Origin of the sequence: Nocardia kruczakiae NBRC 101016, assembly GCF_001612965.1 — a bacterium.
Taxonomy (GTDB): Bacteria; Actinomycetota; Actinomycetes; order Mycobacteriales; family Mycobacteriaceae; genus Nocardia; species Nocardia kruczakiae.
Genome location: NZ_BDBL01000028.1, coordinates 57295 through 114965 on the forward strand (window position 1 = coordinate 57295; position 57671 = coordinate 114965).

General features: G+C 68.3%; 50 protein-coding genes and 1 pseudogene (2 of these 51 only partly in view). 28 read left to right on the plus strand and 23 right to left on the minus strand.

Annotated features, from left to right (window positions below; translation table 11 throughout):
• Positions 1-1576: the 5' portion of an MMPL family transporter gene (locus tag NK1_RS20580; protein WP_063010944.1), read on the minus strand. 701 nt of this gene lie to the left of the window's left edge; 1576 of the gene's 2277 nt are visible here — the first part of the coding sequence; the start codon lies at positions 1574-1576; its stop codon lies beyond the left edge, outside the window.
• A gap of 114 nt (positions 1577-1690) precedes the next feature.
• On the opposite strand from NK1_RS20580, the gene NK1_RS20585 reads away from it, so the two are divergent.
• Genes NK1_RS20585 through NK1_RS20620 form a run of 8 tightly spaced genes read left to right on the plus strand, consistent with a single transcriptional unit; the run spans position 1691 to position 9725 of the window.
• Positions 1691-2578: an alpha/beta fold hydrolase gene (locus NK1_RS20585; protein WP_063010946.1), complete on the plus strand. Its 888-nt coding sequence runs from the start codon at positions 1691-1693 to the stop codon at positions 2576-2578.
• A 22-nt stretch (positions 2579-2600) separates the two neighbouring features.
• Complete coding sequence (locus NK1_RS20590; protein ID WP_063010951.1) at positions 2601-4031, plus strand: class I adenylate-forming enzyme family protein; 1431 nt, start codon at positions 2601-2603, stop codon at positions 4029-4031.
• On the plus strand, positions 4028-4288 hold the full coding sequence (locus NK1_RS20595) for an acyl carrier protein (protein ID WP_063010953.1): 261 nt from the start codon (positions 4028-4030) through the stop codon (positions 4286-4288). The genes NK1_RS20590 and NK1_RS20595 overlap by 4 nt, the downstream gene beginning before the upstream one ends.
• A 29-nt stretch (positions 4289-4317) precedes the next feature.
• Positions 4318-5058, plus strand: coding sequence for a class II aldolase/adducin family protein (locus NK1_RS20600; protein ID WP_063010955.1), 741 nt, complete (start codon positions 4318-4320; stop codon positions 5056-5058).
• Complete coding sequence (locus NK1_RS20605; protein ID WP_063010956.1) at positions 5055-6404, plus strand: nitroreductase family protein; 1350 nt, start codon at positions 5055-5057, stop codon at positions 6402-6404. Before NK1_RS20600 ends, NK1_RS20605 begins: the two co-directional genes overlap by 4 nt.
• On the plus strand, positions 6401-7471 hold the full coding sequence (locus NK1_RS20610; protein ID WP_063010957.1) for an SDR family oxidoreductase: 1071 nt from the start codon (positions 6401-6403) through the stop codon (positions 7469-7471). The genes NK1_RS20605 and NK1_RS20610 overlap by 4 nt, the downstream gene beginning before the upstream one ends.
• A 1-nt stretch (position 7472) precedes the next feature.
• Positions 7473-8579 (plus strand): acyl-CoA dehydrogenase family protein, encoded by a 1107-nt coding sequence (locus NK1_RS20615; RefSeq protein WP_063010958.1) that lies wholly within the window; start codon positions 7473-7475, stop codon positions 8577-8579.
• Positions 8580-8588: 9 nt separating this feature from the next.
• Positions 8589-9725, plus strand: coding sequence for an LLM class flavin-dependent oxidoreductase (locus NK1_RS20620; RefSeq protein WP_063010960.1), 1137 nt, complete (start codon positions 8589-8591; stop codon positions 9723-9725).
• A 37-nt stretch (positions 9726-9762) separates the two neighbouring features.
• Here NK1_RS20620 and NK1_RS20625 read toward each other — a convergent pair whose 3' ends face one another.
• Complete coding sequence (locus NK1_RS20625) at positions 9763-10308, minus strand: acyl-CoA dehydrogenase family protein (protein WP_157104370.1); 546 nt, start codon at positions 10306-10308, stop codon at positions 9763-9765.
• 190 nt (positions 10309-10498) lie between these two features.
• Here NK1_RS20625 and NK1_RS20630 point away from each other — a divergent pair, with 190 nt between their 5' ends.
• Positions 10499-11248, plus strand: coding sequence for a GntR family transcriptional regulator (locus NK1_RS20630; protein WP_063010964.1), 750 nt, complete (start codon positions 10499-10501; stop codon positions 11246-11248).
• Here the strand turns inward: NK1_RS20630 and NK1_RS20635 are convergent.
• Together NK1_RS20635 and NK1_RS20640 are read right to left on the minus strand one after the other, a co-directional pair.
• Positions 11161-11919, minus strand: a complete 759-nt coding sequence (locus NK1_RS20635) for a dihydrodipicolinate reductase C-terminal domain-containing protein (protein ID WP_167354279.1) — start codon at positions 11917-11919, stop codon at positions 11161-11163. The genes NK1_RS20630 and NK1_RS20635 overlap by 88 nt on opposite strands.
• Before the next feature lie 113 nt (positions 11920-12032).
• Complete coding sequence (locus tag NK1_RS20640) at positions 12033-13280, minus strand: PucR family transcriptional regulator (protein WP_063010967.1); 1248 nt, start codon at positions 13278-13280, stop codon at positions 12033-12035.
• A 275-nt stretch (positions 13281-13555) separates the two neighbouring features.
• On the opposite strand from NK1_RS20640, the gene NK1_RS20645 reads away from it, so the two are divergent.
• Positions 13556-15112 (plus strand): aldehyde dehydrogenase family protein, encoded by a 1557-nt coding sequence (locus NK1_RS20645; RefSeq protein WP_245660711.1) that lies wholly within the window; start codon positions 13556-13558, stop codon positions 15110-15112.
• A gap of 85 nt (positions 15113-15197) precedes the next feature.
• On the plus strand, positions 15198-16076 hold the full coding sequence (locus NK1_RS20650; RefSeq protein WP_063011052.1) for a TIGR03854 family LLM class F420-dependent oxidoreductase: 879 nt from the start codon (positions 15198-15200) through the stop codon (positions 16074-16076).
• A 45-nt stretch (positions 16077-16121) separates the two neighbouring features.
• Here the strand turns inward: NK1_RS20650 and NK1_RS20655 are convergent, their stop codons facing one another.
• The 3 genes from NK1_RS20655 to NK1_RS20665 all read right to left on the minus strand — a co-directional run bounded on the left by NK1_RS20655 (position 16122) and on the right by NK1_RS20665 (position 19680).
• Positions 16122-17066, minus strand: a complete 945-nt coding sequence (locus NK1_RS20655; protein ID WP_063011054.1) for a zinc-binding dehydrogenase — start codon at positions 17064-17066, stop codon at positions 16122-16124.
• A gap of 22 nt (positions 17067-17088) precedes the next feature.
• Positions 17089-18549 (minus strand): NAD-dependent succinate-semialdehyde dehydrogenase, encoded by a 1461-nt coding sequence (locus NK1_RS20660; protein ID WP_157104371.1) that lies wholly within the window; start codon positions 18547-18549, stop codon positions 17089-17091.
• Between the two features lie 144 nt (positions 18550-18693).
• A complete protein-coding gene (locus NK1_RS20665) occupies positions 18694-19680 on the minus strand; it encodes a TauD/TfdA dioxygenase family protein (protein ID WP_063010968.1) in 987 nt (328 codons plus the stop codon).
• Positions 19681-20019: 339 nt separating this feature from the next.
• On the opposite strand from NK1_RS20665, the gene NK1_RS20670 reads away from it, so the two are divergent.
• From NK1_RS20670 to NK1_RS20695, 6 genes are read left to right on the plus strand one after another with little or no spacing between them, the layout of a single operon-like run.
• Complete coding sequence (locus tag NK1_RS20670) at positions 20020-21231, plus strand: ROK family transcriptional regulator (RefSeq protein ID WP_084461283.1); 1212 nt, start codon at positions 20020-20022, stop codon at positions 21229-21231.
• A 53-nt stretch (positions 21232-21284) separates the two neighbouring features.
• Complete coding sequence (locus tag NK1_RS20675) at positions 21285-22370, plus strand: ABC transporter substrate-binding protein (protein ID WP_245660703.1); 1086 nt, start codon at positions 21285-21287, stop codon at positions 22368-22370.
• A gap of 4 nt (positions 22371-22374) precedes the next feature.
• The gene (locus tag NK1_RS20680; protein WP_063010977.1) at positions 22375-23229 is read left to right on the plus strand and encodes an ABC transporter permease; all 855 of its coding nucleotides are present in this window, start codon (positions 22375-22377) and stop codon (positions 23227-23229) included.
• Positions 23205-23945 (plus strand): ABC transporter ATP-binding protein, encoded by a 741-nt coding sequence (locus NK1_RS20685; protein ID WP_063010979.1) that lies wholly within the window; start codon positions 23205-23207, stop codon positions 23943-23945. Before NK1_RS20680 ends, NK1_RS20685 begins: the two co-directional genes overlap by 25 nt.
• A gap of 39 nt (positions 23946-23984) precedes the next feature.
• Complete coding sequence (locus NK1_RS20690) at positions 23985-25328, plus strand: LLM class flavin-dependent oxidoreductase (RefSeq protein WP_063010984.1); 1344 nt, start codon at positions 23985-23987, stop codon at positions 25326-25328.
• Positions 25325-29080, plus strand: coding sequence for an ABC transporter ATP-binding protein (locus tag NK1_RS20695; RefSeq protein WP_063010986.1), 3756 nt, complete (start codon positions 25325-25327; stop codon positions 29078-29080). The genes NK1_RS20690 and NK1_RS20695 overlap by 4 nt, the downstream gene beginning before the upstream one ends.
• A gap of 26 nt (positions 29081-29106) precedes the next feature.
• On the opposite strand, the gene NK1_RS20700 is transcribed toward NK1_RS20695, so the two are convergent.
• From NK1_RS20700 to NK1_RS20715, 4 genes are all read right to left on the minus strand, one after another.
• Positions 29107-30771: a molybdopterin-dependent oxidoreductase gene (locus tag NK1_RS20700; RefSeq protein WP_084461295.1), complete on the minus strand. Its 1665-nt coding sequence runs from the start codon at positions 30769-30771 to the stop codon at positions 29107-29109.
• Positions 30772-30837: 66 nt separating this feature from the next.
• The gene (locus tag NK1_RS20705) at positions 30838-31575 is read right to left on the minus strand and encodes an anti-sigma factor (RefSeq protein ID WP_063010988.1); all 738 of its coding nucleotides are present in this window, start codon (positions 31573-31575) and stop codon (positions 30838-30840) included.
• Positions 31568-32215 (minus strand): ECF RNA polymerase sigma factor SigK, encoded by a 648-nt coding sequence (gene sigK / locus NK1_RS20710; protein WP_063010990.1) that lies wholly within the window; start codon positions 32213-32215, stop codon positions 31568-31570. Before sigK ends, NK1_RS20705 begins: the two co-directional genes overlap by 8 nt.
• 113 nt (positions 32216-32328) lie before the next feature.
• Positions 32329-32976: a fasciclin domain-containing protein gene (locus NK1_RS20715; protein WP_063010992.1), complete on the minus strand. Its 648-nt coding sequence runs from the start codon at positions 32974-32976 to the stop codon at positions 32329-32331.
• A 155-nt stretch (positions 32977-33131) separates the two neighbouring features.
• Here NK1_RS20715 and dcd point away from each other — a divergent pair, with 155 nt between their 5' ends.
• Positions 33132-33731 (plus strand): dCTP deaminase, encoded by a 600-nt coding sequence (gene dcd / locus NK1_RS20720; RefSeq protein WP_039783301.1) that lies wholly within the window; start codon positions 33132-33134, stop codon positions 33729-33731.
• A 250-nt stretch (positions 33732-33981) separates the two neighbouring features.
• Here dcd and NK1_RS20725 read toward each other — a convergent pair whose 3' ends face one another.
• Entirely contained in the window at positions 33982-35625 is a 1644-nt protein-coding gene (locus NK1_RS20725; protein ID WP_245660705.1) for a purine-cytosine permease family protein, read from the minus strand.
• 138 nt (positions 35626-35763) lie between these two features.
• Between NK1_RS20725 and NK1_RS20730 the strand changes: the two genes are divergently transcribed.
• Positions 35764-36816: a M48 family metalloprotease gene (locus NK1_RS20730; RefSeq protein WP_063010996.1), complete on the plus strand. Its 1053-nt coding sequence runs from the start codon at positions 35764-35766 to the stop codon at positions 36814-36816.
• Positions 36817-36834: 18 nt separating this feature from the next.
• Here the strand turns inward: NK1_RS20730 and NK1_RS20735 are convergent, their stop codons facing one another.
• Entirely contained in the window at positions 36835-37371 is a 537-nt protein-coding gene (locus NK1_RS20735) for a YdcF family protein (protein ID WP_063010998.1), read from the minus strand.
• A gap of 124 nt (positions 37372-37495) precedes the next feature.
• Here NK1_RS20735 and NK1_RS20740 point away from each other — a divergent pair, with 124 nt between their 5' ends.
• The 3 genes from NK1_RS20740 (at position 37496) to NK1_RS20750 (ending at position 40934) form a co-directional block, all read left to right on the plus strand.
• Complete coding sequence (locus tag NK1_RS20740; protein WP_063011000.1) at positions 37496-38818, plus strand: UDP-glucose dehydrogenase family protein; 1323 nt, start codon at positions 37496-37498, stop codon at positions 38816-38818.
• A gap of 154 nt (positions 38819-38972) precedes the next feature.
• Positions 38973-40361: a DUF7159 family protein gene (locus NK1_RS36065; RefSeq protein ID WP_063906061.1), complete on the plus strand. Its 1389-nt coding sequence runs from the start codon at positions 38973-38975 to the stop codon at positions 40359-40361.
• Positions 40362-40445: 84 nt separating this feature from the next.
• On the plus strand, positions 40446-40934 hold the full coding sequence (locus tag NK1_RS20750; RefSeq protein ID WP_063011002.1) for an SLOG cluster 4 domain-containing protein: 489 nt from the start codon (positions 40446-40448) through the stop codon (positions 40932-40934).
• 8 nt (positions 40935-40942) lie between these two features.
• Here NK1_RS20750 and folE read toward each other — a convergent pair whose 3' ends face one another.
• The 3 genes from folE to NK1_RS20765 are packed head-to-tail and all read right to left on the minus strand — an operon-like array spanning position 40943 to position 42552.
• The gene (gene folE / locus NK1_RS20755; protein ID WP_063011004.1) at positions 40943-41536 is read right to left on the minus strand and encodes a GTP cyclohydrolase I FolE; all 594 of its coding nucleotides are present in this window, start codon (positions 41534-41536) and stop codon (positions 40943-40945) included.
• Between the two features lies 1 nt (position 41537).
• Positions 41538-41999: a hypothetical protein gene (locus tag NK1_RS20760; RefSeq protein ID WP_063011006.1), complete on the minus strand. Its 462-nt coding sequence runs from the start codon at positions 41997-41999 to the stop codon at positions 41538-41540.
• A 28-nt stretch (positions 42000-42027) separates the two neighbouring features.
• Positions 42028-42552, minus strand: coding sequence for a DUF2231 domain-containing protein (locus NK1_RS20765; protein ID WP_063011008.1), 525 nt, complete (start codon positions 42550-42552; stop codon positions 42028-42030).
• Positions 42553-42686: 134 nt separating this feature from the next.
• On the opposite strand from NK1_RS20765, the gene NK1_RS20770 reads away from it, so the two are divergent.
• Positions 42687-43379 (plus strand): helix-turn-helix transcriptional regulator, encoded by a 693-nt coding sequence (locus NK1_RS20770; RefSeq protein ID WP_063011010.1) that lies wholly within the window; start codon positions 42687-42689, stop codon positions 43377-43379.
• Between the two features lie 19 nt (positions 43380-43398).
• Here NK1_RS20770 and NK1_RS20775 read toward each other — a convergent pair whose 3' ends face one another.
• From NK1_RS20775 to NK1_RS20785, 3 genes are all read right to left on the minus strand, one after another.
• A complete protein-coding gene (locus NK1_RS20775) occupies positions 43399-44412 on the minus strand; it encodes an Rpn family recombination-promoting nuclease/putative transposase (RefSeq protein WP_063011012.1) in 1014 nt (337 codons plus the stop codon).
• 511 nt (positions 44413-44923) lie between these two features.
• On the minus strand, positions 44924-45352 hold the full coding sequence (locus tag NK1_RS20780; RefSeq protein ID WP_063011014.1) for a hypothetical protein: 429 nt from the start codon (positions 45350-45352) through the stop codon (positions 44924-44926).
• Between the two features lie 122 nt (positions 45353-45474).
• Positions 45475-46314, minus strand: coding sequence for an SDR family NAD(P)-dependent oxidoreductase (locus NK1_RS20785; protein ID WP_063011016.1), 840 nt, complete (start codon positions 46312-46314; stop codon positions 45475-45477).
• Positions 46315-46382: 68 nt separating this feature from the next.
• Between NK1_RS20785 and NK1_RS20790 the strand changes: the two genes are divergently transcribed.
• Complete coding sequence (locus NK1_RS20790; protein ID WP_063906062.1) at positions 46383-46973, plus strand: TetR/AcrR family transcriptional regulator; 591 nt, start codon at positions 46383-46385, stop codon at positions 46971-46973.
• Positions 46974-47046: 73 nt separating this feature from the next.
• Positions 47047-48243 (plus strand): MFS transporter, encoded by a 1197-nt coding sequence (locus NK1_RS20795; RefSeq protein WP_063011020.1) that lies wholly within the window; start codon positions 47047-47049, stop codon positions 48241-48243.
• Between the two features lie 590 nt (positions 48244-48833).
• Here NK1_RS20795 and NK1_RS20800 read toward each other — a convergent pair.
• From NK1_RS20800 to NK1_RS20810, 3 genes and pseudogenes are all read right to left on the minus strand, one after another.
• Positions 48834-50063 (minus strand): annotated as a pseudogene (locus NK1_RS20800) (YibE/F family protein); the annotation flags it as partial.
• Between the two features lie 538 nt (positions 50064-50601).
• A complete protein-coding gene (locus NK1_RS20805; protein ID WP_063011061.1) occupies positions 50602-51861 on the minus strand; it encodes a pyridoxal phosphate-dependent aminotransferase in 1260 nt (419 codons plus the stop codon).
• A gap of 92 nt (positions 51862-51953) precedes the next feature.
• Positions 51954-53291, minus strand: coding sequence for an NsdA family TPR-like regulatory protein (locus NK1_RS20810; RefSeq protein WP_084461289.1), 1338 nt, complete (start codon positions 53289-53291; stop codon positions 51954-51956).
• Positions 53292-53557: 266 nt separating this feature from the next.
• Here NK1_RS20810 and NK1_RS20815 point away from each other — a divergent pair, with 266 nt between their 5' ends.
• The 3 genes from NK1_RS20815 to NK1_RS20825 all read left to right on the plus strand — a co-directional run bounded on the left by NK1_RS20815 (position 53558) and on the right by NK1_RS20825 (position 55742).
• Positions 53558-54007, plus strand: a complete 450-nt coding sequence (locus tag NK1_RS20815; RefSeq protein ID WP_063011025.1) for a hypothetical protein — start codon at positions 53558-53560, stop codon at positions 54005-54007.
• Between the two features lie 156 nt (positions 54008-54163).
• Positions 54164-54832 (plus strand): DUF8020 domain-containing protein, encoded by a 669-nt coding sequence (locus NK1_RS20820; protein ID WP_063011027.1) that lies wholly within the window; start codon positions 54164-54166, stop codon positions 54830-54832.
• A 232-nt stretch (positions 54833-55064) separates the two neighbouring features.
• Positions 55065-55742 (plus strand): DUF8020 domain-containing protein, encoded by a 678-nt coding sequence (locus NK1_RS20825; RefSeq protein WP_063011063.1) that lies wholly within the window; start codon positions 55065-55067, stop codon positions 55740-55742.
• Between the two features lie 190 nt (positions 55743-55932).
• Here NK1_RS20825 and NK1_RS20830 read toward each other — a convergent pair whose 3' ends face one another.
• A protein-coding gene (locus NK1_RS20830) for a (Fe-S)-binding protein (RefSeq protein WP_063011065.1) crosses the window boundary here: on the minus strand, positions 55933-57671 show its 3' portion. Its footprint extends 1519 nt past the window's final position; only the last 1739 of its 3258 coding nucleotides appear in the window; its start codon lies beyond the right edge, outside the window; the stop codon is at positions 55933-55935.

Genomic DNA, 57671 nt, shown 5'->3' on the forward strand with positions numbered 1-57671 from the left:
TCAGGCCGCCGAACAGGGTTTCGCCCGGCGCCGTAACGGCTTTGAGTTCGGCCAGCTGGTCGCGCCCGGCCTGCGAGAACGGGTCCTTCGTCGTCTGTACCGTCAGATACGCAGCATCCGCATGTGCGGCCGCATCCGTCGCCCGGTCGGACACCACTTGTCCCTTCGCGACGGTGGCGCCGGGGGATTGCACGGCGACGACCCCGTCGACCAGGGACAACCGCTGGGCGTAGGCGGTCAGTTCGGCGGCGGGCGGGGCGGCGTCCGGGAAGACGATCGGAGTTCGTCCCTGGCTGTCCACCGGGAACTGCGCGCGCAACACGTCACCGGTCTGGCGGGACTGCGTACTGCCGGGCAGCGCCCGGTCGTCGGGATAGCCGAACCGCGCTCCCAGCAGCGGGAGGCTCAGGATCACCAGGAGGCCGGAGACCAGCACGATCACCGGCACGGCGCGGCGCATGGCGAACATCGCGCCCCGGTACCAGGCGGTGCGCTGGACCTCGGGAGCCGCCGCGCCGGAGCGGCCGAACAGCCGCCGGATCGGCGGCCGGACGTCGAGGGCGTCCAGCCGGTCGCCGAGTACGACGATCAGCGCCGGCGCCACCACCAGCGCGCCGATCAGGCAGAACGCGATGGCGCCCAGACCGCCGAAGGCCAGCGAACGCATGAAGTACATCGGGAACACCAGCATCACCGACATGGCGATGCCGACGGTCAGCGCCGAGTACGCCACCGTCCGCCCCGCGGTGTTGAGAGTGCGGATCAGCGCCTGCTCCGGTGTCAGGCCGGCGCCCTTCTCCTCGCGGAACCGGCTGATGATGAACAGCGTGTAGTCGATGGCCAGCGCCAGGCCCAGTGCTTGCGCGACGTTGACCGCGAAGACCGCGACATCGGTGAACGACACCAGGATTCGCAGCCACGCCACCGATCCGGCGAGTGCGAACATCGAGATCGCGAGAGGCACCGAGGCCGCCAGTACGCTGCCGAAAACCCACACCAGCACGAGGAACGTCAGCGGGATGGCGATCATGTCCATCTTCACCGCGTCCACCTGCGACTGATGGTTGAGCTCGTACAGCGAGACCGCCTGACCACCGGCGGTGACCGTGACGCCGTCCCGATCGCCGATTAGGGGCGTGGCGATGTCGTGGGCACGCTGCATGGCGTCCTTGTCGGTGCCCGCGACCAGCCCGGCGATCAGCCCGGTTCGCCCGTCCCGGCCGGCCAGCGCCGACCGCTGCTGCGCCGGTTCGTCCCAATAGGAGACGACCTGTTTGACCTGCGACGACTGATGCAATGCGGCGAGGATCGCCCCGGCCCGGTCGCGGGCCGGGGCGCTGTCCACGCCGTCCGGCGCGGTGACGGCGAACACGAGGGAGAAACCACCGGCGCCGAAGCGGTCGGTCAGGATCCGCTCGGCTCGGGAGGATTCGGCATCGGGTGGGTCGTAACCGCCGGCCGGTAGCTGCGTGAGCACCGAGGTGCCGAAGCCGCCTGCCAGCAGCAGAAACAGGAAGGCGGCGATCAGGGTGATGCGCGGCGCTCGCAGTACGACCGCCGCCAGGCGCGTGAACATAAGGCTCCCAAAGGTTTCGGGGCGGGCCCCGGCGGGTTGCACGCCCGTCGAGGCGTCAGTAGCATTCCGGAAGTCGCTCCTATTTATAAGTTATTTGTAGCATCGAGTTCCAGAATGGAGAAGCTGATGGTCGAAGCGGTCACCGCGGAGAAGATCGACGCCTACGACCTCGGATATATCGCCGGCAGCAGGCTGGAGACCGAGGACGGCGTGCACATCTACTACGAGCGCTACGGCATCGAATCGCCGACGACGATCGTGCTCATCCCGAACCTCTTCCTGATCGCACCGCTGTGGCGCAACTTCAGCGCCGAGCTCGCGACCAAGTACTCGATCGTCTCCTACGACATGCGCAACAAGGGGGCGTCGACGCAGGTCGACGGGGTGGTGGACTTCGAGCGGCACATCCACGACCTGCGCGCCGTGCTCACCCACCTCGGGGTCGAGCGCCCCTATCTGGTCGCCTCGTCGGACTCGACGCTGCTGGCGCGGGAGTACGCGCTGGCCTACCCGGACGAGGTGGGCGGGCTGGCGCTGTACGGCCCGGTCTTCAACGCCATCGGCGGCCGGCGGCGGCGCCGGCTGATTCAGGCGTGGCTGTCGACGGTGACGAACGTCGGCCCGACGGCGCTGTTCAACGAGATGTATCCGCTCATCTACTCGCACCACACCGTCGAATTCGGCGGCTCGCCGGCCTATCTCGCGCTGAAGGAACGATTCATCGCGCTGAGTTCGCAGCAGCAGTTGATAACCAACCTGAAGACGTCGCTGACGGTCAGTGACGAACCGGACCGCCTGCGTCAAATCGCTTGTCCGGTCCTGCTTTCCGCCGGCGAGAACGACTTCCAGACCTCCGGGGCGATGATGCGCGAGGTGGCGGCCATCATGCCCGATGCCGAGGTGGAGGTGATCCCGAATTCGGGCCATGCGCCGTACTTCGAGGCCACCGCCGAATTCGAAGCCTCGATCGACCGGTTCGTCCGGGCGACACTCGCCCGCTGACCGTCGCGGCCGAGGTCGAACCATGACTACTTTCGACACGCTCCTGACCGGGTGGGCCGCCGACTTCGGTGACCGCACGGCGGTCGGCGACGGGGTCTCGGGCGGGTACAGCTACCGCGATCTGGATGCGGCGGCCCGCGACGTGGCTGCCTGGTTGCATCGCGTCGTTCCGCGGCCGCCGTTCCTGCTCTTACCCGGTAATACGCCCGACGACGTGGCATTCCTGCTGGGCGCACTGCGGTCCGGCCTGGTCCCGCTGATCGGCGATCCGGCGTGGAGCGAGCGCGAGATCGAGGACACGGCCTGCCGCACCGGCGCTTCCGTGGTGATCTCGGGACGGCGAGGCGACGACGACCTGCCCGGTTACCGCGGTCGTGGTGGTGCGATGCGCACGGTGCGCACCGGTGCGAACGAAAACGGCTGTGCCACACACGATCTGACCGGTATCGACTTCGGCCGCTTCACTTCCGGCAGTTCCGGCGCACCCCGCTGCCTGGGCTTCGGCAGCGCCGCCATGGTGAATGCCGCGGCGGCGTGGCGCACCGCGACCGGGCTCGACGCCGACGACTCGGTGATGTGTTTCGCCTCGATCAACAACGGGCTCGCCTTCAACACGTCGCTGCTACCGGTCTTCGCCTCCGGCGCCACCCTGATCCTGCCCGGTGTGAGCCCGATTCCCTCGCAGTTGCTGAACGCGCTGCGTGACGTCGCGCCGTCGGTGCTGGTGGCGTTTCCGTTCATCTACGAGGTGCTCGCGAAACGCGATCTCAGCGCGCTCACCTCGCTACGCCTGCTGGTCAGCTCGGCCGCGCCGCTCACAGCCGATGTCGAGCGCCGGTGGTTCGAGGCGGTGGGACGGCCGGTGTGCAACTACTACGGGCTTGCCGAAGTAGGCCCGGTGACCTTCAACGACGGCCGGACCGCGGGAGCGCTGGGCCGGGCGCTGCCCGGGGTGGACATCGCCACCCATCGGACCGGCGGCGCGGACGACCCGGCCGCGCGCATCGCGGTCCGGACGCGATCGATGGCCACCCGGTACCTCGATCCGCGGCCGCCGGAATTCGGCAGCCATCTCGACGCCGACGGCTACTTCCGCACCCAGGATCTCGGATACCTCGACGACGGCGACCTTTTCGTCACCGGCCGCGCCGACCGGATCGTCAACATGGCCGGACGCAAGATCGATCCCGCCGAGATTTCGGAGGTGCTGCAGCGCCATCCCGCCGTCACCGGCGCCCTGGTGCGCGGGGAGGGCGCCGGATCGGAGACCGTGCTGTGCGCGTATGTGGAATCCACCGTCGCGACGCGCGACGAACTGGTCCAGCACTGCCGAAAATCCCTGGCCCCCTTCAAGATTCCGCAGCGCTGGACGATCGTGCCGGCGCTGCCCCGATCCTCCGCGGGCAAGATCATGTCCGCCGGACTGGCAGCGATAGGAACAGCTTCGCGATGAACCACGCAGAGATCATGAGCACTCTCAAATCCCTGATAGTCAAGGAGTCGGGTGGGCAGATCGACGAGTCGGATATTCAGGGCGGCCCCGAATCGCTGCGCCGATTGGGGCTCAATTCGCTGGCCACCCTGCGCATTCTGGTGGCCGTCGAGGACGAGTTCGGCATCGAGTGGGACGACGATGTCGACGAGGCGGTCATGAGTGACGTGCAGGTGATGTGCGATCACATCGCGGACAAGCTGGGCATCGCGGCCTGACCCGCGCCGAGCCGGAATCAGGAATCGCCATGACATCGAGCCCGACGCCCGCCCGGCAGCGGCTGGCCGTCAATCTCGCCCTCGGCAGTCTGCAGCTGTCGGATACCGGACACGACGACTTCAATCAGGGGCAGATATCGGCCCGTCTGCCCCGTACCGACCATTTCTTGATCAAGAGCGCGCTGTGCGGCTTCAGCGAGGCGACGCCCGCGGACATGATCGTCGCCGAGGTCGATCCGGAACTGCCGGTGCACCGGATGGCGCCGCCGGAACTTCCCTTGCATCAGGCGATCTACCGCGCCCGACCGGACGTGAACGCGATCGTGCACAGCCACGCGCCCAACACCCTGGTCTTCGGCGCGCTGGATGTGGAGCTGGCCGCACTCTCGCACGACGCGGCGCCTTTCGTCGACCACTGCCCACGATTCACGGTGACCAGCAACACCATTCTCGATATCGAAACCGGCCGGGCCGTCGCGCGGGCGCTGGGCACCGCCCCGGCGGCCTTCCTGCGCAACCACGGTGGCGTGATCGTGGGGCGCACGCTGCGCCATGCCGTGGTCGCCGCACAACTGCTGGAACGCGCCTGCGAACTGCAACTGAAGGCGCTGGCCACCGGAGTGAAGTTCTTCAGCTCGACCGGCAGCGACATCGACGCGAAGAACGACTACATCTACAGCGATATCGCGGTGAAGAGCTACTGGGATTACGGCGTGCGGGCGATCGAACACCGTCACCCCCACGTGCGGGACTGGGCGGTGGCGCCGTGATCCGCATGGAACGGGTGCTGCGCCGGCAACAGCTCGACAGCTCCGCTTCCAAGGTCCGGCCGGTCTTCGGGCGGGTGCGGTCGGAGTCGTTGCGCGGACCTGCCGTGCGCACGCCCGGCGACGACCGGCTGCGGACCCTGCAGCGACTGCTGGAATCCGGATACGGCTGCACGACCTCCGACGGCGGCCGGATCCGCCGCCGCGCGCCCTCCGCGGGCGGGTTGTATCCGACCGAGGTGGTCTGCGTCGTCGCTCTCGAGGGACACTGGACGGCACTCGCCTACGACTTCCACCGCCGGCTCTTCCGGGAACTGGCCCGCATCGACCGCGATATCGTGACCGCCGTCTGCGCCGCCCGCGACGATCAGGCGATCGTCGTGGTGACCAGCACGCTGTGGCGGACCTTGCAGCGCTACGGCTTTCGCGGTTACCGCTACTGCCTGCTCGACGCGGGGATCGTGATGGGCACCCTCGCCCAGGTGTGCGGCGCCGAGCGGCGCACGGTGACCTATCCGGACAACTGGTCGCTGGCGCAAATCCACGAATCGCTCGGCCTGCCCGACAGCGAGATCGTCGCCTGCGCGGCGGTCGTGGACTGCGCCACGGCCGCGGCCGGTGATGTCGAGCAGCACCCCGATATCGTCACCGGGCCGGCCGTCTGGCAGCAATCGCCCATGCTGGCAGCGGAATTGGAGCGGACCATCCGGCTCGATCGAGCCATGCGGGTGGCCGAGTCACCGCACGAATCCCTGGTGCCCGTGGCGGCCGCCGCCGAGGTTCCGGCCGACCTTCAGGATCTGCTGGCCCGGCGCCGTTCGGCCCGGGGCCTGCGGCGAGGGCAGTTGGACTATGAACGCTGCGCGCCGCTGTTCCGCGCGATCGGCGCGGCGCTGACGGACTGGCCGGATCGATTGCGCGACAGCATCGTCGTCGGTGTCGCCGTACGCGATGAGCAGACCCGGGTGGCCGCCGTCCGGCAGGCGGTGCCGGAGTCGGTGGGGGTGGCCGACATCGGCCACCTCTCCGATTCGGCCGTGGCGGACCTGTTCGGCGGCCAGGCGCTGATGGCCGACGCCGATCTGTTCCTGATCGCCGGAATGCGTTCGGACCGTGCGGAAGACGCCGTCGCGATGTTTCGCACCTGTCTGCTGCAGATCGGCCTGCTCACCGCCACGCTGCAACTGCTCGCCGTGCGCGCGGAGGTGGGGCACACGGTGGTCGGCGGATTCGACGACGAACGGCTGTCGACGGTGTTCGGCCACACCGTCACGCCGCTGATGGCGATCGCGTTCGGCACCGCGACGGAATGTACGACGAAGAACGACACGCTGAGGAGAACATCGTGACCGGATATCTGGTCGACGGCGCCACCGAATTGCTCGGAGCCGCACTGATTCTGGAACTGCTGGACCGCACCGATCGGCCCGTCCACGCCACCGCCGCACCGCATACCGGTGACGTCGCGACCGTGTTGCGGGCCGCCGCGAGCGCGTACGGATACGACGGCGAGGACGGCGACGGTTTCCTCGACCGCCACGCGGAACGGCTGCATATCGCCGAGAGCGCACAGGCCGCGGTGGCCACCGGGACGATCGGCGACGTCTGGCACTGCCCGCAGCGCGTGGTCGTCGAGGACGAACTTCCCGGCGGGGATGTCGCCGTCGACGTCGAGGCGGCCCGCGCTCTGCTCGCTGCCGCCGAGGCGGCCGGAGTGACCCGGTTCGAACTGCTCGGCACGGCCTATGTGTCCGGGTCGGCCACCGGCCGCATCGAAGAGGGCGACCCCGTCGACGGCGCCGGGGCGGGTAACGAATTCGAACGCAGCCAGCTCGCGATCGAACAGCTCGCCGGTGCGTCGGCGCTGACGACCCGCATCTGGCGGACCGGCATCGTGACCGGTCACAGCCGCACCTTCGAGGTCGTGGGCACCTCGCCGTTCTACGGTCTGTTCGACGCGATCGCCCGCACCAAGCACGGGGTGGAAGCCCTGGTCGGCTCGCTGATGAGCATGCGGGCCATGGCGATCGCGCTCGATCCCGCACTCGAACTGAATCTGGTTCCGGTCGATGCGGCGGTCGCCTCGATCGTCACCGCCTCCCTCGATTCCGAGGTCGGCGCCCCGATCGTCCACGTGACCAATGCGCGGACCGCCACCCTGGGCGGGGTGCTCGCCGCGGCATTCGACGCCCTGCGGATGGCGGCGCCCGACTACGTCGAGTCCACCGCGTCGTGCCTCGGCTTGGAAGAACAGTGCGATGCCGAAATTCGTTCCTACGGTTCATGTTTCACGGTACCGAAGGAGTTCGCCGGCGGTGCGGCGCACACCGGTGGCGCGCTCGATATCGAGATCTCGCCCGAGGTACTCGCGGGGCTCTTCCGGGCTCGCGCGGGGCTCGTCGAAGCGGGGCGCTGAGGTGGGCTTCGACCGCGAGGCCTTCACCGCCATCGCCGGCACGCTGAACGCGGAGGAGGTCGCCGCCCAGGAAGCCGCCGGTGCCCACCCGGGCGAACTGTTCCGCGCGCTGCTCGACACCGGGCCGGCCGAACTCGTCATCGCCGGTGTGCCGGGGTCCGGCGACCGCTGGGCCTTCTGCTCGGCGATCTCCGACCTCGCGCAGCGCTGGGTCGGCTTGGCGGAATCCATTCACTACCAGGTGCTGTCGATCTGTGCCTTCGCCGAATCGGGCTCACCCGAGCAGCGTTCGCGCTATCTCGAGGCCATGTGCCGCGGCCGGCTGATCGCCTCCAACTGCTTCAACGAGGCGGGCGCGGGCTCGGATCTGGCGGCGATGCGGACCTCGGCCCGGCGCACCGACGACGGCGACTACGTCCTGGACGGCACCAAACAGTGGATCGGCCACGCCCAGATCGCCGACCTGCTGTTCGTCTACGCCAAGACCGCCGATCGCGGTCTGCGCGGGATCACCTGCTTTCTCGTGGACGCGCATGCGCCGGGCATCACGGTCACGCACCGCCCGAAAACGACCGGAGCCGGCAGTCTCCCGTCCGGCGATATCCGGTTCGACTCGGTCACGCTGCCGGCCGACAGCGTAGTGGGCCGGGTGAACCGCGGCATGCTCGCCGGCGAGAGCCTGTTCACCCAGGGCCGGCTGGGGGTGGCCTCCTGTGCACTCGGCCTGGCCCGCGCCGCGGTGGGCCGGGCCGGGGCCTATGCGGCCGAACACCACCAATTCGGCAGCCCGATCATCGATTTCCAGGGTGTCGCGTTCCCGCTCGCCGAGATCAGCACCGATATCGCGGCGAGCGCGGCGCTGCTGCGGACGGCGTGCGCCGCGGTCGAAGATCAGCGTCCAGACGCGCAAGTGCTTGCCGCCCAGGCGAAACTGCACGCGACCCGCACGGCCCGGCGGGCCACCGATACCGCCATCGGCACCCTGGGTTCGCGGGCCTTCGACGCGGCCGAACCCGTCCTGCGGTGGGCTTCCGAAGCGCATCTGCTGGAAGTGGTTCAGGGCACGCCGCAAATCCAGAAGATCGCCATCGCGGCGCAATTACGTTAGGAGCCAACGGTGCTGCCCACCTCTTTCGGATGTTTCACCCTGCCCTTCCATCCGCCCCGGCAGGATCCCTTCCACTCGCTCGGCGACGATATCGACCTGGTGCTGCTGGCGGAGGAGCTCGGTTTCGACGAGATCTGGATCGGCGAACACCACGCCGGCGGGTGGGGCACCCTGACGGCGCCCGACCTGCTGATCGCGGCGCTCGCCCGGGAAACCCGCACCATCCGGCTGGGGACCGGGGTGGTGCCGCTGCCGTATCACCACCCCGTGCACGTGGCCGAACGAATCCTGTTGCTGGACAATCTCACTCGCGGTCGGACGCTGCTCGGCTGTGGTCCGGGAGCCTTCGTGCAGGACATGGAGATGATCGGCGTGGACCCGGCGCAGGTGCGCCCGCACTTCGCGGCGGCCCTGGAGACGGTGACGGCGCTGGTGCGCGGCGAGACGGTCGACGTGCGCACACCGTGGTTCACCGCCCGGGAGGCCCAGTTGCAGCTGCGCCCGTATCGTGATCCCGTCGAGGTCGTCGTGGCGAGTTCGCTCGGCGACCCCGCAATCGAGCAACTGGCCGGCACCGGCACACACCCGCTGCTGAATCTGACGCCACCGTGGGGTGCGCTGCGGGCCGGCATGGTCGGCGATCCGATCGGTCAGCTGGCACAGCGGCTGGCGGTGCTGCGCGAGCACGCGGCGGGGCCGATCCGCCTGAATGTCTTCGTGCACGTGAGTGACTCGAGGGAAAGCGGTATCGATGAGATCTTCGAGGGCTGGATGCGGCAGCGCCTCGAGCTGTACCGGGGCACGCTGGGTATGCCGGTGCCCGGCTCGGAGAGCGCGGGCCGGTCCGCACTCGAGGCGTTGATCGACGCCGGGGCCTTCATCGTCGGGCCGCCGCAGAGCTGCGTCGAGCGGATCACCGAATTGTCCACGCGGCTGGGCGGTCTCGACACCCTGATCCTGTTCGTGCCGGGGTGGGTGCCGAACCCGCTGCTGGAACGCAGTCTGCGCGCCTTCGCTCGCGAGGTGGCACCGGCGCTGCGCGGCTGGCACGCGGGAGTCGAAAAGTCTCTGGCGGCCGCCACCGCCGGGTCCGCTCGGCGCGCCGAAGTGCGGGCCGCCATGGCGAACGCGCCCGTCAGCGTCTGATCCGGCGGCATCCGATCGGGCAGCACCGCGGCGGCGGTCAGGCTCCTCCGGGCAGGCGGGAGGAGCCACCGCCGTCGCGGCCGATCGCCTGCAGTACGCGCCAGCCGTCGCCGACCTCGCCGAGGCAATAGTCGCGCGGGAGTTCCACGCGGTCGAGAAGGACGGTGTCCACGCCGGCCCGAGGGGTGGCCCGGGCCTTGGCGACGGCCACGCCGGGTGCGGTCATATCGCAGATGAAACAGGTGAGGCCGTCGTATCCGGTCGCTGCCGGATCGGTGCGTGCCAGCAGCAGGCCCCAGCGGGGTGCGTGCGTGCGGACGCCGAGCAGTTTGGTGCCGATGACCGACCAGTATCCGCCCATCCAGCAGGCTCTGGTCTGGACATCGGCCAACTCGGGGCCGGAGGTGAATTCGTCCAGTAGCTCACACCATTCGGCCCCCTGCGCCAGTGGCCGGGGCCAACCGGCCGCGCGCTCGTGCGCGAGATAGCGTCTGATCCGGTCTCCGGCATCACCGGTTCCGGCGGTACGGCGACGAATGCGGAACGCGGTGAGTTCATGGTGGTCTGCCGACGCGGTGGGCATCGTTCCCTCCTTCGAATCACAGCCATTCTCGAAGCCCCCGGCCGTGCCCCGCTCGTCGCTTGTGAACGAACCGGCGTCCGGTCCGCTGGACGAACTATCCAGCACCGCCGGTAACGAAGACCGCATGCCCCGGTCTCTAGGCTGAAGGCAGTTGTCGGACGAACGGTGGAACCGGACAGGAGAACGGTGGGTGGCGGCAGTACGCGGTGAGGGCTCGCCGGGCAGGTCCCGCAGGCAGCGATCCCAGCTCTCGGACCAGGTCGCTCACGAACTCCGGGCCCGGATCATGGCGGGCACGCTGCGCCCCGGGGACACGATCCACCTGGAGGACACCGCTGCCGAACTCGATGTCAGCATCACACCGTTGCGCGACGCGCTGCTGACCCTGCGCGGCGAGGGTTTCGTCGAACCAGGCGCGCGCCGCGGCTTCGTCGTCAGCGAGCTCAGCCGCGACGACGTCATGGATGTGTTCTGGCTACAGCGGCAGATCGCGAACGAACTGGCCCGCCGCGCGGCGCGCCGGCTCACTCCGGAGGCGTCGCAACGGCTCGACGACCGGATCGGCTCGCTGCGCGCGGCGGTCGCCGGAGGTGATGCCGAGGCGATCTCCGATGCCGAGTTCGCCTTCCACCGCGAACTCAACCGCCTTGCGCGCGCGCCGAAACTGGCGTCGTTCCAATTGAAGATGGGATGGTACGCACCGCATCGCCTGTACTCGGTCGATCGTTCCTGGGGTGAGTTCGCCGTCGCCAGTCACGAGCGGCTGGTCGGCGCGATACGGCGCGCCGATATGGACGAAATCGACGCCGAGACGCGGGTGCTGTTCGCCGACGCGGCGCAGCGCCTCCTCGCTCATCTGGATCGGGTCGGGATGTGGGAGGAATCCACAGACGGGTCCGGAGACGATTCGCCCGCCGACCGCTCGGCGATGCGATCGTAGAGTTGTGCGGCGGTGAACCAGCCCGCGGGCAACCCCACCAACTCCCCGGCCAGCCGCAACGCACCCAGTGCCGCCGCGCGGATGTCACGCACGGAATGGTTGAGTTCCAATGTTTCCGGGCCCGCGGTGAAGACGATGTGATGATCGCTGACCATCGGTCCGTACCGCACGGAGGTGATGTCGGCGTGCCCGCCCATCGTCTCCCGGAGCAGGCGTGCGGTTGCGGACGGGGCATCGCGCTTGGTGGCGGGGTGACGATCGACGATCATCGTCTCCGCGTCGTCGGTGATCGCCCCCGCCAGTTGCGCCGCCAACGCCGCGGTCCGCACCTGAATCCAGTGCAGCGGACTGAGATTCGTGGCCAGCGCGACGGGAATCTCGGCGCTCAGATCGCGCAGCAGGCGCAGCCGCTCACCGCCGGGATTCGAGACGCAGTACAGCAGGGGCGAACCGGTGCGCCGGCACAGTTCCGCCGTATCGTCCAGTGCCGCAGGGTGACTCGCGTCCACGACGACATCCGGACGCTCGGCGCCGATCCGCCGGCCGCCGGACCACACCTCGGCCACGATCGGCAGCCCGCGCCGCGCGCACTCGCGGGCGACGGCACTGCCGAGCCGGCCGGTCGACCCTACGACGGCGACCGTGTTCACAACGACCGTGTTCACAACCATGGGCAGCGACGCTACGGCCGCGGCGTGGGCGGCGCCATGGCGGAGTCGGCCGATCCGCGCACCGCGTTCTTGGACCGAACATCCAGTGCCACAGACCTTTTCGTGATGCATCGTTAACCTGAGCCGGTGTCGCGGGCGGATTCGTCGATGCCCAGCGATGCCGCGCACCGCAACGCGACCTCGAGTTCCAGACGCCGCGCCTCGATGGGATGGCCGAGCAGGTGTTCGATGCGTTCGAGGCGGTATCGGACGGTATTGCGATGTATCCCCAGCTCGCGGGCGGTGGATTCCACGCTGCACATGCGCTCCAGATAGCACCCCAGGGTCTCGCGAAGGCGAGCCAGCGCCGCCCCCGGCCCCGACAGCGCGCTGAGTTCGCGCTCGACGAAGGCATGCATCGCCTCGTCGTCCTGACTGACCAGGTAGTCGAGCTCGACCGAGTCGTAGAGCACCACCCGGCCGGTGCGCCGCCGCATACGCTGAATACGTTGCGCCGCCAGCGATTCCAGGTGACTGCGGCGGAACCCGGCCAGTCCGGGCGCGGGAAGGCCGAAGGCGAGGCGCATCGAACCGGCCGCGGCCAGACCGGACAGCTCCGGGGTGGCGCACCGGTTGGTGCGGGCCCAGGCCCACACGGTGCGGCTTCCGCCCGCCAAGGCGAAACTGCCGCGCGCGTCGAGCTGTGCCGCGATGCGCTGGGCGGCCCGTTCGAGGTCGGCAAGGCTGCCGGGCGCGTCGTCGTCGAGCCACAACAGATAGGCCAGGTGGACGTCGTCGAGGCAATATCCGAGCCGCAGTTCGGCCACCGCGGGATCGATGACGGACCCGGACACGATCGCGCGCACCGTCTCGCGGCGGCGGGCGAATCGGCCGGGCTGGTCGGGGGCGTGCTGGGTGGCGAAGGTCGGGCTGAGCTGTTCGACGCAGGTGCCGGCCCAGTCGGTGACGCATCCGGCCGCGTGCCGGACCAGCTCACGGGTGGCGTCGGCGTCGAGGGAGGCCAGGCTGATCTGATCGGTCAGTACCCGGATCATCGCCTGCTGTCCGGAACGGTAGATGCGCAGCAGGACCCGCAGGTCCATGCCGTTGTGCGCGATCGATTCCGCGAGCACGTAGGCCTCGTCCGGAAGTTCGGTGGGGGTGGCGCCCGTCGCGAGATTGGGCAGCATGATCCGGCCCAGGGCCAGTGTGCTCGCGTGCAGATTGGCGCGCAGCGCGGGCGTATCCATCTCCGGCACGTCCCGCAGAATGTGGCCGTCGGTGTAGGCGACGATCGACTCGAGTTGCTTGTTGTCGAGTAGGTCCGGGATCAGGCTGTCCAGCCATGCGCGGGCCTCGGGTCCGATCGTCGCACCGGTCATCACACCCCCATCGGCGAGTCGTGTCGATGCGAACCGACTCGCAGCAGCCATTGCCGAAAGGAGTGTGCGGGACTCGCTTTCGAATGTCAGGCAGCTTACCAAGCTGCGACTCCCGTGTGAAGGCATGTGCCTTCAGTCCAAGATCGGCGCCCGGAATTGGGCCGATTCATCCAAGCCGGGATCAGCGCATCCGTGCCAGGCTCGCCGGAACGGCACGGCTACGAGGACCGAGCCGATTGCCCGCGATATGGCGCACAGGAGCAGACGTGTCGAAGATCGAAGCCACGCCCGGGGTCGACGGTGTGAACGGAAAGGCGCCGGCGACACCCGCGACCGAAATCGAAGTGCGGAATCCGGCATCCGGTGAGCTGGTGGGAACGGTGGCGATCGCATCGGCCGAGGATGTGGCCGAGGCGACCCGGGCGCTGCGCCGAGCCCAGCCGGCCTGGGAGGCCATCGGTCCGAGCGGCCGGAAGAAGTGGCTGCTGAAGTTGCAGGACTGGGTGATCGACAACGCCGAGGAACTGGCCGACGCCATCCAGTCCGAAACAGGTAAGCCGCGCATCGACGCCCGGATCGAAATCGCCTTCACCGTCGACCAACTCGGTTACTGGGCGCGCAACGCCGCGAAATTCCTCGCCGACCAGTCCGCGTCTCCGCATACGCCGCTGATGCGGGTGAAGCAGCTGACCACGGTCTACCAGCCGTATCAGGTCGTCGGTGTGATCACGCCGTGGAACTTCCCGCTCGCAATGGGCATCGCGGACGTCGTGCCCGCCCTAGCGGCCGGTGCCGCGGTCCTGCACAAGCCCTCCGAGGTCACGCCGCTGACGCCGCTGGTGCTGCAACGCGGCTGGTCCGAGATCGGGGCGCCGGCGGTGCTCGCCGTGGTGTCCGGGGCCGGGGCCACGGGTGCGGCCCTCATCGACAATGTCGACTACGTGCAGTTCACCGGCTCGGTGCCCACAGGCCGCAAGATCGGTGTCGCATGCGCCGAGCGGATGACGCCCTACAGCCTCGAGCTGGGCGGTAAGGATCCGGCGATCGTGCTCGCGGACGCCGATCTGGACCGGGCCGCCTACGGCATCGCCTACGGCGCGCTGGTCAACGGCGGGCAGCTGTGCATCTCGATCGAGCGGGTGTACGTCGAGGCACCGGTCTACGACGAATTCGTCGGCAAGCTGGTCGCGCACGTCAAGGAGTTGCGTCAGGGCCAGGACGATCGCAGCAACTCCTTCGATCTCGGCCCGCTGGCCACGGCCGCCCAGATGCAGATCGTGAAGCGGCACGTGGACGAGGCGATCGCGGCCGGAGCGACCGCCCTGACCGGTGGAAAGCCCACCGGCGCAGGCACTTTCTTCGAGCCGACGGTCCTGGTCGACGTCGACCACTCGATGTCGTGCATCACCGAGGAAACCTTCGGCCCCACCATTCCGGTGGTGAAGGTGGCCGACGAGGCCGAAGCCGTTCGGCTGTCGAACGATTCGATCTTCGGGCTGTCGGCGTCGGTGTGGACCGGAAACCGCGCCCGCGGTCAGCGTCTCGCGCGCGCGCTCAACGTCGGTGCGGTGAACATCAACGATTCGGTCATCAATCTGTTCAATCCGACCATCCCGCACGGTGGTTGGGGACAGTCCGGCACCGGCTACCGCTGGGGCGGCGCGAACGGCCTGCGCAAGTACTGCCGCCCGAAGGCGATCACCGCGCCGTCGCTGCCCACCCAGAAGAAGGAAATGCTCTGGTTCCCGTACTCCCCGTCCAAGTTCGGATTCATGGAGGCGGCGATGCGCGCGATGTCGGCCCGCGGTCGGCGACGCTTCGGCCCACGCTGATCGTTCATCGCTGATCGCTCACCCCTGCCGGGCCGAAATATCGGTCCGGCAGCGGCTGTTGTGCAGGGGTGTGAGCAATGGCGAGGTGAAGATCCGGTTCGGGGTGGGTACGGGTTCGGCCGCCGATCCGGACGATCTGGCGGCCCTGGTGGATCGGCTCGAGGCGGCGGGGGTCGATTCGCTGTGGTTCTCCGAACTGGTCTTCGCGCCGGCCGTCGATCCGACGGTGGGGATGGCGTTCGCGTTGGCCCGCACGAGCCGTCTGAAAGTCGGTACCTCGGTCGCGATTCTGCCCGGGCGCCATCCCGTGCTCGTCGCCAAGCAGTTGGCGTCCCTCGCCGCCCTGGCTCCGAAGCGGGTGCTGCCGGTGTTCGGACTACAGCCTGCGGGGCCGGGGGAGAAGGAACTGTTCCCGGTGCCGGGGCCGCGCGGCGCCGTCTTCGACGAATCGCTGCGCCTGCTGCGAGCGGTGTTGCGCGCCGACGATGTCGATTTCGACGGTGACTACTTCACCGTTCGCGCGGCGACGGTCGGAAAGCGGCCGGCCCGGCCGCTCGACATCTGGCTGGGTGGTCGCGCGCCGGGCGCCTTCCGCCGCATCGGCCGATACGGCGACGGCTGGCTGGGCAGTTTCGTGACCCCGGCCGAGGCGGCGGCCGGGGTCACGGCGATCACCGCGGCGGCGGCCGCGGCGGGCCGGGAGATCGAGGCCGACCACTTCGGCATCACGCTGCTGCTCGCGGAGGACGGCATCCCGGCCGAACTGGCGGCCCGGATCGGCGCGCAGCGACCGGGTGCCGATCCGGGCGATGTGATCGCCGGGAGCTGGGCGGACCTGCACCGGCTCGTGGACGGGTATCTCGCGGCCGGGCTGAGCAAATTCGTGGTGGTGCCTGCCGACGGCACGATATCGGCGCGGTTCGTGGACCGGTTCGTCACCGAACTGCTCCCGCGTCAGAACTGAGGACGCACGGCTACCGGTGCCGTCCGCGGCCGTGCGCTGCGGGCGTCACGGCACGTCGATGACGAGCTTGCCGGCGTTGTGCCCCTCGTCCAGCTGTTCGTGGATCGCGACGATGTCGTCGAGCGGCATGGTCTTCGCGATACGCGGGTGGACGAGGCCGCGCTCGAACAGCGGTGTCATCTCGGTGAGCCGGCGGCGTTCGCGGCTGAGGAAGATGCCGTAGAGCGTCTGGTTGCGCTGGTAGAGATCGTCGAGCCGGCCCTCCGGTCCCAGAATCGTGGCGATGCGTCCGCCGTCCCGGGTGGCGGCGCAACTGCGGCCGACATTCTCACCGCCCACGGTGTCGAGTACCGCGTCGACGCCGCCGCCGTCGGTGTGCGCACGGGCGACCTCGACGAAGTTTTCGCTCTTGTAGTCGATCGGGGTCGCGCCGAGATCCCGCAGCAGCCCCTGATGATCGGCCCCCGCGGTGGCCAGCACGGTGGCGCCGGCCGCGCGGGCGAACTGCACCGCGAAGGTGCCGACACCGCCGGACCCGCCGTGTACCAGCACCGTCTGTCCCGGGCGCACGGCGAGCCGGCGCACGATCGCCTCCCACGCGGTTCCGCCGGCCAGCGGAATCGCGGCGGCCTCCGCGAACGACAGGGTGGTGGGTTTGGGCGCCACGATCGCGGCGGCCGCCACGTGGTACTGGGCATAGGCGCCGCCGCCCGAGGCCAGTTCCGACGTGTAATACACGGCATCGCCGACCGACACGTCGGTGACGCCGTCGCCGACCTGTTCCACCTCGCCGGCGACATCGCTGCCGATCACGGCCGGCAGCGCCAGGTTCGGATTCGCCAGTCCGCGGCGGATGATTCCGTCCACCGGGTTCGCGCTCGACGCCCGGACTCGCACCAGCACCTCACCCGGTCCCGGATGCGGCGCGTCGACGTCCTGAACGGCCAGCGCGTCCGGACCTCCGAATTCCCGCAGCACCGCTGCACGCATGCGCATCTCCTCCTTCGAACGGTCAGCCCGCGACACCGGCGGATGCGGTCTTGCGGGGCAGGGAGCGGATCAGTTTGCGATTGGCGAAGCCGAACATGCCCAGTTCGGACAGTTCGCGGCCGAAACCGGACTGTTTCACGCCGCCGAAGGGCAGATCGGCCTGCGAGGAGGTCGGAGAGTTGATCCACACCATGCCGCTGTCGATCTGCTCGGCCACCGCTCGCGCGCGGTCCGGGTCACTGCTGTACACGGTGGCGCCGAGACCGAACTTCGAGGTGTTCGCCAGCTCGATCGCCTGGCGTTCGTCGTCGACGCGGTACACCACCGCGACCGGGCCGAACAGCTCCTCGGAGTAGGCGCGCATCTCGGGGGTGACATCGGTCAGCACCGTCGCGTCGACGAAGGCGTCCCGCCGCCCCGGCGCGGGTACGTCCGGCCGGCCGCCGCCGGTCACGACCGTGGCGCCCTTCTCCCGCGCATCCTGGACCTGTTCCAGCAGGTCGTCGGCGGCCTTCGTCGAGGACAGCGGGCCGAGGGTGGTTTCCGGATCCGACGGATCGCCGGGGCGCAATGCGCCGAACCGCTCGGCCAGACCGGCCACGAAGCGGTCGAACAAGTCGTCCGGAACGATGAAACGCTTTGCGGCGACGCAACTTTGGCCGGTATTAGCCATTCGTCCGGTGGTCGCCGCATCGATCGTGTCGTCCAGATCGTCGGCATCGAGCACGATGAACGGGTCGCTGCCGCCGAGTTCGAGCACGCACTTCTTGACGTGCCGCCCGGCGATCTCGGCTACCGACGCACCGGCGGCGTCGCTGCCGGTGAGGGATACACCCTGGACGGCGGGGTGGGCGAGAACGTGCTCGACATCGGAGATCCGCAGGAAGACGTTGGTATAGACACCGTCGGGTGCGCCGGCGTCGGTGAAGATCTTCTGCAGTTCGATCGCGGTGAGGGCGCAGATCTTCGCGTGTTTGAGCAGAATCGTGTTGCCCAGCACCAGATTCGGCGCCGCGAACCGCACCACCTGATAGAGCGGGAAGTTCCACGGCTCGATACCGAGCAGCACTCCCAGCGGTGCGTTGACGATCTGGGCTTCACCCTCGTCCACCGGCAGCGCGGTGGGCTGCAGGATGCGCGGTCCGTTCTCGCCGTAGTACTGCAGGATGCTCGCCGCGAGGTCGACCTCGAACTCGCTCTCGGAAATGCGTTTGCCCATCTCGCGAGTGATCAGCCGGGCGAGGTCGTCCTTACGTTCGCGCATCAGATCGGCCGCCGCGGACACCACCCGAGCGCGCTGCTCGATCGGTGTCGCGCGCCACGACCGATAGGCGTCGTCCGCGCGTTCGAGCAGGGCATCGAGTTGCTCGGTCGCCAGATAGGGCAGTTCGGCGAGGGTTTCGCCGGTATAGGCGTCGATCGTCTCGAACGGTTCGGCGTCGGGACCCGAGGCGCTCATCGGCTGGACGTCGGTCGATGTCATCGGTCACCACTCCTTGTACGACGGAATCCGACCCGGTCGGTGTCGGTCGGTCTCGAGTGGTGGCTACCCGCCCACGGCGCACGAAACATCCGCCGGGGTGCGGGGCCGCGGCGGCCCACCGGTCGCCGGTGGGCCGCCGATTCCTCAGGAGACCTTGACGTTGGCCTCGGTCTTGAACTCCTCGCCCGCGATGATCTGCGAGACGAAGCCGTCCGGGCCCACCGGGCGGTCGCCGACCACGGTCACCCGGTGCAGGGTCCGGGTCACGTCGAGGTGGCCGAGGTCCTGGGGGCCGAGGTGGGCGGTCGAGCGGTTGTCCCAGACGGCGACGCTGTTGGCGTCCCAGCGGAACCGGACCGTGTACCGGGGGCTGCTGAGGTGGCCGAAGAACAGCTCGAGGATCTTGGCGCTCTCGACGGGAGAGACGCCGGAGATGTGGTCGGTGAAGCCGGGGTTGACGAACAGTGCCCGCTCGCCCGTCTCGGGATGCACCCGCACCACCGGATGTTCCGAGATCAGCAGATTGTCGTTGATCCGGCGCGCGTAGGCCTCGTTGTCGTCGAACTTGCGGCCGGCCGAGAACCGGTGCACCGCGGTGAGTCCGTCGGCGAACGCCCGCAGCGGCTGCGACAGTCCCTCGTATGCCGCAACGAGATTCGTCCAGGTGGTGTCGCCGCCGAATTCCGGAACCACCTCCGAGCGGAGGATGGAGATGGCCGGCGGGTTCACCGAGGCCGTCACATCGGTGTGCCAGCCGCTGTAGTAGCTGTACTGGCGCTCCTGGGAGTCCGGCCGTGCCGAGCCGTAGCGCCGCTCGTAGACCTGAGGGTCGATGGTCAGGATCTGCGGGGCGTCGCTGGGCGGCGCGTCCTCGTGCGGGTGCGCGTGGGTGAGCTCGCCGAAGCGGCGGCCGAACTCGATCTGCTCGGCGTGGCCGAGGTGCTGATCGCGGAAGAACAGCACCTTGTACTTCAGCAGCTTGCGGCGCAGCCGCGCGACGGTCTCGTCGTCGAGGGGCTTGCTCAGATCCAGCCCACCGATTTCCGCACCGATATGCCCGGCCACCCGATGCACGGTGAAAGCGGCGTCTTTACTTCCGGTCGTTTCGCTCTTTTCGACAGCCAGTGTCATGTCACTACACTCCATCGCATTCGAATGCACCGGGCCGAGAGTCGCCATTGGTGCGGGGAGATACCGTGGGGTGCAATGTTTTTCCGATCCCCACGACGGTTCCGACGATAATTCCGGAACAACTTCCGCCGCACTTGTTGCCGTCGTCGTGATTTCAAATATCCGCGTTATTTATTTTTCCCGGCAAAGAAATTCCGGACGGTTCTACAATGGCATCCCGGCGCGCCGCTCGGCCGATTTGCCCGAGTTCGGATCACGCTGATGCGGAACGGTGCCCAACCTCGCCCGGTCTCGTAGGGTCGGCCGGAGACGTATGGGGACCAGACGGGACCGAGGCCTATGAGACCGGCGAGAGGGTGGCCGACGGCCGCGGGCGCGGTACTTCGCGCGATCTTGGCATTGGGTGGCGCATCGCGTTCGGTGGTCGCCGCCCACGCGGGACTGTCCCCGGCGACGGTGACGAGCCAGACCAGGGCGCTGCTCGAGGCGGGTCTGCTGCGCGAATCGCCCCCGGTGGACCGCTCGCAGCGGGTGGGCCGGCCGCATTCGCCGCTGGAGCTCGATCGCCGGAATGCGGTGGCGGCCATCCATTTCGCGGCCACCCAGACCCGGGTGGCGGTGGTCGACATCGCCGGCACGATCGTCTCGAGTGCGCTGATTCCGCACCGCAGCCTCGAGGGAGCGGATCTGGTCGCCGACGCGGCCGCCGCACTCGCCGCGCTGCGCCGCGAGCTTCCGGAGGGCACCCGCCTGTCCGGTGTCGGCGTCGCGACCGGCGGCTGGGTCGATCCGGAAGCCGGCGTGGTGCTCTCGCACCCGCTGCTGCGCCTCGAGGACACGCTCGTCCGGGACGTGCTGGTGCGGCTCACCGGGCTGCCGGTGGAACTCGACAGCCACGCCCGCGCGATGGTGCACGCGGAACAGCTGTTCGGCGCACTGGATTTCGACGCCTCGGCCGCCGTACTGTTCGTCGGCAATGTCATCGATGCGGCTTTCGCCGTCGACGGCAGGGTCCACTACGGCCCCGGTTCCTCGGCCGGCTCGCTGGCCACGCTCGTGCCGTCCGACGTCGGTCCGGGTGGCCCGGGCCGGCTGGACACCTATTCCGATCGTTCGCTCGAACGGCGTGCGGCCGGTTCGGGGATCATGGCGCAGCCCACGATTCCGGCGCTCATCGCCGCCGCCGAATCCGATCCGCGGGCCCATGCCCTGTTCGAGGATCGGGCGCGTGGACTGGCCGCGGTGGCCGCCGCGCTGCTCGATGTGCTGAATCCGGAGACGTTGATCATCACCGACCGGGCCTTCACCGGCCTGCCGGCGGTGCGGGCCACCTACTTCGACGCGATCGCAGCGCGAGCGCAGGTGCGTTCCGCGCGGCACCGCATCATCGGCACCTCGTTTCCCGACCGCTCGCTGGAGACCGCCGCCGCGGCGGTGCTGCTGCATCGCCTGTACGCCGATCCGCTCGCCGTCGCGGCGGATGGGTTCGGCGCCCACCGGAAGGAGGAGCCCGCGCCGCGGTCCGAATCACCGCAGTTCGAGTCTCGGTAATTTTAAGTCGACCGAATATTGTGGGCCGCAACATAATTCGCGACGATCGATAGATGAGAAAGCTCATCGAAGCGCGACCGTCCACGCGTAGGATGCGCCTCACCCGCAGGGTCGGCGCGGCGTCGTTCGTGGTGCTGGTCGCCGCCTGTGCCTCGTCGGCCTGTGCGACCTCCGGAGGGTCCGCCGACTTCAGCAAACCGCTACCGACCAGCGTGCCGCCGGGCACCTCGCTGAAGATCTCGGCGACCGATATGAAGGTCGCTCTGACCAGTAGCGGCCAGATCGACAAACTGCCCTTCACCGTGCCCGATTGGCCGAATGTCTCCGCCGGCCCGGATGTGATCCAGGCTTTCAAGGGCGGCGCGGTGGAGCTGGCGAGTAACGCCGGAATCCCGTCCATCCAGGCACATGCGCAGGGCCTCGACACGCGCATCGTCGCCGTGCTCTGGCGTAATACCCCCAACTACGGCCTGGCCACCGCACCGGGCAGCAATATCCACAACCTGCAGGACCTGCGGGGTAAGAAGATCGCCTTCTCACCCGGCCAAGCCCAGGGCGGTGTGGTGCTGCGGACCCTGCAGCAGGCCGGGCTCACAACCTCCGACGTCACTCTCGTGCAGCTCAACAGCCCGCAATTCCTCACCGCCCTGCAGGGCAAACAGGTCGATGTGGCGCCGCTGGCCGAACCGTCGCTGACGAAATACCTCGCTCAGTATCGATCCGAGGGCGCCGGCACGGTGCAATCCGACGCGGTCGACGCGTTGAGCGTTCTCTGGGCACCGACCTCGGTGCTGGCCGACGACAAAAAGCTCGCGGCAGTCACGGAATTCGTCAAATTCTGGGCGCGCGCGAAGGTCTGGGAATGGGAGAACCAGGACCGGTGGATCGCCGACTACTACGTCAAGAATCAGGGCGTGAGCGAGGCCGACGGCCGCCGCATCATGGCCACGACCGAGCGGCCGTATTTCCCGGACAACTGGGACAAGTCGATCGACTGGGAACAGCAGACGATCGACTTGATCACCTCCTCGGGTGCCTTCGGGAAATCCTTCGACGCCCACCAGGTGTTCGATCGGCGATTCGAGAAGATCGCCGCCGACGCGGTGGCTCCGCAATATCGCACCAAGGCACAGGGGTGACCCGATGACCGTCGTCTCCGCACATCTTCCCGCTCTCGGCGCGCGTCCCGCCGTTGCCGCGGGCTTCACCACCCGGCCCGCGCGCCGCCGCCTCGGCCTGCGCCGGCAGATCCCGTTCGCGCGGCTACTCGGTGTGGTTCTGCTGCTCGCCGCCTGGTCGGCGGGGGCTTATCTCGGCCTACTCGATCCGCGCAAATTGTCCGCCCCGTGGACGGTGGTGACGACCGGGTGGGACTTGCTCACCGACGGTCAACTGCTCACCAATATCGCGGTCTCCATGCAGCGCGTGGCCACCGGGGTGTTCCTGGGCATTCTGATCGGCACCACCCTCGCGCTGATCGCCGGCCTGTCCCGGGTCGGAGATTCTCTGGTGGACGGCGTGGTTCAGCTCAAACGCTCGATTCCCACGCTGGGCCTGGTTCCGCTGATGATTCTCTGGCTCGGTATCGGCAACGGTTTCAAGATCGTGCTGATCATGCTCGCCGCCGCGGTGACCCTCTACGTGCCCGCGCACTCCGCACTGACCGGTATCGACCGGCGGCTCGTCGAACTGTCGGAGATCCAGGGCGTTTCCCGCTTCGACTTCATCCGGCAGGTGGTGATTCCCGGATCGCTGCCGGGCTTCTTCCTCGGATTGCGGCTCGCGGTGAATACGTCCTGGCTGGTGCTGGTGGTGGTCGAGTCGGTCAACGCGACCGACGGCCTGGGAAAGATGATGCAGGACGCCCAGAACTACGGCCAGGCCGACGTCATCCTCGTCGCGCTCGCCGTCTACGGAATTTTCGGCCTGGCATGCGATTCCGGAATCCGGATCCTGGAGCGAAAGGTGCTGTCGTGGCGGCAAACACTGGCGGACTGACCCCCGACCCCGGTGCGGGTGTGCAACTGGACGGGCTGACCCGCAGCTTCGGCGGCCGAGCCGTACTCGACAACGTCGATCTGACCATCCCCGAGGGCCAGTTCGTGGCGCTGCTGGGCAAGAGCGGATCCGGCAAGTCCACGCTGCTGCGGGCGCTGGCCGGGATCGATCACGGGGTGGCGGGCGAAGGCCTGTTACGGGTGCCGGACCGGACGTCGATGGTGTTCCAGGACTCGCGGCTGCTGCCGTGGAAGCGGGTGCTGCCCAACGTCCTCTACGGTCAGCCCCGTTCCCGCCGGGCCGCGGCGTCCACGCTGCTCGGCGAGGTCGGTCTCGCCGGGCGCGAAAAGGCTTGGCCGGGAGAGCTTTCCGGTGGCGAGCAACAGCGTGCCGCGCTGGCTCGTGCCCTGGTGGGTGAGCCGGAACTGTTGCTGGCCGACGAGCCCTTCGGCGCCCTGGACGCGCTGACCCGCATCCGCATGCACGCCCTGCTGCGCCGCCTCGTCGCGGCTCATCGCCCGACCGTACTGCTGGTGACCCACGACGTCGACGAGGCCATCACCCTCGCGCAGCGGGTGCTGATTCTGGATCGCGGGCGCATCGACGTCGATATCGATATCGACATCGACGGCCCGCGCGATCCGGCGCAACCGCAGTTCCAGCGGATCCGCCGCTCGCTGCTGAGCGCGCTGGGCGCCGATCCGATCGCGGCCTGAGCGCCGATCACCCACTACCGGAAAGACTTTCGACCACCGATGAGCAGAACCCTGCATTTGAACGCATTCCTGATGTCGACCGGCCACCACGAGGCGTCGTGGCGGCTGCCGGAATCGGACCCGTTGGCGCACCTGGATATCGAGCACTACATCCATCTGGCGGAAACGGCCGAGCGCGGCCGCTTCGACTCGATCTTCTTCGCGGATTCGCCGGTGCTGCAGGGTGATCCCGGCCGCCGGCCGGTCGGCAAGCTGGAGCCGACGATTCTGCTGACCGCGATCGCCTTGCGCACCCGCCGCATCGGCCTCATCGCCACGGCGTCGACCAGCTACAACGATCCCTACAACCTGGCGCGGCGATTCGCCTCGGTGGACTGGGTGTCCGGCGGCCGGGTCGGCTGGAACATCGTCACCACCGCCGGTGCCGACGCGGCCCGCAACTTCGGCCTCGACGACGTTCCCGATCACCGGCTGCGCTACGAGAAGGCCGCCGAATTCGTCGACGTGGCGACCAAACTCTGGGACAGCTGGGACGACGACGCCTTCATCGGCGACAAGGAACTCGGCATCCACTCCGACCCGGACAAGGTGCGCGAGATCAACCATATCGGCGAGTTCTTCCGGGTGGCGGGACCGCTCAATGTACCGCGGTCCCCGCAGGGGTATCCCGTTCTGGTGCAGGCGGGTTCGTCCGAGGACGGGAAGGGGTTCGCCGCCCGCTACGCCGAAGCGGTCTTCACCGCGCAGCAGACCCTCGAGGACGGCAAGCAGTTCTACGCCGATCTGAAGGAGCGGGCGCGCCGGCTCGGACGTGACCCCGACACCGTCAAGATCCTGCCGGGCATCGTCCCGGTGATCGGCGACACCGAAGCGCACGCGCGGGAACTCGACGACGAATTGACCCGCCTCATCCAGCCGGAATACCAGCGCCGCACCCTCGCCGAGCGGTTCAAGCTGCCGGTGGACGCGCTGGATCTGGACAGCGAACTGCCCGCCGATCTCCCGACCGAGGACGAGATCCAGGGGGCGAAGAGCCGGTTCACGCTGATCGTCAACCTCGCTCGCCGCGAACGACTCACGGTGCGCCAGTTGATCGCGCGCCTCGGCGGTGGTCGCGGGCACCGGACCTTCGCGGGCACCGCGGAACAGGTCGCCGACACCATCCAGGAATGGTTCACCGACGGCGCCGCCGACGGATTCAACGTGATGCCGGCCGCCCTGCCCTCCGGGCTGGAGAGGTTCGTGGACGAGGTGGTGCCGATCCTGCAGGAACGTGGTCTGTTCCGGACCGAATACGAGGCGAGCACCTTGCGCGGGCACTACGGATTGGCGCGTCCGGAAAACCGGTTCAGCGTGGCCGCCGACGCGGCGATCGCGCAGTGAGCCGGACGGATTCTGCTGCCGAGCAGGGGTGGGTGCGATATCTGCTGTATCGATGTCTGTCGCATCCGCGTGCCGTCGCGGGCGCGGCCGCGGGCGCCCTCGGTAGCGCCGCGCTGACCGCGGCACTACCCCTGGTGGTGCGCCATGTCGTCGATACGCTGGGCGATTCCCGGGTACCGCTGGCCGCCGCCGTCACCGTCCTGATCGTCATCGGTGTGCTCCGGTTCGGGCTGTCGATGCTGCGCAGAGTGTGCTCGTCGACGCTGTCGCTGGGCGTCCAGTTCGATCTGCGGTCGGATCTGTTCGCCGCGCTGGTGCGGATGCCCGGCCGCGAACAGATGGCGGTGTCCACCGGACAGGTGGTGAGCCGCGCGATCAGCGACATCACGCTGATTCAGATGTTCCTGCAACTGATTCCGATCGTCACCGGCAATGCGGCGCTGCTGGTGGCGGCGCTGGTGTTGATGGCGACGATGTCGTTGCCGCTGGCGGGCATCGCGCTGGTGCTGCTGCCGGCACTGTGGTTCGTCACCCGTCGCTCGCAGCGAGAACTGTTCCCCGCCAACTGGGATGCGCAGGCCCAGGCGGCGGAGGTGGCGATGCGGGTGGAGTCCGCGGTCGCCGGTGTCCGCGTCGTCAAGGGGTTCGGGCAGGAGCGCCGGGAGACCGGTGAACTGGAGCGGCGCGCCCGTGACCTGTTCCGGTCGCGGCTGCGCGTGGTGCGGATCACCAGCCGGTTCACCCCCGCGATGGCGGCCCTGCCGGCGCTGGCCCAGGTGTTCATCCTGGTGGTGGGTGGTCTGCTCGCCCTCCACCAGAGCATCAGCCTGGGTACGTTTCTGGCGTTCATGACGTATCTCGGCTCCTTCGTGAGTCCGGTACGGCAGTTCTCGACACTGCTCACGGTGAGCCAGCAGGGCAAGGCGTCGCTGGATCGGGTGCGCGAGGTCATCGACGCGGGCCCGGGCCGGGAGGCGGCCGCGATCCCATCGCCCGCCGCGGCCGCCGCGCCGCCGCGGATCGACCTGTCCGAAGTGAGCGTGCGTATCGGCGACACCGCGGTTCTCGACCACCTGGACCTGACCGTTTCCGCCGGGTCGACGGTGGCGTTGGCGGGCGGCGCCGGATCGGGGAAATCGACCCTGACCGCACTGCTGCCGCGGCTGATCGACCCGGATGCCGGGGTGGTGCGGCTCGACGGCGTGGATGTGCGCGAGGTGCCGGATCTGCGCGGCCGGGTGGCCATCGTCTTCGAGGACACGCACCTGATGGCCGACACCATCCGGGCGAATGTGGCCTACGGCCGCCCGGAGGCCACCGACGATCAGGTCTGGCATGCCCTGTATCTGGCCGCGGCCGACGACTTCGTCCGGCGGCTGCCCGACCAGCTCGACACCCCGATCGGCGAACGAGGGCAACGGCTCTCAGGCGGCCAGCGACAACGGCTCGCGCTGGCGCGTGCGCTGATCACCGACGCTCCCGTGCTGGTGCTCGACGATGCGACGTCGGCGATCGATGCGAAGGTGGAGCAGGCCATCTTCGAACGCATCGCCGCCGAGGTGCGGCGGCGCACGACAGTCGTTGTCGCGCACCGCGTTTCCACACTCGCCCTGGCCGATCGGGTCGTGATCCTGGACGGCGGCCGGGTCGCGGAATCGGGCACCCTGGCCGAGCTTCAGGAATCCGGAGCCCTGTTCGCGACGCTGTTCACGCCACCGGATGTCGCGGAAATCGGTGCGGCACTGCGCAATACGACCGACGGAGTGCCCACCGAGGTCCTGTGGGCAGAACCCGCCGAGTACGGTGACGAGAGTCGCACGCTGGAGCAGATGGCGCGGGCGTTCTCCCACCATGCGGCCGGTGCGGGCGGTTTCGCGCGCGGCGGTGGCATGATGACCTCCGCACCGCCCAGTGGTGATGTGCAGGCCCTCATCGACGCGCTGCCACCGGTGACCGGCGAACCGGAGGTTCCCGAAACATTCACTCGCACCGGCGATCCGGAATTCGGCCTGCGCCGGTTGCTGCGGCCGTTCGCCGGTCCGCTGCTGGCCGGCCTGGGCCTGGTCGCACTGGATGCCCTGGCGCAGATTCTGATCCCGGTCCTGGTGCGCCACGGCATCGACCGCGGTGTTCTGGTCGGCGCGCGGGACGTCCTGCTCGGCGCGGCGGCGCTCGCGGCCGCGGTAGTACTGCTCGACTGGGCGATCAGCGTCGCGCAGGTGCGGGTGACCGGACGAGCCGGGGAACGGCTGCTGTTCGGCCTGCGGGTGAAGACGTTCGCCCAGCTGCAACGGCTGGGCCTGCAGTACTACGAACGTGAACTCGGCGGCCGGATCATGACCCGCATGACCACCGATGTCGACGGTCTGTCCACCTTCCTGCAGACCGGACTGTCGACGGCGCTGACCTCCTCGCTGACCATCGGCGGCGTGGTGATCGCACTGCTGGTGATCGACGCGCGGCTGGCTGTGGTGGTGCTGGCGCTGATGCCGATCCTCTTCGCCGCCACGGTGTGGTTCCGGCGGTTGTCGGTGCCGGCCTACAACACGGCGCGGGACAAGGTCAGCGCGGTCAACGCCTATCTGCAGGAGAACGTCGACAACATCAAGGTCACGCAGGCCTACCGCCGGGAGGCACGGAACCAGGCCAGGTTCGACCGGCTGTCGTGGGAGTACCGCGACGCGCGGCTGCGCAGCCAGACCCTGATGGCGGTGTTCTTCCCGTTCATCGAATTCCTGTCGGTGGTGGCGACGGCCGCTGTCCTCGCCGTGGGCGTGCATCAGGTGCGCGGCGCGGCGCTGAGCGCCGGGACGCTCATCGCGTTCCTGCTCTACATCGATCTGTTGTTCGCCCCGATTCAGCAGCTGTCGCAGGTGTTCGACAGTTATCAACAGGCGGTGGTGGGTGTCGATCGGCTCGGCCGGTTGTTCGCGGTCGAGGTCGCCACCCCGCAGGCGGCGCGGCCGCAGACCGTGCACCGCGTCGACGGTGCGATCGAGGTCCGGGATGTGAGCTTCCGGTACCGGCCCGAGGACGCCGCCGTCCTGCACGACGTGACATTGCGTATCGAACCCGGGCAGCGGGTCGCGCTGGTGGGCGAGACCGGGGCCGGAAAGTCCACGCTGGTCAAACTCCTGGCCCGCTACTACGACCCGACCGACGGGCGAATTCTGGTGGACGGCATCGATATTCGCGAGTTCCGGCTCGAGGACTACCGCAAACGGCTCGGTGTGGTGCCGCAGGAGCCGTACCTGTTCGGCGATACCGTGCGCGACGCCATCGCCTACGGGAAACCGGACGCCGATCCGGCCGAGATCGAATGGGCGGCCCGGGCGGTCGGAGCTCACGAGATGATCGCCGGACTCGACCACGGCTACCACCACCCGATCGGACCGCAGGGCAGGTTGTTGTCCGCCGGCCAGCGGCAACTGCTCGCCCTCGCCCGAGCTCAACTCGTCGAACCCGACATCCTCATCCTCGACGAGGCCACCGCCTCCCTCGACCTCGCCACCGAGGCCCGGGTCCGTGCGGCCATCGACGTGCTCACCGCGGGCCGCACCACGATCGTGGTGGCACATCGGCTCGCGACCGCGGCGGACTCCGACATCGTCGCGGTGATGGTGGGCGGCCGGTTGGCGGAGGTCGGCCCGCACGCGGAACTGCTGCGGGCGGACGGAACCTACGCGGCGCTGTGGCGGGCGTACGTGGGGGCGTCGCGAAGCGAGGACGACCGCGAATCGGCGCGGTTGTAGGGCGGCCAGCCGGTTCGCGTGCGCCCTCACCGCACGCTGACCGTTCGGGAATGCCACCCCGTCGCGCCGTCCGGCATCGGTGGACGGCGCTGAGCGGGCTGGGTGGTTCCGGTGGTGTCGGTGGCGCGGACGCGGAGGGTGTGGGTGCCCGGGGTGGCCTGCCAGCGGTAGGTCCATTGACGCCAGGTGTCGGGGGAGTATTCGGTGGTCAGGTCGGCGGCGTGCCAGGGGCCGTCGTCGACCTGCACCTCCACGGACGCGATACCGCGATGCTGGGCCCAGGCGACCCCGGCGACGACGACCGGCCCGGCGGGCAGGGTTGCGAAGGCGGCGGGGACGTCGATGCGCGATGCGGTCTTGATCGGCGCCTGTTCGGCCCAGCCTCTCGTCGTCCAATACGCCTGTGCGCGTTCGAATCTGGTCACTTCGAGGTCGACGACCCATTTGGTGGCGGAGACGTAGCCGTAGAGGCCGGGAACCACGAGCCGCGCGGGATAGCCGTGTTCGAGGGGCAGCGGCGCGCCGTTCATGGCGACGGCGAGCAGGGCGTCGCGTCCGTCGGTCATCGCCTGGATCGGCGTCCCGGCGGTGAACCCGTCGGCGCTGCGGGACAACACCATATCGGCGTCGGGATGCACGCCCGCCTCGTGGAGCAGATCGGCCAGCCGGTATCCGGTCCACACCGCATTGCCCGCGAGAGTGCCGCCCACTTCGTTGGACACGCACGTCAGGGTGATCATGCGCGCGATCGCGGGGCGCCGGCGCAGTTCGTCCATCGTGAATTCGACCGCGCGGTCCACCATTCCGTGGATGCGCAAAGTCCAGTCGGCACTGCTGACCGCCGACACCTGCAGTGCGGTGTCGACCCGGTAGAAGTCGTCGCCCGGTGTGACGAATGCGGTAAGCCCCGGCACCGAGCGGGCCATGGCCGGGCTGACGGGGGCGACGTCCGAAACCGGTTTCGGCACAATGAATCTCGACCGGTCGGCAGCGACTTCCCGCAGCCGCTGCGCCACGAATCGCCCGGTCGCCGCGGCACCGCCCGCGATCGCACCGACCCCCGCCGCCATCGCCAGAAAACGCCGCCGCCCCAGTCGAATGCCATCGGAAGGATCGGCGTGTACCGGAACCCTCGCGCTGCGGGATGATTCCGCGGAGTCCAGGACCTCACGACGCTCCGGCGCCTCACGTCGGTGCTCGCCGTGGTTCGGTAGCCGCACGCTTTTCGGAGCCCTGTGTGGGAGCAGTAGCCGCAACGCGATCAGCCCCGCCACCACACCGGCCGCGGTCGGAATCGCGAACCACCACTGCGCATTCGGGCGATGCAATGCCGCAACGGTGATCGCGATACCCAGCACGGCGAAAACCACGCTGCCGATGCGGCGGCGACGTTCGAGCACACCGCACAGTGCGGCAAGCACCACCATCGCCGCGCCCATCGCGGCGAACAGCACGTCCTTGTCGTGACTGCCGAAGCGCCGGATCGCCTCCTCGCGCAGTTGCTGCGGCGTGTGATCGACGATCGTCGCCCCGGCGGCGAAGAACGGCGAGGAGCGCGGATCCAGGATCGCGCCCACGAGTTCGCCGATTCCCAGCACCGCTGCACCGGCCAGTATCCCGGCGAGCGCGGCGGCGGCGAATCCGAGTGTGCCGCGGTGCGGGGTCGGCCCGCGCGTACCCGTATCGATCATGATCTCCTCGATTCCCAGGTGGGATGAGGAATTCGTGACGCCGGACCGCGCGGACGGCACCGATCGTCAGCTCATCGGCATGGTGCCGATCGGGGTCGTCGTCGGAGCCGGGGAGCCACCCGCCGGTTCCACGGTGACGGCCAGCGCGTCGCCGCCGGAGTAGGTCGCGACCATCGGCGCGGACGAACTCGGCATCGAGTCCATCACCCCGGCCGAGCGCGGCGCGCCGGTGGGCGGTACCACCCACAGCTGGTACACATGGCCCTGCGGCGCGGGCGGCACGCTCTCGAAAGCCACTGTGGCCGCGCCCATTCCGGTGGACGCGTGCACCATCAGCACGCCGCCGGTGCGCAGCGGCGCGCTCGCGGTGTGCGCATCCGGCTGTCGCATGATCTGTTCCGCCATCGGCGGATTCGCGGTCTGTCCGGCGTGTTGCTGGGCGACGATCCCGCCACCGACTCCGGCCGCCACCACTACCGCGGCCGCCGCGGCGAGCCACCGTAGCCGAGTCCTCCTGGACGGCCGGGTGAGCGGGACCGCGGCGGAGGGATCGGCGGGCCGCGCCCGGTCGAGCGCGGCGAGTATGCGCGCCTCCAGTTCCGGTGCGGGCTCTTTCGCATCGAGCACCGACAACGCGCCCATCGTCTCGCGGACGGCGCGGACCACCACCGAGAAGGCGTGGTTCGTATCCGAGTCGGCGGCGGCGACGCGCTGTTCGATCTCGTCGCGCTCGGAATCACCGACCGCGTCCAGAGCGTAGGGATAGGCCAGGTCGAGCAGTTCGTGGTCGGATGTGTCAGGCATGGGAGGCAACCCCTGAGAGGCAGTTCTGGAGCCGCTTCAGCGCATCCCGGATACGGCTCTTGACGGTGGGGAGCGGTGCGTCGAGATGTTCGGCGACCTCTCGATAGGTGCGGCCGCTGTAATAGGCCAGGGCGACCGCTTCCCGCTGGGTCGCGGTGAGGGTGTCCAGGCAGTGCAGCACCGCCTGCTCCTCCAGGCGCTGGCCGACCGTCTCCGCGACGGTGTCGTGCTCACGTCCCAGATGGGCGTGGCCGAAGACGCGATCACGAACCGTCGCCGATTCCTCGGTGCGCACCCGGTCCACAGCGCGCCGATGCGTGAGCATCATCAACCAGCCGATGGGGCTGGCCAGTGCGGGGTCGTAGCGTTCGGCGGCGGTCCAGGCCTGCAGGTAGACCTCCTGCGTGACCTCCTCGGCGGCGCTGTGGTTGCGCAGGATGCGCAATGCCAGGCCGAACACCCGCGCGCTGGTCGCCCGGTAGAACCGCGTGAACGCGTCCCGGTTGCCGGTGGCGGCGGCGGCGAGCAGGGTGGCCAGCTCACGCTGCGCTTCCGCTCGCTCGCCGCCGCCCGGCGGGCACGACGGGGCCTCGCCGGTGTCGGCCAGGCGGATCGAGGTGAACTCCGGATCGCCGGTCATGAGCGCGTCCCTGCATGCATAGGAAGAGTTTCGACATGCCCGGCGTGCCGGATGGGTGCGATCGGCGGAAAAGTCTTCACAATCCCTCGACGTGCCTCGACGCCGGGAGGCGCTCAGGCCGGAGGCATCAGCACGGTGTCGATCATGTACACCGTCGCGTTCGCGGTTTTCACGCCACCGCAGACCACCGACGCGTCGCCGACCTTGATCATGTCGCCGGAGCGGGTCACATTCACCATGCCGCCCTCGACCGTCTTGTGCTCGCCGGCGATCGCGTCGGGTGCGATCTGTCCCGGCACCACGTGATAGGTCAGGATCTCGGTGAGGGTGGCGCTGTCGGTCTTCAGGCTGTCTACCGTGGCCGGCGGCAGTTTCGCGAACGCGTCGTCGGTGGGCGCGAAGACGGTGAACTGGCCGCCGTTCAGCGTGTCGACCAGGTTGACCTGCGGGTTCAGCTTGCCGGACACGGCCGCGGTGAGTGTGGTGAGCATCGGATTGTGCGAGGCGGCGGTCGCCACCGGATCCTGTGCCATCCCCTCGACCGATCCCGAGCCCGAGGGCACCTGCTCGGCATAGGCCTTGCAGCCGGGGCCGACCAGGCCGGCCATGGCATCGGCGGCCGAACCGCTCGGCGACATCATCATCATCGTCGACGACGATTCCGAACCGGAGTTGTCGTCGGAAGAACAGGCCGACACTCCCAGCAGGGCCGCGGCCGAAACGAGTGCCGCGGTGAGGACTGCGCGCTGCATACTTTTCATCGGTTCATCGCTTTCTTCCGGACGACCCCGCGGTCGCACAGCTCGTTGGTGACGGGACGGAATTCGCGCTGCCCGCCACCGCGGATGGGACGGATTTCGCACCGGCCCGCTGTGCGGCTGCGAGGCCGCGAACACGGGTTACTAGGCTGACCGCCGTGCTGCTTTCCGATCGCGACATTCGTGCCGAGCTGGCCGCCGGGCGGCTCGGGCTGGAACCGTTCGACGAGAAATTGGTTCAGCCGTCGAGCATCGATGTGCGGCTGGATCGAATGTTCCGGGTGTTCAACAACACTCGTTACACCCATATCGATCCCGCGCAACGCCAGGACGAACTGACCACCCTGGTCGAACCCGGCCAGGGTGAGCCGTTCGTCCTGCATCCGGGCGAATTCGTCCTCGGCTCGACGCTCGAGGTCTGCACCCTGCCCGACGATCTGGCCGGACGCCTGGAGGGTAAATCGAGCCTCGGGCGGCTCGGCCTGCTCACCCATTCCACGGCGGGATTCATCGACCCGGGTTTCAGCGGTCACATCACGCTGGAGTTGTCGAATGTGGCGAATCTGCCGATCACGCTGTGGCCGGGAATGAAGATCGGCCAGCTGTGCCTGTTCCGCCTGAGCAGCCCGTCGGAACACCCGTACGGCAGTGCGGCGGCCGGCTCGAAATATCAGGGCCAGCGGGGACCCACGCCCTCGCGCGCGTATATGAACTTTCCGCTGCCGCAGGATTCGATTCCGCAGCCCGCGGAGTCCTGAACGAGCGTGCATCCGGCGTCGGCGGAACCGTCAGCGGAATCTCGTCCTCGGCGGGCACGAGCCGCGTACCCGGGTTAGGTTCGCCGCATGCACCCGCTCTCGCGCGCGTTGGTGGTTGGGCTGGGGCCTGAACTTTTCGTGCAAACCTCGCCGGAAATCGGCGAAAACCGTCGGAATCGGTGAGGTTTGCACGATTGGTTCAGCCATGCCGAACCCGGATCGGCGGGCATGTCGCCGACCGGGCCGGGCGTCAGCTCGGCGGCAGCACGTGGGCGCCCGACTTGTCCGTCGACAGGGCCAATGAGCTGATGTATTGGATTTCGCCCTCCGGCCCGGGGACCGCGGAGGCGATCATGTCGGGCCGTTCGAAGTCCATTCCGGTGACGTGGCAGGTGAGGGTCTCGCCGGAGGGGTTGCCGTGTTCGTCGAACATGTCCAGCTCGATTCCGTCGTCGCCGCGGCGCAGGTAGTACTTGCCCCGGGTGAGGGCGGCGGTGAGCGGGGTCGCGACGAAGGCGATCACGACGGCGACGATCGGCGAATACGGTTTCAACCCGGCACCGAAGACGCCGAAGAAGGTCATGATCGACAGCACTGCCGACAATCCGAAGCCGACCAGGCCGACGGGATTGAAGTTGTAGAGCATGCCGCGCCGGAATTCGGGCTGTTTGGGCGAGAGCTTCAGCAGGTACTTGTTGACCGCGATATCGGTTGCGACGGTGACGATCCAGGCGATACCGCAGTTGGCGTAGAAGCCGAGGATGTCGTTGAGGAAATCGAACATATTGGCTTCCATCAGGATCAGCGCGATCGCCAGATTCACCCCGAGGAATACCAGCCGGCCCGGATAGGTCTTGGTGACGCGGGTGAACGAGTTGGTCCACGCCAGCGAGCCCGAATAGGCGTTGGTCACATTGATTTTGATCTGTGAGATGACCACCAGCACCACCGCGAGCGTCATCGCCAGCCAGGACGGAACCATATCCCGGTAGATCTCCAGGAACTGATGCACCGGCTGATTCGCGATGTCCTGTGCCCCGGGCAGATTCGCGATCAGATAGACGGCGAGGAACAGGCCGACGACCTGTTTGACGGCGCCGAAGATCACCCAGCCCGGCCCGGCCAGCAGCATCCAGCCCCACCACTTGCGTGCATTCTCCGGGGTTTTCGGCGGCATGAACCGCAGATAGTCGATCTGCTCGGCGATCTGGGCGATCAGTGACAGACACACCCCGGCGGCCAGCAGCGCACCGGAAAGGCTCACGCCCGCACCGTCCTTACCGCCGTAGGCGAAGAACGAGTCGATCGATTCGGGGTGGCGGATCAACAGGAACGCGAACGGCAACACCATCAGCAGCAGCCACAGCGGCGTCGTCCAGACCTGCAGTTTCGCCAGCGTATTCATGCCGTAGACGACCAGCGGGAAGATCAGCACCGTGGAGAGCAGATAACCCAGCCACAGCGGGATGTGCAGGCCCAGATTCAGGCCTTGCGCCATGATCGAGCCCTCGGTGGCGAAGAAGATGAAGGTGAACGAGGCGAACACCAGGTTGGTGACCACCGAACCGTAGTAACCGAATCCACTGCCGCGGGTGATCAGATCCAGATCGATGTTGTAGCGAGCGGCATAATAGGCCAGCGGAAATCCGGTGATCATGATGATGATCGCGAAGATGCCGATGCCCAGCAACGCATTTCCGGTGCCGTTCGCGATGCCGATGTTGGCGCCGATGGAGAAATCCGCGAGATAGGCGATGCCACCCAGCGCGGAGACGCCGACCACGGCCGGACTCCATTTGCGATAGCTGCGGGGCGCGAAACGCAGCGTGTAGTCCTCGAGGGTTTCCTTCGTCGCGGCGGCAGCGGTCGCCGGACGGGTTTGCACATCAACCACGATCTACTCCTCATCGTTCCCGCGCTCGGCGCGGCCTTTCGAGGGTGCAGGCCCGATGTGGTGTCCGGTTTGCCGCTCGGTTACCGCCGTGTAACGCCCCGCGACGTGCGGCTTTGCGCTCTCCCTTTACCGTGGTGCATGACCTTTGACTCGACAGCGAAGGCGAACGACCCCGGTGCGGGCGCGGCCATCCGGCCCTCCGCGACCGACCGGATCCGCTCCTGGACGGCGCTGGTGCTGGCCGCCGCGCCCACCGCGGCGATCCTCACGGTGGTGCTCTACGGGCTCGGTTTGGCGATGGGCTTCGGCACCCTCGGCATTCTCGCCATCGCGTGGTTGGTGGTGTGTGTTCTCGTCGCGGTGGTGTGCTTCCTGGGCGCCGAGCGGCGGTGGATGTCGGCGCGCTTCGGGGTGCGCGCGCCCACTTCCGGTGAGCGGCACGCGCTGACGACGGCGTGGGAGCGGGTGGCCCGCCGATCCGGCATCGCCTCCTCCTCGCATTCGCTGTGGATCCGGGAGAGCGAGCGTGAACTGCTGCTGCCCCGGCGGATGATCGCGGTCCCTTCGGCCGTACTCGGTGCGCCCCCGCGGGAACTCGAAGCGGTGCTCGCCCGGGAGCTCGGGTATCGGTCCGAGGGGCGGGTGTCGTTGTGCCAGTTCGTGTTCCGGTACTTCAATCTGCCGCTGGTGTGGCTGGAGCGGGTGTTGCTCTCGGGCCCCGCGGCGGTCGGAGCGTGGCTGACGCGGCGGATGACGCCACCGGCGGCCCGGATCTTCGGTATCGGCTGGAGTGCGGTCAGCCGGGTGCTGGTCGCCTGCCCCGCGATCGCGGCCACCACCGTGATCGTGGGGCTACCGGCCGCACTGCTGCTGCGTATCGCTCCGGAGGTCGCGGCCTGCGCTCTCGTTCCGGTCGTACGCCGCATCGACTATCGGGCCGACCGGGCGGCCGTCGACCTGGGTTACGGGACGGATCTCGGTGTGGCGCTGCAGGAACGGCGAGCGGAGTCCGGCGACGCGGCGGCGCTGTACGCACTCTCGGTCTCCGCGTACGCGCCGCGCACCGCGGTCGGCGAACGGGTTCGCCACATCCGCGACCGCATGGACGAGCGGGTGCGCATCGCCGGCTATTCCGGGCCGGTGCTTCCGGAAGGTGGTGCGGCACAAGGTTTTCCTGGAGCCGATCGGTGAGGTGGCGGATCGGCCGGTTCAGCAGTCCTCGAAGGCGGCTTTGAGGTATCCCGAGGACTGATACAGGTACTGGTAGGCCCACCGTGCCACCCCGATGTGTGGCCGCGCGTCGACGAGCAGGATCTCACCGCTCCAGCACTTTCCGAGCACATACCGGGCGCGGGAGATGTGCGGAGTGAAGGTCACCACGATCACGCGCCGCCAGTTCTCCCGTGCCGCGCGGGCGGCCAGTTCGCGTCCTTCGCCGCGCGTGGTGCGTGGCTCGGGATCGAAACAGCTCACGCGGAAGCTGTATCCGCCGTGACAGATTCGATTGATCAGCGGGGAGTGGTCGTAGGGATCGGAGAACACCACCTGCGGGGCGTAACCGTCGTGGGCCAGGCGCAGCGCCAGCTCCTCGCGGCCGTCGTGGGCGCCGCCGAGGACCAGGATGGCATCGGCCGGGCGCGGTGCGTCGGTGCGCGGGCGCACGTACACCGGCCACAGCGCCGCCACCGCGACGGCGAGCACGAGCACCACCCCCACCGCACCGCGCACCCACCACCGTTTTCGCACTCTGCGATGGTAGGTGGTCGGCGAATACGCTGATCGGCGGCGGTTTCTCTCTGTACACCCACTGTTGCCTGCGCCCTCGCCTCGTGGACGCGGACCGGCCATACCCGCCGCGTATCAATCGACTATGCGTCTGACGGTATTCGGGACCGGATATCTGGGAGCCACCCATGCCGCCTGCATGGCCGAGCTCGGTCACGAGGTGCTGGGGGTCGATATCGACCCCGGCAAGGTGGCCAAATTGTCCGACGGCGTCGTGCCGTTCTACGAACCCGGCCTGGAAGCGGTGCTGCGCCGCAACCTCGACGCCGGGCGACTGCGCTTCACCACCTCCTACGAGGAGGCGGCCGCGCACGCCGACGCCCACTTCCTCGGCGTCGGCACCCCGCAGAAGAAGGGGGAATACGGCGCGGACCTGAAATACGTCCACGCCGTGGCCGATTCGCTGGCGCCGCTGCTGGAGCGGCCGTCGGTGCTGATCGGCAAGTCGACGGTGCCCGTCGGCACGGCCGCGGAACTGGGCCGCCGGATGCGAGCCCGCGCCCGCACCGACGTCGAGGTCGCCTGGAATCCGGAATTCCTGCGGGAGGGGTTCGCGGTGCGCGACACGCTGCGGCCCGACCGGCTGGTCCTCGGGGTCGACGGCGAACGCGAGCGCGCCGACTGGGTGCGCGCGCAGGTGCGCGAGATCTACGCCGACCTGATCGCGGCGCAGGTGCCGTTCCTGCTCACCGATCTGGCCACCGCGGAGCTGGTGAAGGTATCGGCCAACGCGTTCCTGGCCACCAAGATCTCGTTCATCAACGCCGTCTCCGAGGTCTGCGAGGCCACGGGGGCCGATGTCACGATGCTGGCCGACGCGCTGGGCCACGACGCCCGCATCGGCCGGCGATTCCTCAACGCCGGGCTGGGGTTCGGCGGTGGCTGTCTGCCCAAGGACATTCGCGCGTTCATGGCCCGCGCGGGGGAGCTCGGCGCCGATCACGCGGTCGCGTTCCTGCGTGAGGTCGACAACATCAATATGCGCCGGCGTACCAAGGTGGTCGATATGGCGGCCAAGGCGTGCGGCGGTTCGCTGCTGGGCGCCAACGTGGCGGTGCTGGGCGCGGCCTTCAAACCGGAATCCGACGATGTGCGCGATTCGCCCGCGCTGAACGTGGCCGGAATGATCCAGCTGCACGGCGCGGTGGTCACGGTCTACGACCCGAAAGCGCTGGAGAACTCCCGCCGCGTCTTTCCGACGCTGAACTACGCGACCTCGGTGGCGGAGGCGTGTGATCGGGCGGATGTGGTGCTGGTTCTCACGGAATGGGACGAGTTCACCGCACTCTCGCCGCGCGACCTCGAGCCGGTGGTGCGCGGGCGTTCCATCATCGACGGGCGCAACTGTCTCGAGCGCGCCGCGTGGACCGCCGCGGGATGGGTGTACGCGGGACTCGGCACGTCGTAGTGTGGCGGGAGCCAGGTAGAGTGGCGGCGCCCTGCGGCATGCGCATCGGGCTCGTTCACGGCGGCCTGGGGACGCTCGCACGGCCCAGCGCGGGCCGGCGGGGGCGGTGGCCGGGGCGTACCGGTCGTGAAGCGTGAAACGAGATGGGCGGCAGATGAGTTCGGTACTGGGAGTTTCGGTGGGGGCCGGCGCCATTCGCGTCGCGATCCCACATCCCGGTAACTCCGCCGAACGATTCGTCGCCACCGCCTTCGATGTGCAGGCCATGCCGGTCGGCGAACAGCACTCCATGGACGATGTGGCCGCCGAAACCGTCGGCGCCGTCTTCGGTTCCGCGCCCGAGATCGCCGCGACCGCGCTGGCCTATCGCAACGAACAGCATGCGCGCACGCTGCGGGGCGCCCTCGCGCGCCGCCAGCTCACCAACTACGAACTCGTGCCCGAGGTCGCGGCGGCGCGGGAATTCCTGCGCGCCACCGGTGAACTGCAGGGGTATCGCACGGTCGCGCTCTACGACCTCGGCAGTTCCGGCCTCTCGGTCAGTGTGATCGACGTCGAGTCCGGACAGGTGAGCCACAGCGAGCGCACCAGCGATATCAGCGGCGACTACCTGGATTCGCTGATCCGCGAACAGCAGATCGCTTCCGGCCGGATCGAACATCCCCCCACCGCACAGGGTTTGGCGGCCCTGGACGGCGTATGCCGGCAGGCCAAGGAGCAGCTGTCGAGTACCACGGCGGTCGCGGTGCCGTCCGAACACGGCCTGGTGTTGTTGTCGCAGGAGAACTTCGAAGCGTTGATCATGCTCGCCGTCGAATCCTCGGCTCGCATGACCCGCGATGTGATGATGCGCTCCGAACAGGCCGTGCAGGCGGTCTTCGTGATCGGCGGTTGCGCCCGGATTCCTCTGATCGCGCGCATTCTGGAGCGGTGGATGGGGATGCCGGTGCTGGTGCCCGCCGATCCGGAGACGGTGATCGTGCGCGGCGCGGCGCTGCTAGCCCGCCCCGCCCAGGTGGCCGTACCCGCGCCGGTTCCACAGGCACCCGGACCCGGATCCGCCGACGACACCGTGCAATTGGCGCCGGTGTGGTTGTCCGAGGACGCGCTGCGACGCGCGCGCAAGCGGAACAAGGCGCGTGTCACGAGCACACTCGGCAGCAAAGTGGGTGCCGTCGGTGCCGGTCGTCGCCGGGAGTTGAGCGTGGCCGGGGTGGCGGTCGGTGCGCTGGTCGTCGTCGCCGCGCTCGGGATCGGGCTGGGCTGGGGCCAATCGGTGCTGCGTGGCGATTCCCAGAGCAACACCTCCGCCTCCACGTCGGTGCCCGTCGCGCCGCCGCGCGCCTCCGCGGACCCCTCGGTCGCGCCGACCACCGATGCCACCAATGCCTCGGTGGCCGCGCCCACTCCGAACTGGCAGGCGCCGACCACCACGACCGCACCTCCGCCGCCGGGGCCGCCGACCATCGTCGTCCCGGGCCTGCCGCCGATCGTGGTGCCGACCATTCCGCCGCTGCTGCCGCCGTTCCCGCCGCGGCAATAGATGTTTCGCCGCCGCCCCGGTAGGCGGTTCGGCGCATCGGATTAGCCTGTTTTCACCTATCGGCAGGCCCGAGGAGTGTGCGAGATGTCCCCTGTTCAGGTCGCGGTCTGCGGGCCGCGCGACTGCACGGATACCGAGGCCGATACCGCGCGGGAGGTCGGGCGGCTGCTGGCCCGGGCCGGCGCGATCGTGTTGTGCGGCGGCGGAACCGGGGTGATGGCGGCGGTCGCCGAGGGGGCATCGGCCGCGGGCGGCCTGGTGATCGGAGTCCGGCCGGACACCGACCGAGCGGGTGTGTGTGACGGCCTGTCCGCCGTCGTATACACGGGTATGGGTGAGGCGCGGAATGCGATTCTGGTCCGGTCGGCGGATGCGGTGATCGTGGTGGGCGGTTCCTGGGGAACACTGTCGGAGCTGGCGCTCGCCAATCGACGTGGGGACGTGCCGGTGGTGTCGATCGGTGGCTGGCAGATCCTCGATGGCGAGGGCCGAACGATCGGGGGAAGTCACCGGGCGGCGAATGCGACCGAGGCGGTCGCATTCGCCGTGGCCGGTGCTCGACCCGGCGGCTGACGCTCGCCTCAGGGCGCGATTCCGGTGAGGGAGAAGAACTCCTGACGGGAGCGGGCGTCTTCGCGCAGTGTGCCCAGCAGGGTCGAGGTGACCGTGGTCGTGCCCGCGGCCTGGACTCCGCGCAGGGTCATGCAGGTGTGTTCGGCCTCGATGACCACGCCGACGCCCTTGGGCTCGAGGTGTTCGGTGAGCCAGTCGGCGATCTGCTTGGTCAGGCGCTCCTGGACCTGCGGTCGGCGGGAGAAATGTTCGACGATGCGGGCCAGTTTCGACAGTCCGAGAATGCGGTCGCCGGGCAGATATCCGACGTGGGCCACACCCACGAACGGCAGCAGATGATGTTCGCAGACCGAGCGCAACGGGATGCGGCGGGCCAGCACGAGTTCGTCGTAACCCTCCTCGTTGGGGAAGGTGGTCAGGTCGAACGAGCGCGGGGTGAACAGTTCGGCGTAGGCGCGCGCCATTCGGCCCGGCGTGGCCTGCAGATGTTCGCTGTCGAGGTTGACGCCCAGCGCGGTGAGGAAGGTGCGAGCGGCATCCTCGGCGACCGCGAGGTCGATGGCGCCGGTGTCGTGGACGACGTGTAACGCGGGGACGGACACGCTAGCTCCCACCGACCCCGAGAGCGGTGAGCAGCACGAGCACGAGTGTCGCGACGGCCAGGACGCCGTGACCACCCACGATCATTACGGGGAAATGCCGCTCGGCGGGCTCTGCGGCCTCGTGTGCCCCGCCCAGGTTTGCCGCCGCGCGGTCGGGGGCGGCCTGGTTCGCGGTACGGGCGCGGAATACCGGCAGCCAGCGGAAGAACATGACGAATCCGAGCAGCGCGACGGGCACGAGCAGGGCGAATCCGACCCACGCCAGGGCGTCGTCGTCGATCACGAGGTAGATGATCCACACGACGAGACCGGCGGCGGCGAGCAGGAAGTGCCCGAAGACCACCGGCGGCGGCAGATGGCTCGAACCGGGTTGTCGTGCACCGCCTTTGGCGATCCAGGTGGCCAGCAGGAAGAACCCTCCGCCGGCGGTGAGCAGCCAGAGGATCAGAGCTGCGATGCCCATGATGACTCCCGAAGGTGAGAAGGAAAGGTCAGCGGCGGTAGCCGGTGGCCTGGGTGGTTTCGCCGGCGACTCGCACGCCGTAGCGGTAGGCGAGTTTGCCGCCGAGATATCCGGATATGCCCAGCACGAGGAGGGATGCGATCGACAAGATCAGGGGCCCGACGGGTGTCGCGCGATCGGTGCCGGCCGCGGTCCGCCACCAGAAGTTCAGCGCATAGGCGACGGTGATGACCAGATTCAGGCTCATATGCGTCAGTCCGGTGCGGAACGCGGGCGTGCCGGACGGGATGGCGAACAGGTCCAGGAAGCCGACCGTGGCCGCAGCCAACGCTCCCAGGACACCGATCGCCACCAGCCATTCGGCCCCACGGGCGAGGAACTGCGGGTCGTCGACGATGTGGGAGCCGATGTCGAAGACGAGGCTCGCGACCCACGCCCCGATCGGCACCGTCACCAGGATCGGGTGGAACGGATGCCCGTACGGCCCGGCCAGTGCGGCGCTGACGGGTTGTTTGGCCTGCTCCAAATCTCCGGTCACGACATCATCCGCCATGACTCCACCCTCCCTCGGTCGAGGTTCAGTTTCGCCAATAAGTATTGGCGAAACTGTATCTGCGGTCAATACAACGCCCGTGAATAGGTGTGATCGATCTTTCGACCCATGTGATTAGGCGTTATCGTGGTCGGATGACCAGCGATTCGGCGATCGGTGTGGTCGCGGTGCTAGACGACGAACTGCGGCGCGGCATGTACAGATTCATCCGCGCCGCCCGGCGGCCGGTGACTCGTGACGAGGCGGCCGAACAGGTCGGTATCTCGCGGAAACTGGCCGCCTTCCATCTGGACAAACTCGTCGCCGCCGGACTCCTCCAGGCGCACTACGAACAGACCAGCGGCCTACGCCGCGTCGGCCGCGCCCCCAAGGTGTACGAGCCCACCGACGCCGAGGTGCGCGTGAACATCCCCGAACGCCGCCACGAAGTGCTGGCCGAGATCCTGATGGATGCGGTGCTGGCCGAGAGCACCGGCGAAACGGCTCGCGACGCCGCCGAACGAGTCGCGGCCGAACGCGGAAAAACCCTGGGCCACAACGCCCGCGAGCGTCTACGTCCCGGCCGCCTCGGCGTCGAGCGCGCCCTCGCGGTGGTGCAGGCGATCCTGTCCGACCAGGGCTTCGAACCCAGCCGCGACCCGCTCAACTGCCTCCGCCTGCGCAACTGCCCGTTCCACCCCCTCGCCACCCAAGCCCCCGGCCTGGTCTGCGGCCTCAACCACGCCTATCTACGCGGAGTGCTGTCCGGCCTGAAAGCCGAGACACTCGAAGCGGTGCTGGCGCCGACCGCCGGCGAATGCTGCGTGGAACTCCGCCCCGCACAGTAGGGGTTGGGCAGCAGCGGGCTCAGGCGAAGATTTCGTCCAGTGTGGTCGCGGTGAGGATGCGAGCTGACCAGGTGCGGACTTGCTCGGGAGTGCCAGCGTGGACGGTGTCGATGATGTGGGTGGGCAGTGGGCCGAATTTGACTGTGAGCTGTTCGATCAGTGCTTCGGCACGTCCGCGTGCTTCTCCTTCGGCACGTCCACGTGCTTCCCCACGCGCTTCTCCACGTGCTTCGCCTTCGGCGCGGAGCCGTTCGGCAGTGGTCACGATTGCCTCCTTGGCTGGCGGTCCGAGCTGATCGACCAACGGGAGCAGATCAACTTCCGAGATGTCGCTGACGGTCATCATGTAAGCGATGACGGCCTGGAACTGTGACTTCCCCTCGGGGCCGAACAGCAGTGCACGCAGGTCGTCGATCAGTGAAATTATATCGGTGCCGAGGTCGATGTTGTTCGGTGCCATTTTGTGCAGGGCCAGCATCACTCGGGTGGCCGGTGTGAGATCCCGTCGGAGCAGGGCGGGCAGGTCCAGTGCCGCCACGTCGTCGAGCAGGAACCGAAGCCGGGGCAGATGAGGCTGCAATGCTTCTCGGGCGGATGGGTCGAGGTCGATCAGATCGGCCACCTCGGTGGGGGCCTTCCATGGGCGGCCGGTGTGATTGCTGTGCACGACCAGCGGGATCACCGCCGGCAGGGTGCGCGCCTCGGGATGCTGGCTACGGTGCTGATTCCAAATGCCGACAAGGTATTCCAAGATGCGCAGGGCCATGAAATGGTCGCTGCGGCTTTGATGTTCGATCAGCAAGTAGATGTAGGCGGTATGGCCGTCGAGGCGAGTGCGGTAGAGCAGGTCGCTGTAGCGGGAGCGCAGATCGGCGGAGACGAAGCTGCCGGACTGCAAACGTAATGTGTCCCAGTCGATCCGGTCGGTGACGGCCGCCGGGAGCGCCGCGCGGAGTTCGCAGGCGGCGTCGGCTGGGCGACTCAGTACGCGCCGGAAGTAGGCGTCGTGCGGATTCGACGGGTTGGCGGGCATGGACGCGAAGCTACCTCGAGGCTACGACAACCGTGAGTGCTTCAGATGTAGACCGTGCGCCCAGTTGGTGCACCGCGCGGAGCGACGAAAGCCGCTGCAACCGAACCGGATTCAGCCGTGCTGCGGTCGGCGATGCCCCGCGTGACGGCGCCCGTTTCGTTGTTCCTGTTGCGAGCTGAAAAGAGATCAGCGACCCTGCCGAAACAGGAGCGCTGAACCCGCCGTCGATGCCTTACGTCTGGTTGAGCGTGTTGCGTTGCCGTGGACGGTGTCGATGCTGTACCCATACCGGTGGGCAGCGGCAGGAACGCTCCTCTGGCCGAGAGCGTTCCCCGAACTAATCGTGCAAACCTCGTCGCTTTCTGCGGTTTTCGCGCATTTTCGTGGAGGTTTGCACGAATAGTTCAGGTCCGTCGTGCGTGACGAGTCCGGGCGGAATGGGTGATGGCGGAGCGCGACAATCGAGAGTTGTTCTCGCACTGGGCGATCGTCACCACCGCCGGCTCTGCTCTCAGGCAGCCAGATTCGCCAGCTGCGGAAGTCGCGACACCAGCGCGTCGAGCTCCTCGCGCCAGCGGCGATGCACGTTGAGGCGCTCGGGCGCTCCGGTGTGCGGCATGCGGTAGTACACCTTCGACCAGAGCGGGTTGATCTTCATCTCCGTGAACATGGCCGTGCTGAAATGCTCGGCGCAGACCAGGCTCGCGGGCCGGCCCGTCCACTTGTTCGCCTCGACGATGACGACCGATGTGTTGGTCAGCACCACGAAGTAGTACTTGCGCACGAACAGCATCGCGAACCGCACATAGGGCAGATCGTCCACCCACGGGCTCGGGCCGGTGATCGCCTGGAAGGCCAGCTGCATCTGCTCCCCCGGAGGAGCGAATTCGGCCAGCTTCTCGGCCAGCTGTTTCTGAATCGTCGATTTACGGAATGCCATGCGGCCCACCCCCGTTGAAGAACTCCACCGGCACCGTGCCGGTGGAACGCAACGACCTTAGCGGCATTCCCGCGCGCCTGCCACCCCGGATTTCGACCCGGCGCGACGTGCCGACCCGGCGACTACCCGATGCACGCCGTGGCGCGGTCCAATGCATCCAGGGCGGTGAGTTCACCCGTCAGTTTGGCGCGAATCGCGGTGATCGCGTCCCGGCCGATCGGCAGTCGCAGCGGAGGCGTGGGCGATTCGACCGCCGCGATGATCTGCCGCGCGGCGTCGGCCGGATCGCCGTACACGCTGGGATCCAGGGTGGACAAACGGTCGTAGGCCGCCCGGACGCTGTCGCCGTAGTCGGGATGTGCGGCGGGTGTAATCCCCAGCGACGCAACGAAACCGGTGCCGAACATGCCGGGCTCGACGATGGTCACACCGATGCCGAGATGGGCGACCTCACGCAGAAGTCCTTCGTTCATCCCTTCGACCGCGAATTTCGTTGCGGCATAAAGGCCCAGCCCCGGCGACGGCGCGGCGACACCGGCCACCGACGAGATCTGCACGAGGTGGCCGCTGCGCTGCTCGCGCAATACCGGCAGCACGGCGCGCACGACGTTGAGCGATCCGAAGACATTGGTCTCGAATACGGCGCGCACTTCACTGTCCGGAATCTCCTCCAGCGCACCGAAAACCCCGTAGCCGGCGTTGTTCACCACGACATCGATCCGTCCGAACGCCTGCTTCGCCTGCGCGATCGCGTGCCGGCACTGCTCGTCGTCGGTGACGTCCAGCGGGGCGACCAGGATTCGTTCGGGATACTCGGCCGCCAGCTCTCGCAGGGCCCGCGCGCGCTCGGGATCACGGGCCGTCGCGGCGACCCGGCCGCCGGCGGACGCGACCGCGTGAGTCAGTGCGAATCCGAATCCGGAGGCGGCTCCCGTGATCAGCCACACCTCGTCCGTCGTCATCGTATGCCCCTCATCTGCGGTTAATTAGGATACTGCTCGTATCGTATCCAAAACGCTAGACTTGCGCCATGGTCGAGATGACACAGTCGCGTGGTCCTGGGCGGCCGCGCAGTGAGCGTTCGAGGCGCGCGGTGCTCGCGGCGGCCCGCGACCTGCTGACCGACCGCGGACTGCCGGGGCTGAGTGTGGACGAGATCGCCACTCACGCGGGAGTCAGCAAGAACACCATCTACCGCTGGTGGCCCACCAAGGCGGCCGTTCTGATGGATGCGTTCACCGACGCCTTCGCGGACCGGATGAGCGTCCCCGCCGAAGGCGATGCCCTGACCCGTCTGCGCACGACGGTCCGCCGGGTGGCGACGCTGATGAGCGATCCCGACGCCCGGCGTCCCTTCGTGGCCCTGGTCGCCGCGGCGCAACACGACCCGGAATTGGCTGCGGCGCTGCGGGATCGGTTCATCGCGGGGCGGCGGGCCGAGGTGGGTGAACTCCTCGCCGAGGCCCGATCCGCCGGTGGCTTTCCCACCGGCTTCGACCCGGACACTGCCATCGATCTGATCTACGGCGCCCTCTACTACCGGTTGCTGATCAGCGGGGAGACCATCGATTCCGGCTACGCGGACCGAATTCTCACGGCGATGGGCCTGCTTCCCGACTGAACGACTGTGGGCGATGATGTTCGCGTCCGATTAGCGCCAGCACCCGCCGGGAGCGGTTCCTAGCGTCGTGGTCATGAACAACAACCTGCTGACCGATACCCGTGACCCGGTACTGCGCACCTCCGTCGTCGGACTCATGGCGGTGGGGGCGGGACTCGGCACCGCCACCATGTACGTGCTGCAGCCGGGGATCGCGGCGGTGGCGGGCTCGCTGCACGCGTCGGTCGCGGAAATGGGGATCGCACTGGGGTGCGGGCCGGTCGGCTATCTGCTCGGGCTGGCACTCCTGGTTCCGCTGGTGGACCGATACCCACCTCGGACGGTGGTTTCGCTGCAGTTCGCCGCGCTCGCCGCGGCATCGGCGATCGGCGCCGCGGTCGGGGCGGTGTGGCTGCTCGGCCCGGTGATCGGGCTGATCGGTGCGGCGTCCTCGGTGGGCGCCCAGATGAGCTCCGTCGCAGGGCGTTTCGCGCAACAGAGCCGGCGCGCGACGGTGCTGGGGACGGTGACGGCCGGGATCTCGGCCGGAATACTCGCCGGACGCATCGTCGGCGGCTGGCTCACCGACCTCATCGGCTGGCGGGGCATGCTGCTCGTTTTCGCGGCGGCCTGTGTGGCACTCGCGGTGTCCACCCGCTTTGTGCTGCCTGCCGCGAGGGCCACGGTCGCTTCCGGCTACCTGACGATGCTGCGCGGGCTGCCGGGACTGTTCACCCGATATCCGTTGCTGCGGTCGGCGGCCGGACGCGGCGCGTTGTGGTTCTTCGCCTTCTGTACGGTGTGGGCCGGGCTCGCGGCGGCCCTGTCGCAGCCGCCGTTCTCCTATTCGTCGGAGCGAATCGGCTTGTACGCGTTCGCCGGACTGGCCGGTGTCGCCGCGACCCGCATCGCGGGGGCGTGGACGGATCGGGTCGGGGCGCGTCGCGTCATCCTCGTGGGACTCGTCGTCGCCGGTGCCGCCGCCGTGACACTCGCTGTGGCGCTGTCGAATACGGTGCTCGCCCTCGTCTGCCTCGGTCTGTTCGACGCGGGCCTGTTCGCGGCGCAGGTCGCCAATCAGAGCACGGTGCTGGCCATCGACCCGGGCTCACCCGCCCGGTTCAACAGCGCCTACATGGTCGTGTACTTCGTCGGGGGCAGCGCCGGCACCGCCTTCGGTGCGGCCGCGGTGAGCTGGTTCGGCTGGGTTACCACCGCGGTGATCGCGGCCCTCGCGATCGTGATGGCGGCAGTGGTGACCGCCGGCAGATCACTCGATCACTCCTCGTAACCTGTTGTGGGCCAAGAGGTTCGGTTTCTGGGCGGAGGGTCGCTCCGGGGTTGGCGGTCCGCGTCCGGTCGCGGCGTACGGGTGGGCCACTTCGGCCGGGGGTCGTCGTGGGGGCGTCCGGACGGGACGCGCCGGTGGCCGCCGGTCGGCTCTCCGGTTCCGCTGTCGATGCGCCGGTGGCCGCCGGTGTCGGTCCGGCGGTCGTCGATGCGCCGGTGACTGCCCGTATCGGTCCGGCGGTCGTCGATGCGCCGGTGGCCGCCGGTGTCGGCGCGGCGGTCGTCGACGCGGCGTTGGCCCCCGGTCGCATCGGGGGACGGGGCGGTGCGTCGACGGGTGGGCGGCTCGCCCGGACGTCCTTCGACGCGGCGATGACTACCCGTATCGGGTCCGCCGCGATGGTCGATGCGGCCTTGGCGGCCCGTGTGCTCCCGGCCGTCCACGCGCCGGCGGCTTCCCGCGGTCTCGCCGCGCGCGGCGACTCGGCGATGGCTGCCGGTGGTTTCGGCTGCGCTCTCCGCCCGGCGGCGGCCCGCGGGCACGGAGGCACGGCGGGGTGCGGGTTCGGGCTCGTAGTCGTCGAAGTCGGCGCCCCGGCCGAACGGACGGGCCAGCAGGACCGCGATGGCGGTGGTCAAGGGAACCGACAGCGCCAGGCAGATGCCGCCGACCGCGGAACGGGTGATTTCGATGGCCACCGCGTCACCGGTCAGCACATCGCGGATGGAGCGACCGGCGACGGAGAACATCAGCAGCAGCGGCAGCGCGCCGCCGGCGTAGGCGAGGACCAGTGTGTAGACGGTACTGGCGATGTGGTCGCGGCCGACGCGCATGGCGGCCGCGAAGATCTCACGCCGCGTCGCCTCTTCGTCGAGGGCGGCGAGTTCGAAGGCGGCCGAGGCCTGGGTGATGGTCACGTCGTTGAGCACACCGAGCGAGCCGATGATGAAGCCCGCGAGCAGCAGGCCGGTAATGCTGACGTGCTGGATATAGGTCGCGACGTTGGTGTTCTGCTCCTCCGACAGTCCGGTCAGATGAGTCACCTCCAGCGCGACCCAGGACAGCACCGCCGCCAGCACCATCGCGCTGAGCGTGCCCAGCAACGCCGAACTGGTCCGCAGATTGACGCCGTGCGCCAGATACAGGACCGCGTAGAGAATCAGCGCTCCCGATACGAGCGCGACCGGTATCGCGGGCTTCCCGTCGAGCAGGGCGGGCAGCAGGAATACGACCAGCACCCCGAACGCGAACACCAAGCCGATCACCGCGCGCAACCCGCGCCACCGCGCCACCACCACGATCACGGCCACGAAGACGAGCGTGATCAGCAACAGCGGCATTCCGCGCGAAAAGTCGTCGAAGGAATAGATGGTGGTGCCGCTCGGATCGTCCTGCCGAACCAGCCGAATGTGGTCTCCGGCATGCAAATCCGGCTGTCCCGGTCCGGGCGCGATTTCGAGCAGCGTCCGGCTGCCTTTGTTCGGCCCCGAATCGATCGAGACCAGACTGCGCTGACAGGTATAGGAATTCGTCGGCGGCGGTTGCGGAGTATCGGGAAAGGCACGCCCGTTCGACGGACTACCGCACGGCCCCATATCCTGCATCGCCACGGTGCCGGCCTCGGTCTGCACCGCCCCACCGCCGCCGTTCTGCATCGGCAACGGAATATCCACATGCTGCCGGCTGGGCCACAACCAGATCATGGCGATCACGACGATCACCCCGACCGCGGTGAGCACCCCCACCACCACCCGAGCCGCCGTAGCCCCGATAGCAACAGGCCCGGAATGGTCATGATGGTGATGATGATGCTCGCTCACCGCAGCGAGCTTAAAGGAAAGTATTTGCAGTGCCGCCTCTCCGGGTATTTCGGCCGGATTCAGGCGCGTGCGCAGGAGCGTTGGCGGCCGACGGCGAGACCGGGACCAAGTTTGCCCGTCCCCGACGAGTTATCCATGTCCACCCGAAATCAGTGGTAGCAATCCGCACGCGTGATCACGCAAGAACATGGGTAACTCACCGGGCACGGGCTGACAGAACCAAATCGACCATCCGCCGCCCGCCAACGCAAAGAACCCCGCACCTGAATCAGGCCTGAATACGCGGAGAGGCGGGACAGCGGGGGAGCGGGCGGCGGAGAGCAGGGGGATGTCTCCGCCGCCCGAAAGGGATCCGACGGCCCAGGGGGGGTAGGCGGTCGAATCCAGGACCGAGCGGCCCAGGGGGGGTAGGCGGCTCGGCCGGGCACTGTGAGTGCCGAGGACTACTGTACACAAAAGTTCGAAGTTTGCGCCAGTGAAGTCTTCAAAAACCTACTTTTCCAAACTCCCGGTTTGTTTCGGCTCGTCCCGGCCCCGACTACTGGCGATAGCTGGAGAGGAAGTTGCCGAAGCGTTCGATCGCCACGGCGAGGTCCCGGGCCCACGGCAGCGTCACGATGCGCAGATGATCGTGCTGCGGCCAGTTGAAACCGGTGCCCTGCACCATCAGGATCTTCTCCTGAAGCAGCAGGTCGAGCACCAGTTTGCCGTCGTCGTGGATCTCGTGGACCTCGGGATCCAGGCGCGGGAACGCGTACAGCGCCCCCTTCGGCTTCACGCACGAGACGCCGGGGATCATATTGAGCTTCTCCCAGGCCACATCGCGCTGCTCGAGCAGCCGCCCGCCGGGCAGGATCAGATCCTCGATGCTCTGGTAGCCGCCCAGCGCCACCTGAATCGCGTGCTGAGCGGGCACGTTCGGGCACAGCCGGGTGGAGGCGAGCAGGTCGATGCCCTCGAGGAATCCGGCCGCGTGTTCCTTCGGACCGGTGATGACCAGCCAGCCCGACCGGTATCCGGCCACGCGATAGGCCTTGGACAGGCCGTTGAAAGTGAGGCACAGCAGGTCGGGAGCCAGGCTCGCGAGTGAGATGTGCTTGGTGTCGTCGTAGAGGATCTTGTCGTAGATCTCGTCGGCGAGCAGCAGCAGCTGATGCTTGCGAGCGAGGTCGACCAGCTGCTGCAACACCTCCGACGAGTACACCGCGCCGGTCGGATTGTTCGGGTTGATCACCAGCAGTGCCTTGGTCTTGTCGGTGATCTTGGATTCGATATCGGCCACGTCCGGCTGCCAGCCGTTGGATTCGTCGCACAGGTAGTGCACGGCGGTACCGCCGGCCAGGCTGGTCATGGCCGTCCACAGCGGATAGTCCGGGGCGGGGATGAGCACCTCGTCGCCGCTGTTCAGCAGGGCCTGCATCGTCATCGTGATCAGCTCGGAGACGCCGTTGCCCAGATAGACGTCGTCCACATCGAACTCGGGGAAGCCGGGGACCAGTTCGTACCGGGTCACGATCGCGCGGCGCGCGGGCAGGATGCCCTTGGATTCGGAGTAGCCCTGCGCGTACGGCAGCGCGGCGATCATGTCGCGCATGATCACATCGGGCGCGTCGAAACCGAACGGCGCCGGATTGCCGATGTTCAGTTTCAGGATGCGATGGCCCTCGGCCTCCAGTCGTGCCGCATGTGCGTGCACCGGCCCACGGATTTCGTAGAGAACGTTCTGGAGCTTCAGGGACTGCTCCAGAACCCGGGGCGGCTGATGCGGTGACTGACTGGTAGGGCTCACCTGTTCAATGGTGCCACCGCCCCGCAACTACATATCCGAGGCATCGCCACCGCGCCACATCGGCGTTGTGCCGGTCACATCGGGCGCCGTGGGGCCGCCGTTCAGGTGGGCGGATTGGCCGGCAGCATCCCCGTGGCGACCGTGGTGCCGCAGAACTCTTCGATCCGTTCGTCCAGGCGGCGCGCCTCGACCGCGTCGCGGAAGCGCGGGGTCGCGATGCGGCGGCGCAATCCGGTGAGCCGTTCCTCGAGTTGCGCGATGCGGCGGTCCTCGGAGAGTTCGAGTACCGGACTGAGGGCGTCCCCGGCGCCGTCGAGACTGCCGTTGATCAACTGGGCCGCCGCGTTGTCGACCCGTGCCAGCGCCTCGGCTCCGTAGGACCGCTGTTCGCGCGGGCCGCCGCTGTACAACTCGATGGTGCGCCGGGTTTCGGCCAGCGCCGGCTCGGCCTGGCCGAGGTGGATGTACGTGGCGCCCGCGTAGTAATGGCTCTTGGCCTCCGGGAAGCCGAAGACACCGCCGGTTTCGTCGTGCAGTTCGTCGGTGCCGGTACCCGTGCGCGCGGCCTCGGCGGCGCGGATGCAGCGTTCGGCGTCGGCGGCGCTCCCCAGTTTCGACCAGATCCGCGCCTCGATGTTGTGCAGCCGGACCTTCGCGGTCACCGAATCCGCGTACTGCTGACCGTTCTGTGCCAGTGCCACCGCCCGGCGCGGCCGTTCGGACCAGTATTCGATCAGCGCCTGCATGCCGCGCGTCCACGCGCGTAATCCGTTGTGACCGCACAGTTCCGCGTACGCCCAGGCCGCGCGGGCCTGTTCCCCGGCGGCGTCGAGATGTCCGAGATCGGTACTGGCGTTGGCCAGCAGACCCGACAGCGTGCCGGCCAGCAGATACAAATGGCTTGTGTCCGCGGGCTTCTGGTGGCCCTCGAGCAACCGGTACACCCGCCGGCGCACCCGCAGCATCTCCACCATCATCGGAACCGGCGGCACGTGGACATACTCCCTGGCGATGCGGGTGGCATCGGCGTCGAGTTGTTCCAGCGCGGAGGCGCCGACATTACTCGCCTCGGCGCGACCGGCGTGCTCGCTGGCTTCGTGGGCAGCCGCCATGATCAGATCCCTCTCCGAAATCTCGGCTAACGCATCACCTCTCATCGCACCGGCGTCTACGAGTGCCAAAAGTTCCGCGTCGCTCGAATACTTGCTGTGCGCCGAATGACCTTGACGCACCTCGAATTCCGGTTCCGGCCGATCGATGACGGGCTGATCGATCATGGCCGCGAACCGTGCCCGCACAACTTCGTCGGACCTGGCGAGTGATGTGTCCAGCGCGGCCTGGTTGACCGGGCGCGGATGCACCCGGGCCCCGCCTGCCTCCCATTTCGACACCAGGCGTTCGTGAACTCCCAGATGGGCCGCGAACTCCCTGATGCTCATGCGTTTGGCATCGCGGAGGGCACGGGCTTCCTTACCTGACCACTGCCGGACCACGATGTCCCCTTCCGCGCGAACTCGTCTCCAGAGTACGAGCGGTCGGTGACCACGGCCACATCCGAAATCGAGCTGGTACACGGGAATTGGCTGGTCGTGGCGGGTTGGGCAGTGAAAGGGCAGTGCAGAGCGCGCGTGGGGGCGTTTCGGAGACGTCGCAGTGGCGGGAGCCTTGAAGATATCGAGGGAGTCGCCGTGAAGGTCGGGAAACTGTGAACGTCGAGAAGCTCAGAACCGCCGACGACTGGGTGATGTTCTATCGGCATCACGCCGGTCTGACATGTATCCAGCGTGGTGGATTCGTCACGCTGCCGGTGACCGGCACCGTGGGTGTCGTACATCTGCCGGCCGCCCGCGCCGAAGCGGTGTGCCGATCCCTCACCGAGCACGGCGGCTGCGGGCCGGTACTGGCCCGGCGCGCGCGGTGGAGCTTCCTCGTATTCCCCGACAGCCGGCCCGGCGGGCAGGTCGCCGACATTCTGCAGCGTCTCGATATCGGCATCCCGGCCGTCGGCGGCGAGATCATGATGCCCACCAGCCTGGGCCGATGGACCCGCGAGGGCTGCCACTGGATCGTGGCGCCGGGGTCCGGCCTGGAACTTCCACCCCTTTCGATAGTCGTCACGACGGCGCTGGCGGTGGGAAGAGGCGGCGAGGACTGAACCCGCAGACCGGTCCTCGCCGCTGCCGATCCGGGTCCGCCTCGTTACCTGTCGGGGGCGGACCCGGATTCGGAACACGGGTGCGAAAATCAGATCCGGAACGTACCTTCTTCAGATTTGACCCATTTGTGACATGAAGACGTTTAAGATTGCCGGATGAAGCTCCAGCGCCTTACCGCGATATCCGCACTGGTCGTCGGCGCCGTCACCGCCGGAACCACTGCCGCGCACGCCGAACCGGCCGCCGCGCCCCAACCGGCCGCGATCAAGTACTCCATGAAACTCGTCGACAAGACCGTGGTGACCACCCTGCAGGGCGGCACCTTCCGGATCGCCGCGGACGGCAAGTCCTACGCGATCACCGATCCCCACGGCGCCACCGTCGTCTCACTCCCGACCGAAGTGCGCGTCGCCGGAACCGAGGTGCCGGTGAAACCGGTGGTCAAGAATGACGGGACCGTCCTCGAGTTGACGCCGCAGCGCACCGTCACCGTCGACAAGCCCGTCACCGTCCAGCCGATCGCCTCGCCGATGGAAAACCATCGCGCGATGAACGATTTCGAAACCAACTTCGGCGTAGCGACCGCCGTCGGCACCTTCCTCGGTACCGCGGTCGGCGCCATCGTCGGCGGTGTCACCGGCTGCATTCTGGGCTTGCCGCTGCTGGGCGTCGGCTGCATTCCGGCCGCGGTCGCGGGGGCCGGCATCGGCGGTATCCTCGGCACCATCGCGATCGGCGGCCCCGCGCTGGCGATCACCGGATTCGACATGATCGGCACGCTGTCGGCCGCGCCGGGCACGACGAAATGGGCCGACGACAAGTAGGTCCGTTCCGTCGGATCGCGGTTCGGCTGTGCCGCAACCCGATTCGCCACGCCGTGCATTGTGAGAGCCCCCAGGACTGGGGGCTCCTTCCCCGGTGGGGTCGCGCGTAACATCGACCCACCTGCGTGGCCGAAAGCGATGAGCTCCAAGCGAATTCACCGCAAACCCGCAGGTGTGACGGCGCTCGTCGAGGGGGCGAGCGCCGAGATTCGATGACGGAATGGAAATATCGATGAATCTCCGCAGCCTCACCGCGGCCTCCGCGCTCACGATCGGCGCACTGACCGCCGGGCTGACCACCGCCCACGCCGACCCGGCTCCGACGCCGGAGCAGACCGGGATCAGGTACTCGGTCAAACTCGTGGACAAGACGGTCGTCACGACCTTGCAAGGGGGGACCTTCCGGCTGGCGCAGGATGAAAAGTCGTACTCCGTCACCGATTCCCACGGTGTCACCGTGGTCTCGCTGCCCACCGATGTGCGGGTCGACGACGTCGCCGTTCCGGTGAAGCCGGTGGTGAAGAACGACGGCACCGTCCTCGAACTGACACCGCAGAAGACGATGACCACCGACCATCCGGTCGCCGTCCAGCCGATCGCGTCGCCGCTCGAGAACCAGCGCGCGATGAACGATTTCTCCACACAGTTCGGAATCGCCACGGCCGTGGGCGGATTCGTCGGCACCGCGATCGGCGTCGTGGTCGGCGGAATCACCGGTTGCATCCTGGGTCTGCCGCTGTTCGGCGTCGGCTGCCTCCCCGCCGCGGTCGCCGGAGCCGGTGTCGGCGGCATCCTCGGCACCATCGCCGTCGGTGGCCCCGCCCTCGGCATCGCGGGACTGGATCTGATCAACACCCTGCAAGCCGCACCCGGAACCACCAAGTGGGCCAAGGACTCCACGGGCAACTAGGAGTTACGCTACGCACCATCGAAGGCCGGTCGCTCGAGCAGCGGCCGGCCTTCGGCGTTATCGGTGAACCCGCCGCAAACCGACGCAAACAGACGACGCCTCGAACCGATTGCCGTCGTCGGCAGGGAACAGCGGATACGACGAAGGGGCGCCGCCGGTGTCGGCAGCGCCCCTTCGCGGTGTGGCGAACTTACTTCTTGCGGCTGCCCGGCGCCTTCGCTCCGGACTTGAAGCCCAGGCCACCCGGCTTGGCGGTCGGGGGCTCGACCTCACCGTTGCCGGTGGGCTCCGATGCGGTAGTCGACTCCGATGGGGTAGTCGACTCCGCTGCGGGTGCCGACTCGGAGGCCGTGGCTTCCGTGCCGGTCGTCTCGGTGCTCGCGGCGTCCGCTTCGGCCGGTGCCGCACCGTTACCGGATTCCGTTGCCGCCGGTGCGGATTCGGAAGCGGCGGGCTTGGCGGCACTCGGGGCCTTGGGGCCGGGACGCTTGAAGCCGGACTTCATCGCCAGACCCTTCGGCGCCACCGTCGGTTTGGTCTCGGTGGGACCGGTGGATGTGGCGGTTTCCGCAGGAGCCTCCGCAGGCGCGGCCTCGGCGGCGGGCGCCTCGGCAGCCTCGGCCTTCGCTTCGGCCGGGGCCTCGCTCGCCGGCTTGGCGCCCGGAGCCTTGGCCTTGCCCTTCATGGCCAGACCCTTGCCGCCGGGTGCCTTGGCGGCGCCCTTCATGGCCAGACCGCCGGGCTTGGCGGTCGGGGCCGCCGGCGCCTCGGTGCTCTCGCCCGCCGGAGCTTCGGCAGCGGACGCCTCGGCCGCCGGGGCTTCGGCGGGCTTCGGAGTCGCCTTCGCGCCCGGTGCTTTCGCCGCGCCCTTCATGGCCAGACCCTTGCCGCCGGGTGCCTTGGCGGCGCCCTTCATGGCCAGACCGCCCGGCTTGGCGGCCGGGGCCTCCGCGGGTGCTTCCGCGCTCGCCTCGGCGGCCTCCGGCTCCGGAGTCGCCTTGGCGCCCGGTGCTTTCGCGGCACCCTTCATGGCGAGGCCCTTGCCGCCGGGTGCCTTACCGCCACCCTTCATCGCCAGACCCTTACCGGCGGCCGGCGCGGCCTGCTCGGCGGGGGCCTCGGCCTCGGGCTCGGCCGTCGGTGCCGCTGCCGCTTCGGCGGCCGGTGCCGCCGTCTCGGCGACCGGCTCGGGAGCCTTCGGCTGCTGGATCACCTTCAGGTTCTCCGACAGCGCCGCCGGCTCGACCCGGTCGATCGACTGCAGCATCAGCTGCGCGACATCCACGACCTCGACGCCCTGGCCGACCTCGCCGGAATCCTTGCGCGCGGTCACACCGTCGGTGAGCATCACGCGGCAGAAGGGGCAGCCGGTGGCGATCAGCGACGGCGAGTTGCCGCCGTCCAGGGTGGCCAGCGCCTCGTCGGTCCGGTCGAGGTTGACTCGCTTACCGAGCTGTTCCTCCATCCACATGCGGGCACCACCGGCGCCACAGCACATGGACCGCTCGCCGTGGCGCGGCATCTCGGTGACCTTCGCGCCCGAGGCGGCCATCAGCTCACGCGGCGCGTTGTAGATCTTGTTGTGCCGGCCCAGGTAGCAGGGGTCGTGGTAGGTGACCTTCTCCGACACCGGCTTCACCTGGACGAGCTTGCGCTGCCGCACCAGCCGGTTCAGCAGCTGGGTGTGGTGCACGACCTCGTAGGTGCCACCCACCTGCGGGTATTCGTTGTTGAGCGCGTTGAAGCAGTGCGCACAGGTGACGACGATCTTCTTCTTCGACGGCTCCACACCCTCGAAGACGGAATTCAGCGTTTCGATGTTCTGCATCGCCAGCTGCTGGAACAGGAATTCGTTACCCGCGCGGCGAGCCGAGTCACCGGTGCAGGTTTCCTCCGCGCCCAGCACCATGAATTTCACGCCGGCGGTGG

What these genes read in the sequence shown, in the direction of transcription:
- NK1_RS20585 (WP_063010946.1), top strand. Translation starts at nt 1,691, where the DNA reads ATGGAGAAGCTGATGGTCGAAGCGGTCACCGCGGAGAAGATCGACGCC.
- NK1_RS20590 (WP_063010951.1), top strand. Translation starts at nt 2,601, where the DNA reads ATGACTACTTTCGACACGCTCCTGACCGGGTGGGCCGCCGACTTCGGT.
- NK1_RS20595 (WP_063010953.1), top strand. Translation starts at nt 4,028, where the DNA reads ATGAACCACGCAGAGATCATGAGCACTCTCAAATCCCTGATAGTCAAG.
- NK1_RS20600 (WP_063010955.1), top strand. Translation starts at nt 4,318, where the DNA reads ATGACATCGAGCCCGACGCCCGCCCGGCAGCGGCTGGCCGTCAATCTC.
- NK1_RS20625 (WP_157104370.1), bottom strand. Translation starts at nt 10,308, where the DNA reads ATGCCCACCGCGTCGGCAGACCACCATGAACTCACCGCGTTCCGCATT.
- NK1_RS20635 (WP_167354279.1), bottom strand. Translation starts at nt 11,919, where the DNA reads ATGGTTGTGAACACGGTCGTTGTGAACACGGTCGCCGTCGTAGGGTCG.
- NK1_RS20640 (WP_063010967.1), bottom strand. Translation starts at nt 13,280, where the DNA reads ATGACCGGTGCGACGATCGGACCCGAGGCCCGCGCATGGCTGGACAGC.
- NK1_RS20655 (WP_063011054.1), bottom strand. Translation starts at nt 17,066, where the DNA reads ATGCGTGCAGCGGTGCTGCGGGAATTCGGAGGTCCGGACGCGCTGGCC.
- NK1_RS20660 (WP_157104371.1), bottom strand. Translation starts at nt 18,549, where the DNA reads ATGACATCGACCGACGTCCAGCCGATGAGCGCCTCGGGTCCCGACGCC.
- NK1_RS20665 (WP_063010968.1), bottom strand. Translation starts at nt 19,680, where the DNA reads ATGACACTGGCTGTCGAAAAGAGCGAAACGACCGGAAGTAAAGACGCC.
- NK1_RS20670 (WP_084461283.1), top strand. Translation starts at nt 20,020, where the DNA reads ATGAGACCGGCGAGAGGGTGGCCGACGGCCGCGGGCGCGGTACTTCGC.
- NK1_RS20675 (WP_245660703.1), top strand. Translation starts at nt 21,285, where the DNA reads ATGAGAAAGCTCATCGAAGCGCGACCGTCCACGCGTAGGATGCGCCTC.
- NK1_RS20680 (WP_063010977.1), top strand. Translation starts at nt 22,375, where the DNA reads ATGACCGTCGTCTCCGCACATCTTCCCGCTCTCGGCGCGCGTCCCGCC.
- NK1_RS20690 (WP_063010984.1), top strand. Translation starts at nt 23,985, where the DNA reads ATGAGCAGAACCCTGCATTTGAACGCATTCCTGATGTCGACCGGCCAC.
- NK1_RS20700 (WP_084461295.1), bottom strand. Translation starts at nt 30,771, where the DNA reads ATGATCGATACGGGTACGCGCGGGCCGACCCCGCACCGCGGCACACTC.
- NK1_RS20705 (WP_063010988.1), bottom strand. Translation starts at nt 31,575, where the DNA reads ATGCCTGACACATCCGACCACGAACTGCTCGACCTGGCCTATCCCTAC.
- sigK (WP_063010990.1), bottom strand. Translation starts at nt 32,215, where the DNA reads ATGACCGGCGATCCGGAGTTCACCTCGATCCGCCTGGCCGACACCGGC.
- NK1_RS20715 (WP_063010992.1), bottom strand. Translation starts at nt 32,976, where the DNA reads ATGAAAAGTATGCAGCGCGCAGTCCTCACCGCGGCACTCGTTTCGGCC.
- NK1_RS20730 (WP_063010996.1), top strand. Translation starts at nt 35,764, where the DNA reads ATGACCTTTGACTCGACAGCGAAGGCGAACGACCCCGGTGCGGGCGCG.
- NK1_RS20740 (WP_063011000.1), top strand. Translation starts at nt 37,496, where the DNA reads ATGCGTCTGACGGTATTCGGGACCGGATATCTGGGAGCCACCCATGCC.
- NK1_RS36065 (WP_063906061.1), top strand. Translation starts at nt 38,973, where the DNA reads ATGAGTTCGGTACTGGGAGTTTCGGTGGGGGCCGGCGCCATTCGCGTC.
- NK1_RS20750 (WP_063011002.1), top strand. Translation starts at nt 40,446, where the DNA reads ATGTCCCCTGTTCAGGTCGCGGTCTGCGGGCCGCGCGACTGCACGGAT.
- NK1_RS20760 (WP_063011006.1), bottom strand. Translation starts at nt 41,999, where the DNA reads ATGGGCATCGCAGCTCTGATCCTCTGGCTGCTCACCGCCGGCGGAGGG.
- NK1_RS20765 (WP_063011008.1), bottom strand. Translation starts at nt 42,552, where the DNA reads ATGGCGGATGATGTCGTGACCGGAGATTTGGAGCAGGCCAAACAACCC.
- NK1_RS20770 (WP_063011010.1), top strand. Translation starts at nt 42,687, where the DNA reads ATGACCAGCGATTCGGCGATCGGTGTGGTCGCGGTGCTAGACGACGAA.
- NK1_RS20775 (WP_063011012.1), bottom strand. Translation starts at nt 44,412, where the DNA reads ATGCCCGCCAACCCGTCGAATCCGCACGACGCCTACTTCCGGCGCGTA.
- NK1_RS20780 (WP_063011014.1), bottom strand. Translation starts at nt 45,352, where the DNA reads ATGGCATTCCGTAAATCGACGATTCAGAAACAGCTGGCCGAGAAGCTG.
- NK1_RS20785 (WP_063011016.1), bottom strand. Translation starts at nt 46,314, where the DNA reads ATGACGACGGACGAGGTGTGGCTGATCACGGGAGCCGCCTCCGGATTC.
- NK1_RS20790 (WP_063906062.1), top strand. Translation starts at nt 46,383, where the DNA reads ATGGTCGAGATGACACAGTCGCGTGGTCCTGGGCGGCCGCGCAGTGAG.
- NK1_RS20795 (WP_063011020.1), top strand. Translation starts at nt 47,047, where the DNA reads ATGAACAACAACCTGCTGACCGATACCCGTGACCCGGTACTGCGCACC.
- NK1_RS20810 (WP_084461289.1), bottom strand. Translation starts at nt 53,291, where the DNA reads ATGAGCATCAGGGAGTTCGCGGCCCATCTGGGAGTTCACGAACGCCTG.
- NK1_RS20820 (WP_063011027.1), top strand. Translation starts at nt 54,164, where the DNA reads ATGAAGCTCCAGCGCCTTACCGCGATATCCGCACTGGTCGTCGGCGCC.
- NK1_RS20825 (WP_063011063.1), top strand. Translation starts at nt 55,065, where the DNA reads ATGAATCTCCGCAGCCTCACCGCGGCCTCCGCGCTCACGATCGGCGCA.